Consider the following 54148-nt stretch of genomic DNA (forward strand, 5'->3'; position numbering starts at 1 on the left):
TGGCGCGGGCGCGGCGGGCAACCTCGTGGCCGATCGGCGTCAGGATGACCCGCGCCCGCGTCCGTTCGACCAGCCGCGCATCCAGTTTCCGTTCCAGTTCCTTCAGCTGCATGCTCAGCGTGGGTTGCGCCACCCGGCAGGCCTCGGCGGCGCGGCTGAAGTTCAGCGTGTCGGCGATGGCCGCAAGATATCGCAACTGCTGGAAGGTCGGCATGAAAGGATCTTATAGGCACAAACTATAACCGACAAGATGATTTTCTATTTCTGTTTCATGTCGCAGAATTGTAACCAAGGGGCAGCCGCCCATCCGCGGCTGGGGGCAGGGGCAGGAAAACGGATGAATTCTGACAGTTCGGAACTGTCCCCGGGGCGTCTCTGGGGATATGCTGCGGCCTTGACCGCACTGGTGATGACCGGCGTCTTCGCGCTGTATATCCCCGCAGTCCAGAATGGTGAGACCTTCCTGTTCGGCCTGAACTGGGCCCCGTCGCTGGGAATTTCGCTTGGTTTCCTGATCGACGGGCTGTCGCTGGTCTTTGCGCTGCTGATCTGCGGGATCGGTGCGCTGATTTTCCTCTATGCGACCGGCTATATGGGCGATCACCCGCAATTCGGCAGGTTCGTGCTGTTCCTGTTCGCCTTCATGCTGTCGATGCTGGGCGTCGTGCTGGCGCGCGATCTGATCACGCTGTTCGTATTCTGGGAACTGACCTCGGTCACCTCTTACCTGCTGATCGGCTTCAACCACGAGAACGAGCAGGCGCGGCGCAATGCCTTGCAGGCGATGCTGGTGACAGGGGCCGGAGGGCTGGCGCTGCTGGCCGGGTTCGTCCTGATCGGCACGGCAACCGGGGGCTATGATCTGGCGCAGATCCTGTCCGGTCAGGGATTGCAGGATCACGCGCTGTATCTGCCGATCCTGATCCTGATCCTGCTGGGGGCATTCACCAAATCGGCGCAGTTCCCGTTCCATTTCTGGCTGCCCAACGCCATGGCCGCGCCGACGCCGGTATCGGCCTATCTGCATTCGGCGACGATGGTGAAGGCCGGGGTCTATCTGCTGGCGCGGATGCATCCGGTGCTGGGCGACACGACGGCATGGGCGGCGTCGCTGACGGCGGCGGGGCTGGTGACGGCGGTGCTGGGCGCGGTGCTGGCGCTGCGCCAGACCGATCTGAAACAGGCGCTGGCCTATACAACGCTGATGGCGCTTGGCACGATCACGCTGTGTCTGGCGGGAGGCACGCCCTATGCGCTGACGGCGGCGGTGGGCTTTCTGATCGTTCATTCGCTCTACAAGGCGGCGCTGTTCATGGTCGTGGGCGCCATCGACCACGCCACCGGCACCCGCGATGTCGCGCATCTGGGCGGGCTGCGCCATGCGATGCCGCTGACCGCGCTGGCCGCCGCGCTGGCCGGGGCCTCGATGGCCGGGCTGCCGCCGATGATCGGCTGGATCGGCAAGGAACTGCTTTATGCCGGCTCGGCCACGCTGTCGCCCCCGGCGCTGGTCACATTGGGGGTGCTGATCGCCAATGCGCTGATGTTCGCGGTGGCGGGTATCGTGGCATGGCGGCCGTTCTGGGGCAGCCGCGTGACACCGCCGCACAGCCCGCATGAGGCGCCGTGGCAGATGCTGTCCGGGCCGCTGCTGTTGGGCGCGCTGGGGCTGGTCTTTGGCCTTGGCGCGGGGCTGGTGCAGCCGATGGTCGGCGCCACGGTGACCGGCAGTCTGGCGCAACCGCGCGCCGCCGCGATGCATCTGTGGGAGGGCGTGAACCTGCCCCTGCTGCTGAGCCTGACGACCTTTGCGCTGGGATGCGTGCTTTACCTGACCCGGGACCGCGGGCGGGCAGAGATCGGCGCGGCGCTGGCGCGCTTGCCGGGCTTCGATCCGGGCTGGGATCGCTTTCTGGACTGGTTCCGCGCCTTTGCCGGATGGCAGGCGCGTCTGATCCAGACCGGCAGGCTGGTGCAATATCTGACGGCGACCTTTGCGGTGCTGGCGGTGACGCTGGGGGCGACGCTGATCCTGAAACGGCCGCTGGTGGCGCTGAACCTGTCGGCCCCGCCGCTGGTCTGGCTGATCGGGGCCTTTACCGTGGCCGGGGCGGTTCTGACCCTGAACCCGCATTCCCGGATCGCCAATATCGCCGGGATCGGCACGGTGGGTATCGGCGTGGCGCTGATCCTGATCTTTTTCGGCGCGCCCGATGTGGCGACGACGCAGCTGATGGTCGAAACCCTGTCGGCGGTTCTGTTCGGCATCGCCATGCTGCGCCTGCCCGGCATCGTCGAGCGGCGCAGCGGTTCCCAGCGCCTGCGCCATGCGGTGCTGGCCGGAGGTGTCGGGCTGTGCATGACGCTGATCGTGCTGGCGATCACCTCGCACCCGCTGGACCGCCATATCACCACCTATTTCGAGGAAGGCTCTTATACGCTGGCGCATGGGCGTAACATCGTGAACGTGATTCTGGTCGATTTCAGGGCCTTCGACACCTTCGGCGAACTGACGGTGGTGCTGCTGGCCTCGATCGGGGCCTATGCGGTGCTGAAACGTCGCGGCAGGAGGTTTCGCAGATGAAATCCCTTATCCTGACCACCGGCGCGCGGCTGCTGATCGGCCTGTTTCTGGTCTTTTCGCTTTATGTGCTGCTGCGCGGCCATAACGCGCCGGGCGGCGGCTTCATCGGCGGGCTGATCGCGGCCTGCGGTTTTGCCATCCATGCCTTCGCCAGCGGCGTGGCCGAGGCCCGGCGGGCCCTGCGCGTCGATCCGCGCACCATCGGCGTGCTGGGGCTGGTCTGCGCGCTGATCTCGGGACTGATGGCATGGCCGCTGGGGGCCGCCCCCTTCGCTGGTCTCTGGGCCGAGGTCGCGGGCTATGCACTCTCCAGCGTGCTGCTGTTCGATATCGGCGTTTATCTGGCCGTGGTGGGCGGCATCCTGACCCTGATCTTTGCGCTGGAGGAGACGCTCTGATGGAAACCGTCCTTGCGCTTCTGACCGGCATCCTGACCGCCTGCGCGGTCTGGCTGATGCTGTCGGGCAACCTTCTGCGCTTTCTGTTCGGCCTGCTGCTGCTGTCGAACGCAATCAATCTGGCCATCTTCGCCGCCGGGCGCCTGACGGTGGGCGCACCGCCCCTGCTGGGCGAGGGTGGCGCCCTGCCCGCCCATCAGATGGCCAATTCGCTGCCGCAGGCGCTGCTGCTGACCGCCATCGTCATCGGCTTTGGCCTGTTCGCCTTCGCGCTTGGCCTGACGATCCGCGCCTATCGCGCCTTCGGCCATCTGGAGGTGGACCGCATGAGACTGGCCGAGCCGGAAGAGGCGAAGAAATGAACTGGATCCTTGCGCTTCCGATCCTCGTGCCCTTCGTGGCCGCGGCCCTGGCGTTCTTTGCCAAAAACAGGCGGGGTTCGGGCTGGATCTCGGTGATCGGGGCCGCGATCTCGGTCGTGCTGGCGATCCGGCTGCTGATCGCGGTGATGGAACACGGCGTCATCGCCACGCAGATGAGCGCATGGATCGCCCCCTTCGGCATCACGCTGGCGGCGGATTACCTGTCTGCCGCGATGGTGCTGATCACCGCCATCATCAGCCTTGCCGTCGCGGTCTGGGCCATGGCCGAGGTCGGCCAGATCTCGGCCCGCATGGGCTGGCACGGGCTGTTCCAGACGCTGATCGGCGGCGTCACCGGCGCCTTCCTGACCGGCGACATCTTCAACCTCTATGTCTGGTTCGAGGTCCTGCTGATCTCGTCCTTCGGCTTGCTGGTGATCGGCGGGCAGCGACGGGCCATCGACGGCGCGGTGAAATATGTGACGCTGAACCTGATCTCGACGGTGCTGTTTCTCGGGGCTGCGGGGTTGCTCTATGGTGCGACCGGAACGCTGAACATGGCCGATCTGCGGGCGGCGGTGGCGGCCCATCCCGATCAGGGGCTGATGACGGTCATCGCAATGATGTTCATGATCGGTTTTGGCCTGAAGGCGGGGGTGTTTCCGTTGTTCTTCTGGCTGCCCGCATCCTATCATACGCCGCATTACGCGGTGTCGGCGGTCTTTGCGGGGCTGCTGACCAAGGTGGGGGTCTATGCGCTGATGCGGGTCTTCACGCTGATCTTCGTCGGCGATCAGGGCTATACCCACGAAATCCTGCTGTGGGTCGCCTGCCTGACCATGCTGACCGGCGTTCTGGGCGCGGCGGCGCAAAGCGATTTCCGCAAGATCCTGTCGTTCCACATCGTCAGCCAGATCGGCTATATGGTGCTGGGGCTGGCGCTGATGACGCCGCTGGCGGTGATGGGGGGCGTCTTCTACATCATCCACCATATCATCGTGAAGGCGAACCTGTTCCTGATCGCGGGCATTTCGCGCCGGTTGACGGGCAGCTCGGACCTTTACGCCATCGGCGGGCTGTACCGCTCGGCGCCGCTGATGGGGATCCTGTTCCTGATCCCGGCCTTCTCGCTGGCCGGGTTTCCGCCGCTGTCGGGCTTCTGGGCGAAATATGTGCTGGTCAAGGCCTCGCTGGATCTGGGGCAATGGCTGGCAGCGGGGGTGGCGCTGCTGACCGGGTTGCTGACGATCTTTTCGATGACCAAGATCTGGGCCGAGGTCTTCTGGAAGGCCCACCCCGAAGGGTACCAGCCCCGGTTGTCGCAGATCCCGCCGCGCGCGCGCCTGCTGCTGCTGTCGCCGGTGGCCGCGCTGGCTTTGATGACGGTGCTGATCGGCCTGTTCCCTCAGCCTTTCGTGGATTTCGCCACCATCGGGGCCGAGCAGTTGCTTGACCCCTCGGATTATGTCGCCACCGTTCTGGAGGTCGCCCAATGACCTTTCTTGCGATGAACATCCTGCTGGCCATCGGCTGGTGCGCGCTGTGGGGCAGTTTCACGCTGATCGACCTGCTGGGCGGTTTCGTCTTCGGCTTTGCCGGGCTGTGGTTCGCGCGTCGTCTGGTGGGCCGCGACGAGGATCAGCGGTATTTCCGCGCCCTGCCGCAGGCCATCGTGCTGCTGGTCTATTTCCTGAAAGAGCTGGTCAAATCCTGCCTGCTGGTCGCCCGCGACTGTATCGCGCGTCGCCCGCAGCTGCATCCCGCCATCGTGCGGATGCCGATAGACCACAAAAGCGATCTGGAAATCTTCCTGCTGGCCAATCTGATCACGCTGACGCCGGGCACGCTGACGCTGGACGTGGCGCCCGACAAAAGCTTTCTTGTGATCCATTCGATCTATGCCGCGGACCCCGATGCGCTGGTCGCCGACCTGAAATCCGGCATGGAGCATCGCGTGAGGGAGGTCTTTCGCTGATGAGCCCCACAACCTTCATGAATTCATGCCTGACCATCGGCCTTGTGCTGATCGCGCTGGCCATCGCGGTCGGTTTCGTCCGGCTGTGGCGCGGGCCGACGCTGTCGGATCGGGTCGTGGCGCTGGACATGATGACGGCGGCGATCATCGCCTTTTGCGGGCTGTTCGCCGTTCGCGCGCAGATCGAGGCCTATCTGGATATCGCCGTGGCGCTGGCGCTGGTCAGTTTCGTCTCGGTCGTGTCGCTGGCACGCTATGCCGAACGTCTTGCCCGCAGGAGCGACAGCGATGATTGAGGTAATCACCGGCATTCTGGCCCTGCTGGCCGGGGGCTTCGCGCTGGTCGCGGCGGTGGGCGTGCTGCGCTTTCCCGACGTGCTGACCCGGATGCACGCCTCCTCCAAGGTCGCCTCTTTCGCCGGGGCGCTGGCGCTGCTGGCTGCGGCGGTCGATATCGGCCATGTCAGCGCGGTGACACGGGCGATCTTCGCGATCCTGTTCATCTTCCTGACCGCCCCCATCGGCGCGCACCTGCTGGGCCGCGCCGCCGCATGGCGCAGCGGACTGGGCCGGAAATGACAAGCGGTGCGTTGTCCCTGTTGATCTGGCTGGACAGCAATATGATGTGGTTGGCGCTCAAATTCCGGGGCAATGACCTCGCCTCGGTCGACGCCCCTGGACAGGCCCTGTCACAAGCGGCCTGACCGCCGCCAATCTTCGAAATCGAACCGGGCATCCCCGCGATGTCCGGTTTTTTCATGGCTGATCTCCGGGCTGAAAAAAGCGGCGATCTTCATCCGTGATTAATCACCTGCCGGTAACATGCCGGGGCAGGAAAAAATGAAATCACGGTCATCATGCGATCACATTGACGGGAATAACCGGCCCTTCGTCTCGTTCTGAATGAAGGAAACACAACCCCCGCAGCCGCTTCATCATGGAGAGAAAGATGCGTGCCATCTTTGTCCTTTGCATCATGCTGGCCATGGCCATCCCGGACCGGCCGGCAAGCGCCAATGTCAACGCCCGAAACCCCGAGATCACCCAGCTTTTGCTGGATAAATCGTCCCGCACGCTGTATCTGCTGAATGGCAAGCGGGCGGTGCGTCAATACCGCGTCGATCTGGGATCGAACCCCAGCGGGCATAAACAGTTCCAGGGCGACGGCAGAACGCCCGAGGGGCTTTATTACATCACCCACCGCAATCCCAATTCGAATTTCCACCTGTCGCTGGGAATATCCTATCCGAATGCGCGCGACCGCGAAATCGCCCGCCGTCTGGGCCGCAATCCGGGTGGGGACATCTTCATCCACGGGCGCGGCGCAAGGATCAGCAACCCTCCGCCCGACTGGACGCGCGGCTGTGCCGCCGTCACCGATACCGAGATGGCCGAGATCTTCAATCTGGTCCGCCCCGGCACGCCGATCTTCATCAAGCCCTGACCGGTTCCACCCATGCCACCTGTCGCCCCGCATCCCGCGGGGCGTTTTCATGCCACCTTACGGCCGAATTTCGCGACATCGGGAATAAAACCGCGGCTGAGACGTATTCCTCACGCGGCCGGGCAGACCCGCCGCAAGATTGGAGACCGCTATGAACCAGCTCAAAGCCCTGACGCTTGTCGCCCTGACGGCCACCGCCATTTCGCCCGGTGCCGCGATGGCCCATGATGATCCCTTCGACCGCTTCCTGCGCAGCATCATCCACGGCAACGGCGTCTTTAACGAACCCCGCCGCGATGGTCGTGTCTGGCGCAATGATGACGAAGATGACGATGGCCGCCGCAAGTCGCGCCACGGCATCTATCGCGGCTATCACGACGACGATGATGATGACGGCCGCCGTCGCGGGCGCCATGACGACGATGACGACTAGGTTGCGACCGGGGCCGGGGCCCGCCGCCTTGCGCGGGCTTCGCGCCGCCTCAGCCGATCGGGCGGCGGCCCAGCAGCCGCAAGGTCAGCGCCCGCCCCGCCCGCAGCACCGGATAGAGCGCCGCCGCCCGCCGTGGCGACCGCATCAGCCGCGCCAAAGGCCCCGGCGCATCTGTCAGGGCCGAGAGGAACCGCACCGCATCCGCCCCGTGATAAAGCCGGTCGCCATGACGCACCACCATGCCCACATCCAGATCGACGCCCCGGCGCTTCAGCGCCTCGACCCGAGGATCGGCTTCGCGCGCGTCGATCAGCTCGACCCGGCCGACGGCCTTGCGCAGCCGCAGCATCCGCGTATAGGCGCTGCAGAACGGGCATTGCCCGTCATAGAAAATCTCCAGTCCAGCCGCCATCTGCTTCCCCTTCCGCGCGGTGTCGTGCGGAATGAACGTCCCGGTGGCATCGTAATTCCATGAAGCCCGCAAAGACCAGTGCCATGCCCACACTTCGCCATCAGCTCTCATCGCCCGTCAGCGCCCAGTCTCTGGCGCTGTTCCGGATCGCCTTCGGGGCGCTGATGCTGTGGGACTGCTGGCGTTTCATCAAATACGAGCGGGTCTGGCGTTACTGGATCCAGCCCGATTTCCATTTCTCCTATCCCGGTTTCAGCTGGGTCGAGCCGCTGCCGCAGCCATGGTTGCAGATCGCATGGCTGGGCGTGGGGCTGGCGGCGGCGCTGGTCATGCTGGGGTTGTTCTATCGCGTGGCGATCATCGCGCTGACGGTGCTGTTCGGTTATTTCTTCCTGCTGGATGCGGCGGAATATCTGAACCACTTCTATCTGGTGCTGCTTTACGCGGCCCTGCTGTGCTGTCTGCCTGCGGCCCGCGTCTGGTCGCTGGATGCGTGGCTGCGCCCGCGCGATCCGCATGTGCCTGCCGCCGCCGTCGCGATCCTGCGCATCCAGACCGAGATCGTGCTGATCTATGCCGGGCTGGTCAAGCTGACGCCGGACTGGCTGCGGGGGGAACCGCTGGGGCTGTGGCTGCGCGACCGGGTCGAGGGGTTCTGGATCGCGCCGCTGCTTGAGCCCGACTGGGTGATGGTCGCCGCCGCATGGGGGGTGATCGCGCTGCATGTCGTGGGCGCGCCGCTGCTGATGTGGCACCGCACCCGGCTGGCGGTTTTCCTGATCTATTGCGTCTTTCACTGCGCGAATGCGTGGTTCTTCAATATCGGCATCTTCCCGTGGCTGACCATCGCCGCCACGACGATCTTTTTCGCGCCCGACTGGCCCTCGGCCCTGTTCGGGCGCGCGGCCCCCACCAGCCCCCCCGCCGCGCCGCTGCTGCCGCGTGCCGCCCTGCTGGCGATGGCGGTCTGGATCACGGTGCAGATCTTTTTGCCGGTCCGTGGCGCGCTGTTCGATTCCGAAACCCGCTGGAGCGGCGACGGCCATCGCTTCTCATGGCGGATGCGCATCTATGACCGCGAGGCGGAGGGGGTCTTCATCGTCACCGACCACCGCAGCGGCCAGTTCTGGGAGGTTGACCCCGAAGAGTTCCTGTCGCGCAGGCAGGCGGGCACGATGCTGACCCGCGCCGATCTGATCCATCAATTCGCCAATCATCTGGCCCGGATCTGGCGCGAACGCGGACATGAGGTCGCCGTCTATGCCGAGATCTGCAAATCCCTGAACGGGCGGCCCTGCCAGTACTACATCGCGCCGGGCACCGATCTGACGCAGGTGCGCATCAACCTCTTCGGTGCCGACCCCTGGGTCCTGCCGCTGGAGGAACCCGCATGGGGCGCCGCCGACAACCGCCGCCTTTACGGCGGGACGTGAAAAAAGGGCGCCCCGGGGGCGCCCTTTCATCGTCAGTCAATGCGGAAAATCAGCCGCGATCCTTGAAATAATCATTGATCTCGGTCTCGGCCTGATCCTTGGTCCAGCCGTATTTCTCTTGCAGCTTGCCGGCCAGCTTGTCCTTGTTGCCCTCGATCTGGTCGAGTTCATCATCGGTCAGCTCGCCCCATTTTTCCTTGACCGAGCCCTTCAGCTGCTTCCACTTACCTTGAATGATATCCCAGTTCATGTCGTCTCCTTAGGTCGGATCGATTATACAGACCCAACAACGGCTGACCTGCCCCGGTTCCATGCAGCATCAAATGTTAAGCTACCCGGTCAGGCAACTCCTGCCCGTCGCGGAAGGCGATCAGATTGCCAAGCGCGCGCAGCGCCATCTCGGTGCGGACCTGTTCGGTGGCGGTGCCCAGATGCGGCAGCAGCGTCGCATTGGGCAGACCGATCAGCGCCTGCGGGACCTCGGGTTCGCGCTCATAGACATCCAGCCCGGCAGCCTTGATACGCCCTGCGGCCAAGGCCTCGATCAGCGCGGCCTCGTCCACCACATCGCCGCGGGCGATATTGACCAGAATGCCGTCAGGCCCCAGCGCGTCCAGCTCTGCCGCACCGATCAGATGGCGCGTCCCGGCCCCGCCCGGCACCGCGATGACGGCGAAATCGGCGGCGGCCAGCGTCTCGGCCAGTCCCGGCATCTGCCGCGCCGGAAAATCCAGATCGGTCACGGTCGAGCGGTTGTGGAACACCACCTCCATGCCAAAGCCGAAATGACAGCGCCGGGCGATGGCCTTGCCGATGCGCCCCATGCCGATGATGCCGACGACAGCCCCGGTGACATGCGTGCCCAGCATCTGCGTCGGCTTCCAGCCGGTCCATTCCCCGGCGCGCAGCATCCGCTCGCCCTCGGTCGCGCGCCGCGCCACCATCAGGATCAGTGTCAGCGCGATATCGGCGGTGGCGTCGGTCACCACATCGGGGGTGTTGGTCACCGCCACGCCAGCGGCCCGCGCGGCCTCGATGTCGATATGGTTGAAGCCGGCGCCGAAATTCGCCAGCATCCGGCAGCGCGACCCGTCCTGAAACGCCCCGGCGGAAAACTGATCGCCAAGGGTCGGCATGATCGCATCGTAATCGGCCATCGCCTGCCGCGCCTCGGCCTCGGTCAGCGGATCGCCCTGATGGAAAACGGCTTCGAACCCGGCCGAGATCTCTTCCATCGCCTGCGCCGTCATCGGGCGCGTCACCAGCAGTTTCATCAAAACAACCTTCCTCCATTCGGCACGGTCTGGTCGGGCGAGATCAGCACCACCTCGCCCTCGGCATCGGGCACGCCCAGCACCAGAACCTCGGATCTGACCGGGCCGATCTGGCGCGGCGGAAAGTTCACCACGCAAAGAACCTGCCTGCCGATCAGCGCCTCGGGCGCGTAATGCCGGGTGATCTGGGCCGAGGATTTCTTCTCGCCCAGCTCGCCCACATCCAGCCACAGCCGGAAGGCGGGCTTGCGCGCCTCGGGGAACGGCTCGGCCCGGGTGATGGTCGCCACGCGGATATCGACCTTCAGGAAATCGTCGAAACCGATGGTCATTTCCCGCCCCTTCCCAGTTCACGCCCGCGTTCGGTGGCCGCCGCGACCGTGCGCGCCATCAGCGGCGGCAGCCCGGTTTCCGGGTCCATCAGCACCTTCAGCCCCGCCGCCGTGGTCCCGCCGGGAGAGGTCACGTTTTCGCGCAGCACGCCCGGATCCTCGTCGTCCTCGATGGCCAGCGCCCCTGCGCCCGCCACGGTCATCCGTGCCAGTTCCAGCGACAGCGCGGGCGGCAGACCCTGCGCCTCGCCCGCCTTCGCCATCGCCTCGATCAGGTGAAAGACATAGGCGGGACCGCTGCCCGACAGGCCGGTCACCGCATCCATCTGATCCTCATGGTCCAGCCGCACCACGCGGCCAACCGCCCGCATCAGCGTCTCGGCCAGATCCAGATGCGCCTCGGTCGCCGCCCCGTTGCCGATCATGGCCGAGATCCCCTGCCCGATCGCCGCAGGCGTGTTCGGCATCACCCGGACGATGGCGGCACCGGGAAAGGCGTCCTCGAATGTCGCGATGGTGGTGCCCGCCGCGACCGAGATCACCAGCGTCTCACCCAGCCGGGGCATTCCCCCCAGCGCATCGGCCATCATCTGCGGCTTGACCGCCAGCACCAGAACCGCCGGATCGTCGGGCAGGGGCGCGTTCAGCCGCAACCCCCGGCCCTTCCAGCCATCGGCAATCTTCGGATCGATCACCGTGGCCGAACCCGGCTCCAGCCCGCGCGCCAGCCAGCCGGTCAGCATCGCGCCGCCCATCCGGCCGCAACCGACCAGCACCAGACCGCGCGCATTGATATCGTCGAAATCGCCCATCCGCTCCCCCGTTGTCAGCCGGGGACGATGCATTGGCAAACCATCCCCTCAGGCCCGTCCGTAGGCCTCGCCCAAAGCGATGTCCAGCGCGGCGGCGGGGGCGGTATTGCCCCAGCCGACCAGCTGGAACGAGGGATAGAACCGCTCGCACGCGATCAGCGCATTGCGGATCATCTGGTCGATCTGTTCGGGCAGGGCGACGGCATCGCCCGCCAGAACCAGACCATAGCGCCACACCATCAGCCGCTGCTGCGCCCAATAGGTGAAGCCGCCGTCCCAGACCTGATCATTGGCCAGGTTCAGCGTCTCATAGATCAGCGCCAGCCGGTCGGCGGGCGGGTCCATGTCGAATGTGCAGATCAGCCGCAGCACCTCTTCCGCCGGCGACCAGGCCAGTGTCAGCGAATAGCTGCGCCACTGGCCCTCGACCACCATCGCGATCTGATCCTCCGCCAGCCGGTCGAAATCCCATTCGTGATGCACCGCCACCGTCTCGACGATGTCGATGGGGTGGATGTCGTCGCTGTGGATGTAGTGATCGGTCTGCGGCATGCCTGCCTCCTGCCTCTCTCTGTCCCGGCGGTTCATTCGCCGCTATCCTTGGTGACCGACGCTAAAACCGGCATAGCCACCCTTCTGCTCATACCATATATCGTGGTCCGGATCAGGGGCGCTGTAAAGCGAATTTTCGTTAACATGACCCCGGTCGGGCAAATGATCTGTGGAGAACTCGGGCAATGGCGCGCGATCACGGTGGAAATATCGACCAGGCAGTCGCCCGATTCGGCGCCGGCGACTGGATCGACCTCTCGACGGGAATCAACCGCCGCCCATGGCCCGTGGGCCAGCTGCCCGATCACGTCTGGCGCAGCCTGCCGACACAGGCCGCCCAGAACCGCCTGATCCGGGTGGCCAGCGACTGGCTTGGCTGCGACCCGGGCCGGCTGCTGCCCGTTGCCGGAGCCTCGGCCGCGATCCAGCTGATCCCCCGCCTCCTCGCCCCCGGTCGCGCCTGCGTCATCGCCCCCAGCTATAACGAACACGCCGCCAGCCTGCGCGCGGCGGGCTGGCAGGTCGATGAACGCGCCGATCTTCACGACATGGAGGGCGCCGATCTGGCGGTCGTCGTCAACCCCAACAACCCCGATGGCCGCGAATGGCCGCCCCACAGGCTGCGCGCGCTGGCCCGGACCGTCGGCCACCTGATCATCGACGAAAGCTTCGCCGACCCGCGCCCCGATCTGTCACTGGCCACCGACCCCGCCGACAACATGCTGATCCTGCGCAGCTTCGGCAAGTTCTGGGGACTGGCGGGCCTGCGCCTCGGCTTCACCATCGCCCATCCCGACATGCTGACCCGCCTGTCCGAAGCCGCCGGCCCCTGGCCGGTCAACGGCCCGGCACTCGACATCGCCACCACGGCCATGGCCGACCGCGACTGGGCCGACGACACCATCGTTTATCACGCCGAGGCCGGACTGCACCTCGACCGCCTCGCCCTTGCCGCGGGCTGGACCCCGGCAGGCGGAACCCATCTCTTCCGCCTCTATGCCACCCCGGGCGCCCACAACGCGCAGACCCAACTGGCCCGGGCCCATATCTGGACGCGCCGCTTCCCCTATTCCACCTCATGGCTTCGCCTCGGCATCCCCGGCACCCGCAGCGAATGGGACCACCTGACCGCAGCCCTGCGCACCCCCGCCCCTCGCACTCCTTGAAAATACCTCGGGGTGAATTGGCCGCAGGCCAAGAGGGGCAGCGCCCCTCCCCCTCCACCGGAACCCCCGGCGCCATTGCCTTCCCGCCACAATCCGGCACAATCACCCCCAGCGATCACCCGGAACCACCGCCATGCGCGCCATCCTGCCCCTTCTGCTGCTTCTGCCCACCGCGCCGCTGGCCAATGCGCCGCTGATCATCCTCGACCAAAGCCAGCTGCCCTTCGATCTGGGGCCGGGCCATCCGGCGAACAACCCGGCCAGAATCTCGAACTCGCCCAATGCCGCCGCCAATTCCGCCGGCAATACCGCCAATGCGGGCTCGACATGGAACAACCGCCCCTCGAACCCGGCGAATGAGAACCGGCTGATCATCACCGCCGATGGCGGGGTGCTGGGCTATTACGCGCCCAGCCAGACCGGGGTGCTGAACCTGTTCGACGTGAATGGCCGCCGCATCGCCTATCGCCCGGCCAGCGGAACGCGCAGCCTGTTTGCCACCGATGGCAGCTGGTGCGGCACCGTCGATGGCGGGCGCACGGATTTCGTGCTGGCCGTCACCCCCGGCTGCGCGGCGAAATTCCGGCGCTGACGGCTTTTCGCCGCAAATCCGTTACACTCGCCCCTTACACCCACGCTGACACGACCCGGAGCAGGTGATGAATCAGGAACCCAAGGACTGGCTGGAAGCCGAATTGCAGGACACGCTGGACGAGGATGTCGAGATCGAGCTTGAGGACGCGATCCTCTCGACCGAAATCAAGCGCATCTATCGCCAGATGCATCCCGATCAGCTGGATCGGAAACTGTATTTTCAGGAACTTCTGCGCCTGCAATCCGAACTGATCCGGTTGCAGGACTGGGTCAGCTATACCAAGGAAAAAGTCGTCGTCCTGTTCGAGGGCCGCGATTCCGCCGGCAAGGGCGGCGTGATCAAGCGCATCACCCAGCGGCTCAACCCGCGCGTGGTGCGCACCGTCGCCCTGCCCGCGCCCTCGGACCGCGAAAAGACCCAATGGTATTTCCAGCGCTATGTCCCCCACCTGCCCGCTGGCGGTGAGATCGTGCTGTTCGACCGCAGCTGGTACAACCGCGCCGGGGTCGAGCGGGTGATGGGCTTTGCGTCCGAGGATCAAGTTCATCAGTTCTTCGACGACGTGCCGGAATTCGAGCGGATGCTGGTGCGCTCGGGCATCCGGCTGGTGAAATACTGGTTCTCGATCACCGACGAGGAACAGCAGATGCGCTTTATGGTGCGCATCCACGACCCGTTGAAACAGTGGAAACTGTCGCCCATGGACCTGCAAAGCCGGGTCCGGTGGGAGGCCTATACCAAGGCCAAGGAGGAAATGTTCGAACGCACGAACATCCCCGAGGCGCCGTGGTATATCGTTCCGGGCAATGACAAGAAACGCGCAAGGCTGAACTGCATGAACCACCTGCTCAGCATGATCCCCTATACCGACGTGCCGCATGTCGAGGTCAGCCTGCCCGACCGCGTGTTCAATCCCGATTACGAACGCGAGGTCCTGCCACGAGAGCTTTATGTGCCGCAGAAATACTGACGCGGGCCGATTTCGCGATCCTGCGCAAAACCCTGCCCGGATCGCGTAAGCCCACTTGTCGCCATGATTAATCGGCCTATGATCGGGTTATGTTCCGCAACCTGCTCTCTCGTCTTTTCGCCGATGAACCCGGGCCCGCGCCACTGGCCGGGCAGGATGCCGAAGTTGCGATTGCCGCGCTTCTGGTGCGGGTGGCGCGTGCCGATGACCACTATCACCAGTCCGAACAGCAGCGCATCGACCGGATTCTGGCGCGACGCCGGGGGCTGGACATGGCGCAGGCCGCCGAACGCCGCGCCGCCGCCGAGATGATCGAGGCCGAGGCCCCCGATACAGTGCGCTTTACCCGCATGATCAAGGACCGGATCGCGCTGGAGGATCGCAGCGGCGTCATCGCCGCCATGTGGGAGGTCGCCTATGCCGACGACCACCGCAGCCAGGACGAGGAAACGCTGATCCGGCTGGTCTCGGGCCTGCTGGGCGTGCCTGATCGCGATTCCGCCCTGATGCGCCAGCGGGTGCGGGGCGCGATGGATCAGAACAACCTCTGATCCCGGATTTCAGAACCCAAGCCGGTCACGCAGCCCATACCACGCCATTCCCGCCACCAGCAGCGGCTGGCGCAGCATCGCGCCTCCGGGAAAGCGTCGCGTCGGCACCGCCGCCATTGCGTCGAAACCCTCGGCCTGCCCGGCCACGGCCCCGGCCATCAGCCGCCCGGCCAGCGTCGCCAGCGCCACGCCGTGACCGGAAAAGCCGCTGGCCGACAGGCAATTCGGCGCGGGTCGCCCGAAACAGGGCATCCGGTTCATGGTAATGGCCAGCGTCCCGCCCCAGGCATGGGTCAGCCGCACGTCCCGCAATTGCGGATAGACCGACAGCAGATGCGGGCGCACCACGCCCTCGATGTCGCGCGGGAAACGATAGGTGATCGTTTCGCCGCCGCCAAAGATCAGCCGCCGGTCGGGGTCCATCCGCCAGTAATTCACCACGAATTTCGTATCGGCCACGGCAATGTTGCCCGGCAGGATCTCGGGCGCGCGATCCCCCAGCGGTTCCGTCGCGACGATATAGTTGTTGATCGGCATGACCCGCGCCGCGACATGGCCGTCCAGATCGCCCAGATAGCCATTCGCCGCCAGAATCACATGATCGGCGATGACATGGCCCTGCGCGCAATGGACGGAGCTTTTGCCACCCGCCCGCCCGTGATCGATCCGCAGAACCTCGCTCATCTCATGGATGCGCGCGCCTGCGGCCTGCGCCAGACGCGCCAGCCCGCAGGCAAGGTCCAGCGGTTGCAGATGGCCCGCGCCGTGATCCAGATCGCCACCCGCATAGGCCGCGCTGCCAAGCGCCGTGGCCATCCCGTCGCGGTCCAGTGGCTCGATCCGGTCGTAATCGTAATGCCGCGCCAGATGATCGGCCATGACGCGGGCATGTTCGACCTCGGCCTTGCTGCGGCAGGCATGGGCCACCCCGGCATTGACCGGCACGCCCGCCTCATCCGCCAGCGCGCGGACCAGCGCCTTGGCATCCTCGGCCAGATCCCACAGGCGCCGCGCGGCATCGCGGCCCAGCTGCGCCTCCAGCCAGTCCACATCCTGCCGCTGACCCGAACCAAGCTGACCACCATTGCGACCCGAGGCGCCGAAGCCCACGCGATGCGCCTCGACCAGCGCCACCTGAAAGCCCTGCCGCGCCAGATGCAGCGCCGCCGACAAGCCGGTATAGCCCGCGCCAATCACCGCGACATCGGCCCGCACCTCTCCCCGCAGGGGCGGAAACGGGTCCAGCAGCCGCCCGGTTTCGGCATAGAGGCTGGGCGGATATTGCCCCGGCTGGTCGTTGATATGCAGCAGGCTCATACGTTCAGCAGCAGATGTTCCCGCTCCCACGGGCTGATGACCTGAAGGAACTCTTTGTATTCATTACGCTTGACGGCCTCATAGACGGCCACGAACTCATCGCCCAGAACGCCGCGCACCGGCGCGCTGTCAACCATCAGATCCAGCGCGTCGCCCAGATTATAGGGCAGCTCGTCCTCGGACATATAGGCGTCGCCAAGACATTCGGCGCGGGGGTTCTCGCCCTCGATCAGCCCCAGATAACCGCAGGCGAGGCTGGCGGCGATGCCCAGATAGGGGTTGCAGTCCATGCCCGCCAGCCGGTTCTCGACCCGCCGCGCCTCGGGGTCCGAGATCGGCACGCGCAGCCCGGTGGTGCGGTTGTCACGCCCCCATTCCAGATTGATCGGCGCCGCGAAATCAGGGACATAGCGGCGATAGCTGTTCACATAAGGCGCCAGCAGCGCGATCACGGCAGGCAGGTGTTTCTGCATGCCCGCGATGAAGTGCAGGAAGGCCGGGGTTTCGCGCCCCTTGGTATCGGAGAAGATATTGCGCCCGGTCGCCATGTCGATGACCGAATGGTGCATGTGCATGGCGCTGCCGGGTTCGCCCTCGATCGGCTTGGCCATGAAGGTCGCGAAACAGTCATGGCGCAGCGCCGCCTCGCGGATCAGGCGCTTGAAATAGAAGATCTCATCGGCCAGCGCGACCGGATCGCCGTGATTGAGGTTGATCTCGACCTGACCGGCGCCGCCCTCTTGCAGGATGCCGTCGATCTCGAACCCCTGAGCCTCGGCGAAATCATAGATGTCGTCGATCACCTTGCCGTATTCGTCCACCGCCGACATGGAATAGGCTTGTTTGGCCGCCGCCCGCCTGCCGGTGCGGCCCATCGGCGGGATGATCGGCTGGTTCGGGTCGATATTGCGGGCGACCAGAAAGAACTCCATCTCGGGCGCGACGACCGGCTTCCAGCCCTTGTCCCGATATAGCTGCATCACCTGTTTCAGCACGTTGCGCGGCGCGATGGGCACCGGGTTGCCCTGCTGATCGGTCACGTCATGGATCACCTGCATGGTCCAGTCCGCCGTCCAGGGCGCGGCCGAGGCGGTGGTGAAATCCGGCGTCAGGATCATGTCGGGTTCGGTGAACGCGCCCGAAGGGTTGTCGGCCCATTCCCCGGTGATCGTCTGCAGGAAGATCGAGTTCGGCAGATAGAACTTGTCCTGCCGCACGAATTTCGAGGCCGGCATCGCCTTGCCCCGTGCCACCCCGGCGATATCGGCGACGATGCATTCGACCTCGTCCAGCCGCCGCCCGGCCATATAGTCGCGTGCGGCCTGCGGGATGTCATCGCTCCACTGGCTCATGCGGCACCTGTTGCGCGGTTGCGCGGCTGGCGGAAGAAGGCTTCGATCCGGTCGGCCATAAGGCCCGCATCCGTGCCCCCGCCCATCCGGCCCGACGCGCGCTGCAAAAGATCTTCGGGCACGACACCCTTGCCGCGGGTGTCCATCAGCCCCTGAATGAAGGCATCCTCGAATTCAGGATGCGCCTGCACGGTAAAGGCCCGGTCGCCATAGACCAGCGCCGCATGTTCGCAAAACCCGTTGCGGCCCACGACCTGCGCATCCTCGGGCGGGGTCGCGACCTGATCCTGATGCCAAGCGTTCAGCCGCACCGGCTGGCCGTCGAAATCGTAATCCTGCATCCCCACGGCCCAGCCATCGGGATGCTTGACGACCTTGCCGCCCAGTGCCTGCGCGATCACCTGATGGCCGAAACAGATGCCGACCAGCGGCACCCCGGCGCCATAGGCGCGGCGGATGAAATCCTCCAGCGGCGGAATGAAATCGTGATCCTCATAGGCGCCGTGGCGCGATCCGGTCAGCAGCCAGCCCTCGGCCTGATCGACGGCATCGGGAAATTCCATCGCCTCGACATGCCAGATGTGGAAATCAAGTCCGCGACCGGCCAGCAGCCGCATGAACATATCCGGATAGTCGCCCAATTCGTCCTTCAACTGCGCGGGCGACTGGCCGCATTGAAGAATGCCGATACGCATCGAAAACCTGTGATGTTGCTTTGCGCCCCAACCTAGTCACGGCTGCGGCTCCGCCGCAAGGGGTTGCCCCCTTTTGCGGTCTGGCGAAGTCCCGCACCGCGCGCTAGCCTGCGCGACAAAACCCATGGACCAGAGGTTGTCATGCCCGGATTGCGCCCCGATATCGATCCCGACGGATTGCAGGAATTTTCGGTCGTCTTTACCGATCGTTCGCTGAACCACATGTCGCAGAAGTTCCAGCAGGTCATGCGCGACCTGTCCGCCACCCTGCGCGAAGTCTATGGCGCCCATCAGGTCGCCGTGGTGCCCGGCGGCGGCAGCTATGCGATGGAATCGGTGGCGCGGCAATTCGCGCGGGGCAATCACGCGCTGGTCGTGCGCAACGGCTGGTTCAGCTTCCGCTGGAGCCAGATCCTGGAGACCGGCAAGTTGCCATCCGAAACCACCGTGGTCATGGCCCGGCCCTCGGGCAATGAACCGCAAGCCCCCTTCGCGCCGCCCCCCATCGACGAGGTGGTCGCCCGCATCCGCGAAAACCGCCCCGATGTGGTCTTTGCGCCGCATGTCGAAACCGCCGCCGGGCTGATCCTGCCGGACGATTACATCAAGGCGCTGTCTGACGCCGCGCATGAGGTCGGCGCGCTGATGGTGCTGGATTGCATCGCCTCGGGCGCGATCTGGGTCGATATGCGGGCGCTTGGCGTCGATGTGCTGATCTCGGCCCCGCAAAAGGGCTGGTCGGCCTCGCCCTCGGCCGGGCTGGTGATGCTGTCCGAACGCGCCGCCACGCGGCTGGAAGACACCGAAAGCGACAGCTTCGCACTGGACCTGAAGAAATGGCGCGCGATCACGCAGGCCTATGAGGACGGCGGCCACGCCTATCATGCGACCATGCCGACCGACGCGCTGACCGGGTTGCGCGACGCGATGGAGGAAACCCGCAAGGTGGGTTTCGAGGCCGCGCGGGATGCGCAATGGCAGCTGGGCAACGCGGTGCGGGCGCTGCTGGCGGAAAAGGGCGTGCGCCCGGTGGCCGCCGAAGGTTTTGGCGCCCCCGGCGTGGTCGTGTCCTATACCAACGATCCCGATATCAAGAGCGGCAAGAAGTTTCTGGCCGAGGGTCTGCAAATCGCCGCCGGCGTGCCGCTGGGGGTGAACGAGGGGGCCGATTTCTCGACCTTCCGCATCGGGCTGTTCGGGCTGGACAAGCTGAAGGACGTGGACGCCACCATCGAGCGCCTGAAACCCGCCATCGACAAGCTGCTGTAAAGAAAACGAAAACCGGCGGCCTATTCAGGGCCGCCGGTCACGCACGGATCAGCTGCGCAGCGTGCCGCCCGTCGCCTTCTGCACCTTGTCGATGATTTTCCGGCTGACGGCCTCGATATCGGCGTCGGTCAGGGTCTTGTCACGCGGTTGCAGCCGGGCGGTGATGGCGATGGACTTGCGGCCATCCTCCAGCCCGGTGAACTGGTCGAACACCGTCACCCGCTCGATCAGGGCCTTGTCGGCACCGGCGGCGGCATTGACCAGCGCCAGCGCCTCGACCTGCGCATCCACGACAAAGGCGAAATCGCGCTCAACCGCTTGCAGGTCCGAAATCTGCAAGGCCGGGCGCGAGGCTCCGCTGGCCTTGGGGAAGGGCACATTGGCGATACGGACGGTGAACGCCACCGCCGGACCCTTCACATCCATCGCCTTGAGAATGCGCGGATGGATTTCGCCAAAACTGGCCAGCACATTCGGCCCCAGCGCGATATTGCCCGCCCGGCCCGGATGCCACCAGCCGTCCAGCTTGCGGTTGATCTGCCCCCGCGCGGGCGCGCCGATCGAGGCCAGGATCGCCTCGGCATCGGCCTTGGCATCATACAGATCCACCCGGCGCCGTTCCCCGAACGGATCGCGCGGCCCGCTGTGACCGACCAGCAGCCCGGTGACCCGCACGGTCTGCTCGCCCGGCTCTCCGCCCGCAAAGACCGGGCCAAGCTCGAACAGCGCCAGATCGGCGAAGCCGCGCGCCTGGTTGCGGGCAGCGGCGGCCAGCAGGCCGGGCAGCAGGTCGGGCCGCAGATGGGTCATCTCGCTGCTGATCGGGTTTTCGACGCGCACGGCATCGCTTCCGCCGCCGAACAGTTCGGCCACGCCATGTTCGATGAAACTGTAGGTCACGCATTCATTGTAACCCAATGCCGCAGCCGCCCGCCGCGCGGCGCGTTCGCGCATCTGCAAGGGCGTCAGGATCGGTTTCGGCACACCCGCCTGCGGACGCGGCAGCGGCTGGCCCTCCAGCCCGGTCAGGCTGGCGATGCGGGCGATTTCCTCGACCAGATCGGCCTCGCCCAGCACGTCGGGCCGCCAAGAGGGCACATGCGCCATGTCGCCCTCCATCCGGAAACCAAGGGCCTCCAGCGTGGCGCGTTGCGTGGCCTCGGGGATGTCCAGCCCGACAAGGCTGGCGGTGCGCGCCGGATCCAGCCGGTAGGCGCGGGCGGTATCGGGCACCGCACCGGCCACGACCATATGCGACGGCTCTCCCCCGCACAGATCGAGGATCATCTGCGTGGCCAGATCCAGCCCCGGCAGGGTGAAGGCCGGGTCGATGCCGCGTTCAAAGCGATAGCGCGCATCCGAGTTGATCTTCAGCGCCCGGCCCGTCGCCGCAATCGTGATCGGATCCCAATAGGCGCTTTCGACAAAGACATCCGTGGTCGTCTCGTCACAGCCCGACTCTTCGCCGCCCATGATGCCCGCGATGCTTTCCGGTCCGCGCTGATCGGCGATGACCATCGTGCCTTCGGGCAGCGCATAAGTCTTGCCGTCCAGCGCAAGGATCTCTTCGCCCGCAGCCGCTGGCCGGATGCGCAGATCGCCCTGCACTTTGGCCATGTCGAACACATGCAGGGGCCGGTTCAGGTCATAGGTGAACAGGTTGGTGATATCGACCAACGTATTGATCGGGCGCAGGCCGATGGCGCGCAGCCGCTTTTGCAGCCAGTCCGGGCTGGGGCCATTGCTGACCCCGCGCAGCACGCGGCCGGCAAAGACCGGTGCCTTCGCCGCAAGGCTGTCGTCGATCGAAACATTGACCGGGCTGTCGAAACGCCCCTCGATCACGGCCCGTTTGATCGGGATCAGTTCGCCCAGACCCCGCGCGGCCAGATCGCGGGCGATGCCATGCACCCCCAGCGCGTCGGGCCGGTTCGGCGTGATCTTGATATGGATCATCGGATCGACCTTTTCCGGCGCGTTCGCCGCCAGCCAGTCGATGAATTTCTGCCCGACCTCACCCGAGGGCAGTTCGATGATGCCGTCATGTTCGTCCGACAGTTCCAGCTCGCGCTCGGACGCCATCATGCCGTGGCTCTCGATGCCGCGGATCTTGCCGACACCCAGCGTCACGTCGATGCCGGGAACGTAATCGCCGGGCTTGGCCAGAACCACGGTGATCCCCTCGCGGGCATTGGGCGCGCCGCAGACGATCTGCTTTTCGCCCTCATCCGTCAGCACCCGGCAGACGCGCAGCCGGTCGGCATCGGGATGCTGTTCGGCATGCAGCACCTTCGCCAGCGTAAAGCTGCCCAGCCGCGCCGCCGGATCGACGACCTCTTCGACTTCCAGACCAAGATCGGTCAGCACCTCGGTGATCTGATCGAGGGGCGCTTCGGTCTTCAGATGCTCTTTGAGCCAGGACAGGGTGAACTTCATGACGTCGCTTTCCACTGCGTTGCCAGCCGGGGCAGGCCGGCGGGATCTTGTGCATGCCTTGAACCGGGCCAGCGCGCCGGGGTCAAGCCGGAACGGCAGATTTCCGCGCCCCTGACCTGAACCAACGGGCAGTTTTTTCCAGATTGCCGAGATCGGGGCGCAGTGCCACATTCGCGCGGGTATTCATGCGCCGACCGCAAGACCACCCGGCGCAAGGCCCATTTACAGGAATGAATTATGATCCTTCGCAATCCATCGCGGCTGACCTGTCTGGCCGCAGCAGCCCTGACCGGGCTTGGCGCCCCTGCCCTTGCGCAAGACGCCGAACAGCCGCTGTGCGGCGGGGTTCAGGCCGCATTCATCGGCGCGGATGGCGCATCCTCGGATGTCTCGGATGCCGATGATCCGCTGCTGACCAGCCTGCGGGCGGCGGAAGGGAACGATGCGCTGATCGCCTTTCGCGTCGGCGCCGACAGCGAATCCCTGCGGATAGAGGCGCAATCGGGCGGCGATCCGGCGCTGGAACTGCTGACCGCCGATGGCGATCTGATCGCGGAAAACGACGACACGCCCGAATCGCTGAATTCGCGGATCGAGACCAATCTGGGCCGGGGCAATTACTGCGTGCGACTGATCTCGGTCGGCGGCGGGGATATCGCGGCCACGGTGCAGATCGGGCGTCAGGACCAGCCGCGCCTGCTGAACGAGACCGGACGGACGGGCCAGATCAACGCCTGCGACGCGCAGACTGCGACTGTGCCCTTTGGCGGCGAAGCGCTGGATGCCGCGCTGGCGGATGGCGCGGTCAGTATCGGTCAGCCGGGAACCGATACGGGCTATTACCGTTTCGCGCTGTCGGCGGCGGCGCCGGTGACGTTTCGCGCCGCCAGCCCCACGCTGGACCCGCATGTGCGGCTGTTCGATCAGGGTGGCAACCTGATCGCGGAAAACGACGATGCCGACGGCACCGATTCGCGGCTGGACTTCCCCTCGACCCTTGCGCCCGGCAGCTATTGCCTTGGCGTCGCGGCGCTGTCGCCCGCCGAGGGAGAGATCACCGTATCCGCCGAAACACTGGACCGCGATGCGTTCTTGCAGGCCGCCTATCGGCGTGGAGAGATCCCGCCGCCCGCGGACAGCGGGTATCCGGTGCAGGAACTGGACCTGATCGGCACCCGCGACATGGTGGTGTTGCAGGACGGCAGCGCGCAATGGTTCCGCTTCTCGGTCGAGGCCCCCAGCGTGGTGATCGTCGATGCCTATGGTGCGCTGGTGGGGGGCGATCCGAAACTGGTGCTGTTCGGCGCAGGCGGTCAGGTCGTGGCGGAAAACGACGATTACGAGGGCGGGCTGGATGCGAAACTTGGCCCGGTGCTGCTGGAGCCCGGCAGCTATCGCATGGCGCTGACCGATGTCGGGCGACAGAACCAGACAGGCGCGCCGATGCGTCCGGTCGGGCTGGTCTTCGACCTGTTCCAGCGCGTGCCAAAGCCCGAATAACCACTGGCGGCGGGCCACGCCATCCGGCTGCCCGCCCTGCCCCTTCCGCCATGGAACCCTTGTCTGAAAGCGCGCATTTCCTATCTTTCACGCAAGACACACCCCACGGAGGACGACCGATTGCCCACGGATATCCAGACCCAGCTGCTGATCGAGCAACGTGTCACCAATGAGGCGAAATCGCCGCTGGTGGCCTATCTTCTGGCGATCGTGCTGTGGGGATTTGGCGCGCATCGGATGTATCTGGGGCGCTGGCTCAGCGGGCTTGTCATGCTGTTGCTGTGGGGGTTCGGCTGGCTGACGGCGGCAATCCTGATCGGCTGGGTGCCGATCGCGGTGGTCTGCGTCTGGGCCTTCATCGACCTGTTCCTGATCCCCGGCATGATCCAGCAGGACAAGGACGACATCCGCCGCCGCATCGCCAGCGAACTGGGCCTTTACGGCTGATCCGCCAATCAGTGGTCATTGGCCGCCCAAGGACCGGACTGCCTGTCCATGACGACCCTTTGCCTGCCGGGGCCGATGCGGTTCGGTGACAAGTGTGGCTTGCTTGCACTTGCACGCAGTTGACCCCGAATGATAGACGGAACGTCAATTTGAACCCGGACACGGTATCGGCACCGCGCCGCACCGGCAGGAAAAAGGCAAGACCGCATGGCGATGACCCACACCAGCTTTGACCGCGACGACCTTCTGGCCTGTGCGCGCGGAGAGCTGTTCGGCCCCGGCAATGCGCAACTGCCCGAACCGCCGATGCTGATGATGGATCGCATCACCGATATTTCCGAGGATCGCGGCGAACATGGCAAGGGTCATGTCGTCGCCGAATTCGACATCAATCCCGACCTGTGGTTCTTTCCCTGCCATTTCCCCGGCAACCCGATCATGCCGGGTTGCCTTGGCCTTGACGGGCTGTGGCAGCTGACCGGCTTCAATCTGGGCTGGCGCGGCTGGCAGGGTCGCGGCTATGCTTTGGGCGTGGGCGAGGTCAAGCTGACCGGCATGGTCCGTCCCGACCGCAAGCTGCTGCGTTACTACGTCGATTTCACCAAGGCGGTGCAGACCCGCCGGCTGACCATGGGGGTGGCGGATGGCCGCGTCGAAGCGGATGGCGAAACCATCTATCTGGTCAAGGACATGAAGGTCGCATTGTCGGCCAGCTGAGCAACAAATCAGGCTGAGAAACATTCAGAAGGAGCCCTTCATGCGACGCGTCGTCATCACCGGGCTGGGGATCGTCTCTCCCATCGGCAACAATGCCGCAGAGGTTACCGAAAGCCTGCGCGCCAGCCGCTCGGGCATCGTCTTTGCCCCCGAATATGCCGAACACGGTTTCCGCAGCCAGGTCCACGGCATGCCGCAGATCGTGCTGGAGGACCATATCGACAAGCGCAACCTGCGCTTCATGGGTCCGGGCGCGGCCTATAACTTCATCGCCATGCAACAGGCGATCGAGGACAGCGGACTGGAGGAAGGCGACGTGTCCAACCCGCGCACCGGGCTGATCATGGGATCGGGCGGGCCGTCCACCAGCAATTTCTTCGAGGCGCATCAGATCGTCATCGAAAAGGGCGCACCGAAGCGGATGGGCCCGTTCATGGTGACGCGCTGCATGTCGTCCACGAACTCGGCCTGTCTGGCGACGCCGTTCAAGATCAAGGGCGTCAACTATTCCATCACCTCGGCCTGTTCGACCAGCGCGCATTGCATCGGCAACGGGGTCGAGCAGATCCAGATGGGCAAGCAGGACATCGTCTTTGCAGGCGGCGGCGAGGAACTGGACTGGACCCTGTCCTGCCTGTTCGACGCGATGGGCGCGATGTCGTCCAAATACAACGACACGCCGCAGACCGCGTCGCGTCCCTATGACACCACCCGCGACGGTTTCGTCATCGCGGGCGGCGGCGGGGTCGTGGTGCTGGAGGAACTGTCGCACGCATTGGCGCGCGGGGCGAAGATCTATGCCGAGGTGACGGGCTACGGTGCCACTTCGGACGGCTATGACATGGTGGCGCCTTCGGGAGAGGGCGGCGAACGCTCGATGCGGCTGGCGCTGGACACCCTGCCCGAGGGGCGGCGCGTCAGCTATATCAATTCGCACGGAACCTCGACGCCGGTGGGCGATATCGGCGAGATCAAGGCGATCCGCCGCGTCTTTGGCGAGGGGCAGACGCCGCCCGTCAGCTCGACCAAATCGCTGACCGGGCATTCGCTGGGGGCGACGGGCGTGCATGAGGCGATCTATTGCCTGCTGATGTTGCAAAATGACTTCATCGCCGCATCGGCCAATGTCGAGACGCTGGACCCCGAATTGCAACCGGCCGAAATCGCCACCGCCCGCGTGGACGATGCCGGGCTGGATTCGGTTCTGTCCAACAGTTTCGGCTTTGGCGGCACCAATGCCACGCTGCTGATGTCGAAATATACCGAATAAAAAGAAACTGAAAAACGAGGACGGCACATGGGCGAACTTCTGAAGGGCAAACGCGGCCTGGTGATGGGGGTCGCCAATGACCGCTCGATCGCCTGGGGCATTGCGAAGGCGGTGGCCGATCAGGGTGCAGAACTTGCCTTCAGCTATCAGGGCGAAGCCTTCGGCAAGCGGGTCGCCCCGCTGGCGCAGTCGCTGGGGTCGGACTTCCTGCTGGATATGGATGTGACCGACGATGCCTCGCTGGATGCGGGTTTCGCGGCACTGGCCGAGCGCTGGGACCGGCTGGATTTCGTGATCCACGCCATCGCCTATTCCAACAAGGACGAGCTGACCGGTCGTTTCGTCGATACCAGCCGCGCGAATTTCAAGCATTCGCTGGATATTTCCTGCTATTCGCTGATCGAGGTGTCGCGGCGTGCCATGCCGCTGATGGTGCCGGGATCGACGATCCTGACGCTGACCTATGCCGGGTCGAACCGGGTGACGCCGTTCTATAACGTCATGGGCGTGGCCAAGGCCGCGCTGGAAAGCGCCGTGCGCTATCTGGCCAACGATCTGGGCCCGGACGGTATCCGCGTCAATGCGCTGAGCCCCGGCCCGATGAAGACGCTGGCGGGCGCGGCCATCGGAGGGGCGCGCAAGACCTTCCGCCATACCGAGGCCAACGCCCCCCTGCGCGCCAATGCCACGCTGGAGGCGATTGGCGGCACCGCGGTCTGGCTGTTGTCGGACTGGGGGGCCTGTACCACCGGCGAGGTGGTGACGGTCGATGGCGGCTATCACGTGCTGGGCATGCCGCAAAGCGAGAACCTGTGAGGCCGGGGGACTTTGCGTCCCGTCGCCGGCTGCTTCCCGAACCAGTGGCGCACCAGCCGGCGCCCCCTGCAGGATATTTGTGCACCAAAGATGGAGGGGGCGATGCGTCATTTCACGGCGAGCGACGGGGCACGGATGGCGTTTCTCGATGAGGGCGAGGGGCTGCCGGTGCTGTGTCTGGCCGGGCTGACCCGCAATATGGGCGATTTCGACTATGTCGCGCCGCATCTGGCCGGGGTGCGGCTGATCCGCATGGATTATCGCGGGCGCGGGCAGTCGGACTGGACCGGGGCGGCCAGCTATACCGTGCCGCAAGAGGGGCGGGATGCGCTGGAGCTGCTGGATCATCTGGGGATCGCACGGGCGGCGATTCTGGGCACGTCCCGGGGCGGGCTGATCGGGCTGTTGCTGGCGGCGGTGGCGCATGAGCGGTTGCTGGGTCTGTGCCTGAACGATGTCGGGCCGGTGATCGAACAGGCCGGGCTGGAGCGGATTTTCGATTATATCGGGCGCAACCCTTCGGCCCGGACATATGAGGCGCTGGCGGCGCGGCTGCCTGCGGCGATGCCGGGATTTGCCGATGTGCCCGAGGGCCGCTGGCTGAGTGATGCCTGCAAGCATTACGAAGAGGTGCCCGAGGGGCTGCGCATCCGCTATGATCCGGCCCTGCGCGAGGCGTTTCTGGCGGCGTTCGAGGGCGAGGCGCCGGATCTGTGGCCTCTGTGGCAGGCGACCGGGGATCTGCCGGTGGCGCTGATCCGGGGGGCCAATTCGGATCTGCTGTCGGCAGGGGTCGCGGATGAAATGCGGCGGCGGCGCCCGGATATGGTCTTTGCCGAAGTGCCGGGCCGCGCCCATGTGCCCTGGCTGGATGAGCCTGAAAGCATTGCCGCCTGCCGCGAGTGGCTGTCGAAGATGGGCGCTTAGGCTCAGCGGGGCGCTTGCGCGTCCTGCCGTGGCGGGGTTTCATACGCGGCATGAAGCAGCGCAGCGCCAATCATGTCCTGACCGGGACCCGTATCCGCGAACGCCGGCTGGCGCTGTCGCGCAGGCAGTCCGATGTGGCGCGGGCGGCGGGGATCTCGGCCGCCTATCTGAACCTGATCGAGCATAACCGCCGCCCGGTCGGCGATGCCCTGATGGTGCGGCTGGCCGATATCCTGCAAGTGCCGCCCGAGGAACTGGTGGCCGGGCGCGAGGAGGCCCGGATCGCCGCCATGCGCGAGGCCGCCGCACGCCTGCCCGTGCCGCTGACGGGTGGTCAGGCCGAACTGGAGCAGGCGCCCGAGTTTCTGGCCCGCTTTCCCGGCTGGGCCGCGGTTCTGATCGCCTCGGCCCGTCGCGCCGAGGGGCTGGAGCGGCAGTTGGTCAGCCTGTCGGATAGGATGACGCAGGACCCCTATCTGCTGGCCACGCTGCATGAGGTGCTGTCGGCGGTGACCTCGCTGCGTTCCACCGCCTCGATCCTGGCCGAAGAGGGCGATATTCCGGCCGATTGGCGCCAGCGTTTCCATGCCAATCTGGACGAGGACAGTCAGCGCCTGTCGCGCACGGCGCAATCGCTGGTCGCCTATCTGGACAGTTTCGAGGCCGAGGGCACCATCTTTACCCCGCAGGAAGAGGTCGAGGCCTGGATGGCGGCGGGACGGCCCGAGATCGACGATCCCGACGGGCCGCTGGTTTCGGACGCCGCGCGTGCCATGGCGCGCGATCGCCAGACCCGGATGAGTGCCGATGCCGATGCGCTGCCCGACAGCGTGCTGACCGAGGCGGTGGCAAAGGCCGGGGGCGATCCCCTGCGCATGGCGGCACTGCTGGATCAGCCGCTGGATCTGGTGATGCGGCGGCTGGTGGCGCTGCACCCGCCGGGATTCGAGGGCGCGGGCCTGCTGGTCTGCGATGGCTCTGGCGCGTTGACGCAGCGCGATCCCGCACCGGGATTTCCGCTGCCCCGGCCCGGCGATACCTGCCCGCTCTGGCCGCTGTTTCAGGCGCTGACCGCACCACAGACCGCCATTCACTGCTGGGTCGAAGCCCCCGGCGGCAACCGCTTTGACACCATCAGCCACGCCACCCGCAGCCAGCCCGAGGGGATCGACGGACCGGTGCTGACCCGTGCGCAGATGCTGATCCTGCCTGCCGGGGCGGCGGGTGCCGGCCTGCCTTCGGGGCCAGCCGCCCTGCCCGGTCCGGTCACGCGGATCGGTCCCGCCTGCCGGATCTGTCCGCGCGATCAGTGCCCCGCCCGGCGCGAGCCGTCGATCCTGGTGACATCGTGATCTGACACCCCGACCAAGGCATGCTTTGACAGCGCGGCCTCTTGCACCGCATTATCAGGGGGAACGCGCCCCTTCGGCCTTGGCCCTGCAAGGAGATCACCGCTGACGGAAAGTCTCGATATTCTGATGATCGAGGACGAGGCGAATATTGCCGAAGCCATCCGTTTCATCCTCAGCCGCGCGGGCTGGCGCATCGCCCTGCATCCCGAAGGGACCGAGGCGCTGCGCCAGATTCGCGAACAAAAGCCGCGACTGATCATTCTGGACCTGATGCTGCCCGGCCGCTCGGGGGCCGAGATCCTGTGCGATCTGCGCGCCGATGCCGATATCGGGCTGGCGCGGACACCGGTCCTGATGCTGAGCGCGCGTGCGCAGCATCCCGATTCGGTCCCGGCACTGGATCAGGCAACCGCCGTGCTGGCCAAGCCCTTCGCCAACGACGATCTGCGACGGATGGTCAGGGAATTGCTTGCATGAACCGGGACAGAGGGCGCGATGGCTGAGCAACCAAGGCTGTTTCTGGAACGCGCCTCCCTGCGGCGGCGCAGGCTGGGCGACGCGGCGCGGGTGCTGCCGGTGGCCGCCGCGCTGGCGGTGCTGATCCCGGTCTGGTGGCTGCCCTGGGTCTTCGCCAGCGCCGGTGGCGTGATCTGGCTGTTCGTCACCTGGGCCGGGCTGATCGTGCTGATCGGCCTGCTGCACCGCGCGCTGATCCGCGCCGAGGCCGCCATACACAATGCCGATCCGTCCGCCAGCGCTTCGCAGGAGGGCAGCGATGCCCTTTGAGACGCTGGTCGCGGGCTGTCTGGCCTATGCGGCGCTGATGTTCGCCGTCGCCTTCTGGGCCGACCGGCAGGCGGCGCGGGGGCGTGTCCGCTGGCTGGATCATCCGGTGGTCTATACGCTGTCGCTGTCGGTCTATTGCTCGGCCTGGACGTTTTACGGCGCGGTCGGCTATGCCAGCCGCTCGGGGCTGGAATTCGCGACGATCTATCTGGGACCGACGGTGGTGTTCGCCGGGTCATGGTGGGGGCTGCGGCGGCTGGTGCGGGTGGCGCGGACGCATCATGTCACCTCGATCGCGGACCTGCTGTCGGCACGGTTCGGCAAGTCGAACCGGCTGGCGGCGCTGGTGACGCTGATCGGAGTGCTGGCGGCGACGCCCTATATCGCGCTGCAACTGCAATCGGTGCGCCTGTCCTTCGAGGTCTTCGCCACCGCCCATCCCAATGGCGACGGCACCCTGGGCGGCACCGCGTTGTGGCTGGCGGCGGGGCTGGCGCTGTTCACCATCCTGTTCGGCACACGCAATCTGGCCGCGGATGAGCGTCACCACGGCGTCGTCATGGCCATCGCGCTGGAGGCCGTGGTCAAGCTGCTGGCCTTTCTGGCGCTTGGCGGTTTCGTGGTCTGGGGGCTGGCCGACGGTCCCGCCGATATCATCGCACGCATCGCCCGCGCATCCAACGACCCGGTGCTGGCCGAAGGCTGGCGGCTGCAACCCGATCGGTGGGCGGCGCTGAACATCGTCTCGGCGGCTGCCATCCTGACCCTGCCGCGCATGTTTCAGGTGATGGTGATCGAGGCCGCGGACGAGGACCGGCTGCGCGTGGCCGGCTGGGCCTTTCCGGCCTATCTGTTCGCGATGTCGCTGTTCGTGCTGCCCATCGCGGTGATGGGCCACGAGCTGCTGCCCGTCGGTGCCAATCCCGATCTGTATGTGCTGACCCTGCCCGAGGCTGCCGGGCAGAACCTGCTGGCGCTGCTGGTCTTTCTGGGCGGATTTTCGGCGGCGACCTCGATGGTGGTGGTCAGTGCCATCGCCCTGTCCACGATGATCTCGAACCATTGGCTGACACCGGTCTGGCTGGCGCTGCGCAAATCCAGCCCATCGGACGAACCCGACGACCTGCGGACATTGGTGCTGAACTCTCGCAGGCTGGCGATTCTGGCGGTGGTCGCGGCGGGCTGGATCTATCACGAGGCATCGGGCGGCAGCACCGCGCTGGCGGCGATGGGGCTGGTGGCCTTTACCGGCGTGGCGCAGGTGCTGCCGGCGATGCTGGGCGGGCTGTTGTGGCGGGGCGCGAACCGGATCGGCGCCTATGCCGGGATCGGCACGGGCTTCGCGATGTGGTTGGTCCTGATCTTCCTGCCCTCGATCGGGATCGGCAGCGCGCCGCCCCTGCCATCGGGGGTGGATCCGCTGGCCTTCAGCATCTTCCTGACACTGACCGCCAACAGCCTTGCCTTCATCCTCTGCTCGATCTTCTGCTTTCCCGACCCGGTCGAGAGGTTGCAGGCGCTGTCCTTCGTCAGCGCGGTCGAGCCGCGCCAGAACGGCGCCCCCGCGCGCGGAGAGGACCGGGTCGAGCCGCTGCTGGTCATGGCGCGGCGGATCTGGGGCGCCGATCCCGCACTGCTGTTCTTTCGCGCCGAGGCCGCCGCGCAGGGCAAATCGGGCTATCTTCCCGATCTGACACCCGGCTTTCTGACCCGGCTGGAGCGGCGGCTGGCCGGTTCCGTTGGCGCCGCCACCGCCCATGCCATGGTCGAGCGCGTGGCGGGCAGCACCGGGCTGACCGTGGCCGATCTGATACAGGTCGCCGACGAGGCGCAGCGGGCCAAAGAGGAAACCCAGCGGCTGGAAACCGCCTCGATCGAGCTGGCCCGCACCGCCCGCCAGCTGCGCGAGGCGAATGAGAAGCTGACCGCCCTGTCGGTGCAAAAGGATGCCTTTCTGGACCAGATCAGCCATGAATTGCGCACGCCGATGACCTCGATCCGCGCCTTTTCCGAATTTCTCAGCACGCCCGACCTGACCGAGGCCGAGCGCCGCAAATTCGCCGATATCATCCATGACGAGGCCGGGCGGCTGACGCGGCTGCTGGACAACCTGCTGGACATCTCGGTTCTGGAAAGCGGAGAGGCGCGGCTGACGGTTGCGGTCTCGAACCTGCATACGCTGATCGAGCGCGCGCTGACCGCCGCCTCGGCCACCCGCCCCGAGCGGGTGTTCAGCATCGACCGCGACCCGCTGGCCGAATATGTGCCGGTCATCACCGATGCCGACCGGCTGTTGCAGGTGCTGATCAACGTCATCGCCAACGCCCGCAAATATTGCGACGCCGACCGGCCCTCGCTGAAGATCCGCGCCCGCCCGGTCGAAGGCGGGGGCGCACAGATCGACATCGTCGATAACGGCTCGGGGATTGATCCGGGTCAGCAGACGCTGATCTTTGAAAAGTTTTCCCGCCTGAACGATCCGGCGCGCGCGGGCGGCGCGGGCCTTGGGCTGGCCATCTGCCGCGAGATCATGGCGTCACTGGGGGGCGAGATTTCCTATCTGCCGGGTCTGGGCGGCCGCGCCTTCCGCATCAGCCTGCCCGCCCGTCCGCCCACCGGACGCGGCCGCATTCCCGCGCCCGAAGATATCCCCGACGTGGATATGACGGACGGGTAAGGCATTTCTTAATCTGTCTTTGCCAATCTGGCCGCATCGAAGGCGAATCGGATTGGCTATGTCGGAAATTGGCTCTGGGGCGGATGGCGCAAGGGGGATTGCGGAGGGCAGCGTTCTGCGACGGCTGCTGAAAGCGCGCCTTGACGCCGCGCAGCAGGCGGGCTGTCCGCCGCTGCTGCCGCAGCCGGTCCCCCCCACCCCCGCCCGCGCGGCGGCGACCGCCGCCGGTCGCGCGGCGGACCGGCTGTATCGGCTGGCGGTCCAGCCGGTCGAGGTGACGACCGGCGCAATGTCGCTGGCGGAAATGCCCGAAATGCTGCCCGAACGCGCACTGCTGGTGGTGCTGGCAGGTCCGGCCGAGGCTTTGGGCGTCATCGCGCTGTCGCCCGAAACCGTCACCGCGCTGGTCGAGGTGCAGGCGCTTGGCCGCATCACCAGCCGCCCGGTCGAACGCCGCCGCCCGACCCGCAGCGACGCCATGCTTTGCACCGATTTCATCAATGCCCTGTTGGGGGAACTGGCGCAGGAACTGTCCGCCTGCGACGGGTTCGAAGGTTGGCAGGGTTATCTCTATGCCAGCCATCTGGACGATCCGCGCCCGCTGCTGCTGATGCTGGAGGATCGCGCGTTCCGCAGCATCACCATGGACCTGCGCTTTGGCGGCAATGACGGGAGAGAGGGGCGGATTCTGGTGGCCCTGCCGCAGCCTGGCCCGCCCGATCAGCCACGCGCCAGCCGCCAGATCGAGGTGGCGCCCGACATCGCCGAACCACAACCGCCCGCCCCGACGCCGGATCTTCGCCCCGACCTGACCGCCGTTACGCGTATGGCGCCGATCGAAGTAGTGGCGATCCTGTGCCGTCGCCGCATCTCTCTGGGCGAATTGCGCGCCCTTGCGCCGGGCAAGACCCTGCCCCTGCCCCGTGTCAGCCTGTCCGATACGCGGCTGGAAACGGTCTCGGGTCAACTTCTGGCACATGGCAAGCTGGGCGAGGTCGATGGCTGCCACGCCATCCGCCTGCGCAGCCCGGGTGACGCGGCACAGGACGCCGGCATTCAGGCCGAGGCCGCGGCGGCAGCATCGCTCCGGCATCATCCCCCGATGGACGATCTTGCGCAAACCGATCCGTTCCGCGATGATGCGGACGCGGCGCGGACACCCGCCCCGCCGAAGCATGAGGAGCCCTCAAGGGTGCTTCCCGAGTAACTCCTGACCCCCTGTCAGCGCTTTTGACGGGTTCAAGGCGGCATATTCGGTCTTTGACCCTTGAAATCAGCGCCTTTCCGACGCATCTAACAGCGGTCCCGAATCTTGGGGGCGCTTATTATGGAGTGATCATGGCCAAGGAAGAAATGCTCGAATTCCCCGGCGTCGTGAAGGAACTCCTGCCAAACGCGACGTTCAAGGTCGAGCTGGAAAACGGCCATGAGATCATCGCACATATGGCAGGCAAGATGCGCAAGAACCGCATCCGCGTTCTGGCCGGCGACAAGGTTCAGGTGGAAATGAACACCTATGACCTGACCAAGGGGCGCATCAATTACCGCTTCAAATAAGGCCGGGGCGCTTCGCTCCGGACTTCACGCATGACGCAGAACGCGCCTCCCCGACTGATTCTCGGCTCGGCCAGCCCGCGCCGACTGGAACTGCTGGCCCAGATCGGCCTGCGCCCGGACGCGCTGCGTCCTGCCGATATCGACGAAACCCCGCTGAAGGCCGAATCTCCGCGCGACTATGTGCGGCGCATGGCGCTGGAAAAAGCCGCCGCCATTGCGCTGGCCGATGACGAGGCGGTGCTGACCGCCGACACCACCGTCACCGTGGGGCGCCGCATTCTGGGCAAGCCCGCTGACCGCGACGAGGCCGCCCAATTCATGCGGCTGATGTCCGGGCGCCGCCACAAGGTCCTGACCGCCATCGCCCTGCGCCACGGCGACCGGACCCGGCTGCGTCTGGTCGAGACTCTGGTGCGGATGAACCCGATCAGCCCCGCCCGACTGGACGCCTATCTGGATGTCGGCGACTGGCAGGGCAAGGCTGGCGGCTATGCCATCCAGGGCGCGGCGGTGGCCTTCATTCCCTGGATTCAGGGCTCATTTTCCGCCGTTGTCGGGCTGCCGCTTGCGGAAACCGCCCAGCTTCTGGCGGCCATCGGCATCAACGGAGGCAAGACATGAAGGGTCGTCAGGTCATTCTGGGCCGGATCGCCGATCGCGAGGCCGCGGCGCTGGTCGTGGACGGACAGGTCGAGGATCTGCTGATCGACCCCTCAGGCGTGACGGAACTGGTCCCCGGCGCGATCTGCCGGGGCGTGACAGAGCGTCTGATGAAGGGTCAGGGCGGGGCCTTCCTGCGCCTGCCCGACGGCCAGCGCGGCTATCTGCGCGACCGCTCGGGCCTGCGCGAAGGTCAGCCGATTCTGGTGCAGGTCAGCGGCGTGGCCGAACCCGGCAAGGCCATCCCCCTGTCCAGCCGCCTGCTGTTTCGCGGCCGCCACGTCCTGCTGACGCCCGGCGCGCCGGGGGTCAATGTCTCCCGCCGCATCCGCGACACCGAGTTGCGCGAGACGCTGGAGGCCCTGGGCAAGACCGCGCTTGGCGACCGCCCCTTCGGCCTGATCATGCGCAGCGCCGCCGAAGCCGCGACCGGGGACGAGATCCTCGAAGACCTGACACCGCTGCTGGATCTGGCCGACCGCATCATGCCCGAGACCGAAGGCGGGCCGGAACTGCTGCTCGACGGGTCTTCGCCCTGGGATCTGGCATGGAGCGAATGGGCCGAACCGGCCCCTGACGCGGTCGAGCAGGGCGATGACAGCTTTGATCTGCATGGCGTCAGCGATGCGATCGAGACTTTCCTCGACCCGATGGTGCGGCTGCCCGGCGGCGCCTCGGCCATGATCGAGCCGACCCGTGCGCTTGTCGCCATCGACGTCAATACCGGCAGCGACAGCTCGCCCGCCGCCTCGCTCAAGGCGAATATCGCGCTGGCCCGCGACCTGCCCCGCCAGCTTCGCCTGCGCGGTCTGGGCGGACAGGTGGTGATCGACTTTGCCCCGGTCCCCAAACGCGACCGCGCGACGCTGGATCAGGTCCTGCGCGCCGCATTCAAGGGCGAAGCCAGCGAAACGACGCTGATCGGTTGGACCGCGATGGGCCTGTTCGAGATCAGCCGCAAGCGCGACCGCGCCCCGCTGGCGCAGCTTCTGGCGGAGTGTGCGTAATGGCCTGCCCCATCTGCGGCAAGGATTCCGTCAAGGAATACCGCCCCTTCTGCTCGAAACGCTGCGCCGATATCGACCTCGGCCGCTGGCTGCGCGGCAGCTATGTGATCCCGGGCATCCCGCTCGAGGATCTGCCCCCCGACGAGACCGACGACTCGCGCTGATTTTTGTCGATTGGGTCTGGACAGCCGCATCCGGTCCCCGTAAACAGCGCCCCACGCACCTGACTGTATAGGGTCAGCAGGCGCCCGGATAGCTCAGTTGGTAGAGCAGCGGATTGAAAATCCGCGTGTCGGTGGTTCGAATCCGCCTCCGGGCACCATTAATTCAAAGACTTAGCTGAAAGTACTGTCCCAAGGGTATCACTCAGGGTATCAGTTTCTTGCTCTGGTTTTGTTCTGCTCATTGGCGTTTCTCCCGCGCCTGATGGGCGCGCATCTCTTGTCTGGCCTCCCCTGCATACTTGGCAATCATGGCTTTCGTAGCGTGGCCGCTATAGGCTGCGATTTCGTCGTCATCGCATCCAGCCCATGCCCGTTCCTTGTTGCTGCGATAGGCAGCGCATGAAGATCATAGGCTTCCAGTCCAAGGCGAACGTGCTCTTTCCGCATGACCTTCGCCATGTAAAAATAATTGATGGGGTTGCCGTTCAGCTGCGTCAGGATCGGGCGGGCCGCAATCGGCGTTGCTCCAAGCGACTGCTTAAAGCATTTCTACTGAACCCTGAATCGTTTGGGGTTCCGTCGCAGCGCGGATCGTGATTCCCTTCTGTCTGGGAGGATAGATCATGTCAGCACCATTGCCGTCGGCCCTCCGGACGCGGTTTCAGCGATATATCGAGGAGGGTTTAAGCGGTCGGGCGGCGGCGCTGCGGCTGAAACTCTCGCCGGCGACCGGAGCACGTTGGGGCCGGGCGATCAGGACCAGGGGGCATGCCGAACCATTGCCCCAGGGACGTCCCAAAGGGCATGGAAAGCTTGCCCCGCACCGGGCCTTTTTCGAGGAACTGCTCGCACAGGATCCCGACATCACGCTGTTCGAACTCAGGGACGCGCTGGTCGCAGCGGAAGGCGTTCGTGTCCATCACTCGTCCATTGCCAGTCTGCTGTCTCGCCTTGGGTTCACCTATAAAAAAAGTCGCTGGTGGCCGCCGAACGCCGCGGTGCCAGGGTAAGACAGCGGCGAACCGACTGGTTCGAGCATCGCTTGCCAACCATCGCGGATCGGCCGGAACGCGTGGTTTTCATAGACGAGACCTCAGTGAAGACCAATCTCACCCGTCTGCGGGGTCGTGCCCTGTGCGGCACACGCCTGACCATGGATGCGCCCTTCGGCAGCTGGGGAACACAGACCCTGATTGCCGGGCTCACACCGGATGCCCTGATTGCGCCCTGGTGCATCAAGGGCGCAATGGACGGTCCCGCCTTCGCAACCTGGGTTCGCGAGGTCCTGATCCCGGAGATCGAGCCGGGAACCGTGGTGATCCTCGACAACCTTGCCACCCACCACAACAAGCAGGCTGCTGAGGCTCTGCGTGCCCATCGCTGCTGGTTTCTCTATCTGCCGCCATATTCGCCGGACCTGAACCCCATCGAAATGGCATTCGCAAAACTCAAGGCGCACCTGCGCAGGATCGGGGCAAGAACATTTACCGACGTCTTCAAGGCCATCGGCGAAGTCTGTGATCTCTTCGATCCCGGCGAATGTTGGAACTACTTCAAGGCCGCAGGATATGTCGCAGGTTAAAACAGAAATGCTTTAGCTTCTTCAAGAGCCGACTTGAGGTCATTGGTGCAGGGCAGCACGAGCGGCATGTTGGTCTTGCCCTGCCGCAGCTTGAGCGTGTCACCGTCGCGCAGATTCCGGGGACGATCAACGAACAGAAGGCTGGCTTGCCAACGGCATTGGCCGGATGATTTTCTCCGTCGGCGGCTGTCAGGCGGGAACAAGCTCCTCCAGCCGGGTACCGGGGAAGGCTGTCAGCAGCGCGTCGATTCCGGCGCGGTCGGGGGTCAGCACCGCCGCCGTCGTCAGCGCATCGGCCAGTGCGGCGCTGGAGCTGGATATGCTGATTTCGCGCCATGTGCTGGCTGTCGGCGCGCCTGTGCGGGGGTCGAGAATATGGCCGTCGCGCCCCGCCGCGTCGAATGTCGTGCCCAGAGGCGCCGAGGTCGCCATGGCCCGTTCCCGCAGCGGCACCACCCGACCCGAGCCCGTCCCGACCTGCCACGCCGCACCATCGGGCCGCCCGCCCATCGCGTGCAGCTCGCCCGTGTCGATCAGGATATCGGTCAGACCTTCGCCGGCCAGCAGCGCGGCCACGCGATCCGCGACATAGCCCTGTCCGATACCGTTCAGCGTCACCGCCATGCCGGGTTTCAGCGTGATCGCCTGCGGTGACAGATGCAGCCTGTCTGCACCCGTCACTGCCAATGCTGCCTGCCGTTCTGTCGTCGTTGGTCGGCGCCCGGCGGTGGCGGCTTTGGCCCACAAGGCCCAGAGCGGCTGTACCGTGACGTCGAAGCGGCCGTCACTGGCGCGGTGAACCGCTCTGGCCAGTGTCAGGCAGTCCAGCAGCTCGAAAGGCGGAGCCTCCAGCCGCCCGTCGCGGTTCAGACGCGACAGCGCACTGTCCGGGCGATAGAGGCTGAGGATATCCTCCAGCCGGTCGATCTCGGCCAGACAGCGCGCGGTGATTTCCGCCGCCTTCGGGTGATCCAGCCGGATCGAGGCGCGCGCGCCAAGCGCCTGTCCGACCCAATGCGGGGCGGCGGGCCGGGCAGAGAGCGCGACAGGCAAGGTGGCCGCCACGGCAGAGATGGTCAGAAAACGTCGGCGGGTCAGGGACATGGTTCAGTCTTTCTCTTGTCTGGACAAAGAGCGCAGGCGGTCCTCGAAATCGGTATCGTCCTGCGCATGGCCCCCCGCGTCATGGGCGCGCTGAGCAGGGGCCAGCACCTGATCGTCGGTGATCCCGGCCAGTTGCAGAACCTCTCCGCCTTCTTGCGCGGCAAAGGCCAGCGCGTCCTGCCGGCTGGAAAACGGCACTGCCTCGGGGGCCCCCATCGCGCCCTCGCGCGCCGAGCCCAGCACGAAAAAGGCATCCTCGGCGTCGATCCAGTTGCCCCGGCCCGGATCCTGCCATGTCGCATCCGGCGCGCCCATGTCGTTGACATGGATGGCAAGGATGGGGTGGCTTTGCTCGGGCAGGCGTTGATAGGCGATGGCGTCACGCACCTGACTGAAGAACAGCGGCGTGCCCTCCAACCCCTCCAGATGCACCTGCGCCTTTGGTCCTTCATGTTCCAGCAGGTTCATCTGGCAGAAATGACCAAGCGTCTCGGCCGAGATCTCGACCGGGGACAGATCCTGCGCCGCATCCTGCCGGCAGGCAGAGAGGGACAGGGCAAGGGCGAAAAACAGCGCGCGTCTCATGGGGTGACCTTTCGGAAAGCGGCGATGGCAAGGCCAAGGGCGATCAGCGGCCAGATCAGCACCGACAGGGCCGATTGCCACAGCGGGATCGAGGCCGCCGCGCCGCCGATGCCGCCTGCGGCTGCGCTGGCATCGGCGGCGGCAAGGTTGAACAGGCGGAAGGCGTCGGCGGGGTTGGCCAGCAATGCCAGTGGCAGGGCCTCGGTCGTGAACCAGCCGCCGCCATCGGACACGATCAGCGCCAGCAGCGCCAGATCATAGAGTACCACCGCGACCAGCCATAGCCCCACCGCCAGCCCCGCCGCCCCCGAGGGTCGCCGCGCCAGCGATGACAGCGCGTAACCCGCGCCAAGGAAGGTCGCACCCAGCAGGACCGAACTCCAGATCAGATGCGCCAGCGCGGGCAGCCCCGCGACCGAGGCCGGATCGGCCCAGACCGCCGCCACCGCCGCCGCGCCATAACCGAGCGTGACCGCCAGCGCCAGAATCGCGACATGGGCGATCAGCTTGCCCGCCAGCACCTCGGCCCGCGCGACCGGATAGGTCAGCAAAAGCGGCAGGGTGCCGCGCTCGACCTCTCCGGCGATGGCGTCAAAGCTCATCAGCAGCGCCAGCAGCGGCACCAGATAGACCGCAAGCGAGGTCAGCGAAGCGACGGTGATCGACAGCCGGTCGGCGCCGATATCGCCGGTCGGCGCGGCCCCGGCGGCAGCAAGGATCAGCGCGAATACCACCATCAGGCAGGTGGCGATCGCCACCCAGCGGTTGCGCAGCGCGATGCGGAACTCCAGCGCAGCGGTGGAAAGGATACGGGCGATCATTGCCCGTCCCTCTGGCTGAAATGGCTGTATATGTCCTCAAGGCTGGGCGGAATGACCTCCAGATCGGCCAGTTGCGCGCCCATCGCGGTGACCTGCGCCAGCAGGGCCAGTTTCTGGTCCTGCGTGCAGGTCAGGTGCAGCGTGCCGTCATCCGCGCGTCGCGCATCGGGCAGCGCGGCGGCCAATGCGTCCGTTTGCCCCTCGACGGGCGTGACAACCAGCCCGATGGGCAGGGCGGCGCGGCGGCGCAATTCATTCAATGTGCCCTCGGCCACGGCCCGGCCGCGCGACAGGATCAGGATGTGGTCGGTCCGGGCCTCTACCTCGGTCAGCACATGCGAGGACAGCAGGATCGTGGTGCCCGCCGTCGCGAATTCGTCCAGCAACGCATAGAAGTCGCGCCGTGACACCGGGTCCAGTCCCGATGTCGGCTCGTCCAGCACCAGAAGGCGGGGGCGGCCCATCAGCGCCTGCGCCAGCCCGACGCGCTGCCGCATCCCCTTGGAATAGGTGCCGATCCGGCGCCGGCCCGCACCGGCCAGCCCGACCCGCTCCAGCAGGCCGGGGGCCTTCAAGGCGGGCTCTCCGCGCAGGCGCAGGTAATGGCGGATCTGTTCTTCACCGGTCAGTGCAGGGTGAAAGGCCACGTTTTCAGGTAGATAGGCAACCTGCGCCCGCGCCGCCGCCGATCCGGGCGCGGTGCCGCAGACGGTAACCTCGCCCGCGTCATGGGGGATCAGGCCAAGGATGATCTTCATCATCGTCGATTTGCCCGCACCGTTATGGCCCAGCAGCGCCACCCGCTGGCCCGGAGCAAGCGTCAGCGAGACGTCGGACAGCGCCTCTACGCCCCGGAAACGCTTAGTGAGACGAGAGATCGTCAAGGTCGATGTCATCGAAATTTCCTTTGGTCCAGCGCCCCGCGGCTGCGGCCTCGAGGGCCGCGATATCGTCGGGAACCGGAATGGTCAGGGCGCGCATCAGCGGTGCGCTGTCGGTCACACCACCGGGCAGGGTGGCGGGAAAGCTGCTCTGGCTCCAGCGGATCAGCTGCACGGCGGGCGAGCCGGTCAGAAGCGCGGCGGCGGGTTGCGACCACAGGATATGGTCCATCAGATCGTTGGGCCGATAGGTGCCGTCGGCGATCAGATCGCCGTTCAGGTCGAAGGCGGCATGGTCGGACCAGTAATTGCCGATGCCCTCATGGCTCCATTCCATATGGCGGGTGCCGACATATTTCACCTGCTCGCGATTGGCGATGAAGGCGTTCGAGGTCAGCACGTTCCGCTCTGACCCGGCGGTGAAATGGATGCCGATGCCGCAATCCTGAAAGCGGTTGTCCCAGATCAGGTTCTTGTGGGCGTTATAGATGAAGATGCATTTCTTCGTGCCGCCGCGCACCAGATTGCCCGTGATGTCGGAATTGTTGGTATAATTCAGCATCACCCCATGCTCGCGGTCGCCAAGGCTGAGATTGCCGCGCACCACCGCCCGGTCCGAGTTCATGATGGCGAAGCCCAGGTGATTGCCGATCGAGATGTTGTCGATGACCTCGGTCCGGTGGGTGTACATGAAATGGACGGCGAAACGCAGGTCGCGGAAGGTGTTGCCGCGATAGGTGCTGTCCTTGCTTGTGTTCGAGAAAATCCCGTCGCGGCCATAGCGGATCGCGTTGCCCTGAACCAGCGTGCCGGGGCTGTTCCAGACATAGATGCCGTTGCCGCGTTCATTCATGCGCGGGTTGCGGGTGCCGATGATCTGGTTGCCGATGACGCGCGCATCATGGCCGCCATGCACGTCGATACCGTGCATGTTGCCGGTCACCAAAAGCCCCTCGATCCGGGCGCGATGGGCCTCGCGCAGGATCTTCACCCCTGCGTCGAGGTCCTGATTGAGATGCCCCGAGCCGGTAACGGTAAAGCCCGAAAGCATCACATCCGGCGCGTCGATGGTGACGACAGAGCCAGCGCCGCCACCATCGACCACCGCGCCGCGCGGGCCGGTGATGGTCAGCGGGCGGTCGATGGTGACGGGGCCGGAATAGGTTCCCTCGGTCAGTCGCAGCACATCGCCAGGGGCAGCCCCGGCGATGGCCTGTGCCAGCCGCCCCGCCCCCGGCATGACCTCACGTTCCCCTGCCGCCAGCGGCGAGGACAGAAGAAGGCCAAGGATCAGGCCGAGGATCGGGGCGGGCAGCAGGCGCATGGGTCAGGCGTCCCTGGGGCGCACGAACATGCGGCCACGCATCTCCATATGCAGCGCATGGCAGAACCACTGGCAGTAATACCAATAGACGCCCGGCTTGGCCGCGACGAAGGTGACGGATGAGGTCTGCCTCGGCCCGACCTCCATCGCAACGCCGTGATCGCCCATGGTGAAGCCATGGGTCAGGTCGTCGATCTCGTCAAGGTTGGTGACGATGACGGTGACCTCGTCGCCCTCGTTCACCTCGAAGCTTTCGAGGCTGAAGCTGGGTGCCACGCTGGACATATAGACGCGCACTCTGGTCGGGTCGCTTTCATCGCGGATGACCTCTTCGGCCCATTCGTCGATATCGACGCCATCGGCTTCTGCCTGCGCGCGGGTTTCGGCCCACATCGGGTCGTCGCGATCCCAGACCGACTTGATGTCCATGATCGAGGGATGAACCCCGATCGCGTCATGCGGTTCGGCGAAGGCCGGGCCGTCATGGACCAGCACCATCCGGTCGCCCGAGATGTCGATCAGCTGATCGTTTTCCGCCTTCAACGGGCCGACATTCAGGAAGCGGTCCTTCGAGAACTTGCACAGACAAACCAGCCAGTCGTTGCCCGCGTCCAGCGTCTCGCCCATGATGGTTTTCAGGTGGCCGGGCTGGTAATGCACATCCAGCTTGTCCTTGATCGGATCGACCGTCTCGCCGTTATAGGCGCGGATCGCGTCCTCGATGTTCCACTTCACCACCTGACTGTCCAGAAACAGCGAGGTATAGGCGTTGCCCCGCCCGTCAAAGGCGGTGTGAAGTGGCCCAAGGCCCAGCTCCGGCTCCGCCACCACGGCGCTGCGCGGATCGGCGCCCTCATCGAAGATCGCGTCGAATTTCGTCACGTCCAGCACGGTGACGGTGGGCGACAGCTTGCCCGCGACGCACAGGTGCTTGCGGTCGGGGGCCATGTTGCAGCCATGCGGGTTGTTGGCGATGGGGATATAGCGCGTGAACTGGCTGTTGGCTTCCTTGCGCCCGTCCAGAACCTTGCAGCCGTTGATTTCCTCATATTGCCCGGCCTCGATGGCCTTTTCGATCTCTTCGATGTTGAAGATGACGACGTGATCCATCTCGGCCTCGGTCATCTCGGCCAGCGTCATGCCCATTTCCGAGTTGTAACTGGTCGAGAAGGCCCATTTGCCTTCGTAATCCGCATCGCAGTTGTCAAGGTTTCCCGACACCTTCACCTGCCACGCCACCTGCCATTCATCGGCATCGACGGCGGTGAAGATGTTCACATAGGTGGACAGGTTCTCCATGTCGGTGCCGTCGTTGATCAGCGGCGCCTCGTCCTCGCCATTGCAAAAGACATAGTTCGAGCGCGGCCATTTTTGCGGGCGCAGCCCGTGGATGCCCTTGGCGTTGGGGATTTCCAGGATGGCGTCGCATTTCATCACGTCGCAGCGCACCCGCGCCACGCGGGTATTGGCCTTGTCGTTCATATAGAGGTGGCGGCCGTCGTATTTCCCTTCGGTAAAGGACATATGGACGTGGTGCAGATCGCCGTTGTCGTGGACCTTCTTGCCGTTGGCGGCAAGGAAGTTGCGGGTCTTTTCGGTCATGGTGCGCTGGTGGACCCGGATCGATTCGTTGGTCTGCCCCCATCCCGTGGCCGAGCAACGGTTGAAGACCGGAACCCGCATCAGCTCACGCATCGAGGGCACACCAAGGATGCGCAATTCGCCCGACTGGCCCGAGGACCAGAAGCCGTAATAATCGTCCAGCTGCCCCGGCGCGACCGCGCCATCACCCGCCGCCAGCGCCGCGCCCGCGGTCGCGGCCGTCACGCCCGCCACCCCGCCAAGGCCAAGCGCCAGCCTGCCGCCAAGCGTGCCCGTCAGCGCGGCACCTCCGGCGGTTGCGCCCAGCAGCATCCGGCGGCTGAGGCCCTTGTGTTCATTCGATTCCATCATCGATCTCCTTGACAATCAAACGGTTGTTTCGGTGGCGCGCGCGGCATTGGGGTGTCCGGCGGGGGGCATTCCCAGTTTCGGCGGCGCGCTGCCTGCCAGTTTTGCCCGGCGCTTCAGCTTCTTGATGACGACGGGACAGCGGTCCTCGGACTGATAGAGGACCTGACAATGCAGGCAGTTGATGCACTCATTGGGGTTGATCTCGCCCGTGGGGTGGATCGACTGGACCGGGCATTCATTGGCACAGGTCTGACAGGGATTGCCGCATTCGTGGTAACGTTTCAGCCAGTCGAACATCCGCAACCGCGCCGGGATGGCCAACGCCGCCCCAAGCGGACACAGGTAACGGCAATAGAACCGTTCTACGAACAGTCCGGCGATGATCAGTGCGCTTGCATAGGCGACGAAAGGCCATGCGCGCATGAAATTGAGGATGATCGCTGTCTTGAACGGCTCGACCTCGGCCAGCCGTTCGGCCTGTTCGACACTGGCCAGAGACACGCCGAACAGCCCAAGGAAGATCATGTATTTGATCGGCCACAGCCGCTCGTGCAGCCCCCATGGCAGGGTCCATTGCGGGATGCGCAGCTTGCGCGCGATCTGGTTGGTCAGTTCCTGCAACGCGCCAAAGGGGCACAGCCAGCCGCAATAAGCCCCCCGCCCCCAGAACAGCAGCGCCGCGGCGACCGCGAACCACAGGATGAAGGTCATCGGGTCCAGCAAAAACGCCTGCCAGCTGAAGCCGCTGGTCAGGCTGCCGAACAGCGCCATCAGGTTCACGACCGACAGCTGCGCATTGGCATACCAGCCCAGCCAGACCAGCGTGACCGTCAGAAAGGCCATGCGGAAGATATAAAAGCGGCGTTCGACGCGAACCACGAAGCTCTGGAAGAAGAATACCCCCGTCAGCACCGCCAGCATGACGCCCAGCCCCACGATCCTGGCGCGGGAATCATTCCAGATGCGCTTCCACAGCTCGGCCTGCGCGGTGCCTTCGTCGCGGTCGGCGACGGCGACGGCATCCGTGGGCGGCGCGGGCGGCGGGGCCAGCGCGCGCAGGTATTTCTGCGGCAGTTGATAGCCAAGGTCGAAAGTCTGGAACACCTTCTCGATCGGGCCGACATCGCGATGCACCAGCAGCTGGATGCGAAAGGGCTTGGTCGGGTCGAAACCGGCATCGGCGGGGATGCGGAACAGGTCGGTCTCGGTGAAATCCGGGGTGCCCCCGGCGGCGATCCGGCCAAGGCGGCGATGGTCGCGGTCGCGAAAACGCACGGAAACATCGTCCTGAATCAATACGATCCGGTCAAAGATACCACCGCGCACATAACCCGACCCCTTGAAGGAATAGAGACCCCGTCCCATGATCGCGACGGCATGTTCGCCCTCATCCAGCCAGTCACGCAGGTTGGCGGCCTCGGCCTCGCCCAGCAGCCCCGCACCAATGGCGGGGACCGAGACCAGCGCGGCCTGCATCTCGATAAAGGTGGAATCAGACGGCTCGGTCAGGGCACGGGCGCCCGCGCGGCTGTCGGGATGGGCGGCGAAGGCCTCGTTGACCTGCGCCACACTCAGCGACAACCGGCGCAGCGTGCCGTCGCCCTCGGCCTCTGTCCAGTCGGCAGGGGGCGCGGCATCAGGGTTCAGCTCGAATTGCGGGCCGGTCGCGGTGGTCTGCGCGGCCAGACCGCCAAGGCCAAGCGCCCGCGCGACCCGCAGACCCGAGCGGGTGATCGAATCGTCGATCACCATCACCGTCACCGTCGCGCCGGAAATGATGTCCACCTCGTGCCCGGTGCCGCCCGATTGCGCCTCGGCCACCAGATCAAGGCCGTGATAGCCCTCGACCATCGCGCGGACGCGGGATTCGGGAATGCCGATCAGCACGATGGGTTCGGAATGTCTGACCAGCCGCACCCCCGCGATCTTCGCATCGGGATCCAGTGCGACCAGCGTATGGATCGGCTTGCCGGAATAGCCGGTGGTGCCGACGAAATCCGAGGTGACGAATGCCCATGCGACGGTCTTGCCCCCTTGCAGGACGGGTGCCACGGCGATGTCGTCGCGGATCGGCCCGAAGGCGTCGGCACCCGGCACCAGTTCGGCCGCGTCCTGATCGGGCAGCAGTTGCCGCAGCATGGTTTCGGCGGCAGCGGGCGGGGCAAGGACCAGCAGCATCGCCAGAACCGACAGGATGGTCAGACAGATGCGAAGCCGGGCAAGAGACAGATCATGCGTCATGCCCTGCGGATAGGCCGGGCGCCGCTCGCCTTCTTTGTGCCGCCGCAAACACCGGGTGATTTGTCGGCCAGTCAGTCCGTTGCGGTTCGCCGCCACCCGGGCCGTTTCGCGGGCTGGTGGTTGTGCAATCTTCTGGCCGAAGGGCCGTGCATGAACAACCATTCGTTCTTTACCTTCTGTTTCTGGCTGTCCGCTGCCATGGCACCGCTGGGGTTCTGGCAGGTGCTGTTGTAGGGGTGGATGCGGTGCTGCTCAGATGATCCGGCTTTGCCCGCCCGCCGCGTCGGCCTGTGACAGATCGCGCAGGCGCCCGGTCGAAGAGATCACCGCGCTGGACTGATTGATCCGCACGCCATGTTCGCGCAGCCGGGCGAAGGCGCGGCTGAGGCTTTCGGGCTTCATTCCCAGCCTGCCCGCGATCAGCGCCTTGTCATAGGGCAGGATGACGGTGGTGCTTTCGCAGCCCTCGGGACACAGCTCCAGCAGGAACTCGGCCACCCGCTGCGCGCCCGAACGCGCCTTCAACTGCTCGATCTGCTCGACCAGTTCCTGCAGGTGCATGAAGGTGGCCGACAGCACCGAGATCGCGGTTTCGGGATGGGTCTGCAACATATCCAGAAACGCCTGCGCCGGCAGGGCCAGCAGCTGGCAATTCGTCGTCGCCTCGGCCGAGACCGGATAGACCGCCCGGCGCAGGGCGATCGGCTCTCCGAAGCTCTGGCCGCGGGTCATCACGCCCACCACCGCCTCGGTGCCGCTGGGGGCGATGCGATACAGCTTGACCCAGCCCTCGATCACCACATGAATCGCATGGGCAGTGTCGCCGTGGTGAAACACCGTCTGACCACGTTGGAACCGCCGGATCTGCGCGGCCTCCAGCAGGGTGTCGCAGATGGCGGGCGGCAGGCTGGCGAACAGTCGCGACTGGCAGGCGATCTGGCGATGCGCGGCAGAGAGTTTCAGAACCATCGGACCGGCCTTTCAAGAAGGTGAGAGGGCGCGACGGGCGCCCCCTGTGGCTGACGCATCCCGCTGGGGGTGCGGCTTACTGAACCTGCGCGATTTCGGCATCCAGCCGTTCGCGCGCCTTCTTGGGCATCTGCGCGCTTTGCGCGGCCTCCAGATTGTCCGGCGCATCGCCGACCTGGATCAGCATCACCATCCCCATCGCGAAATGCGGGGTGCATTTGACGCCGTAAAGACCCGGTTCGGTCACCGTCAGTTCATATTCGTCGTTGATCTTGCTTTTGAAGACCTCGACCCGTTCGGGAAGGATGTCCTTGATCGCCTCGACATTGTGGCTTTTGTCGGTGGGCACGAAGCGGATCACATCGCCCGGCTCGGCCCGGACGAAGCCCGGCTCGAAGACCATGACGCCCGCCTCGCCACGGTTCAGCATGGCGACCTCGTGCTCGGCCGCCAGCGCGGCGGTGGACAGCGCAAGGGCCAGCGCAGGGGCGGCAAGCAACAGGGACGGTTTCATTCTGGTTCTCCTTGTTTGCGGATCGGTGGACCCGTCAACAAGGGGTCTAGGCCGCGGGCCGGGCACCCTCTTTGATCAAACGCAAACAAGCGGCGGATTTCAGACGTCAGGATCGGCGATCCGTGAAAGCCCGTCGGCATCGGCAGCTCGGGCCGGTCCACCGGGCCGGACGGCAGAGCACAGGCACGATCATCATCTTCTGGTGCTGAAAACTTACAGGAATAGACCCTACCGCTGCGCGTGGCTGCGGTCCCAGTCCTCGCGTTTGGGCAGTTGCTCGAAGGTGTGTTCGGGCGGCGGGCAGGTCAGGGTCCATTCCAGCGTATCGGCATGCTCGTTCCAATAGTTGTTCTCGGTCACGCGCTTGCCTGCGAACAGGGTGTAGAACACGATGCCGATGAAGAACAGGAACGAGGCGAAGGACAGATAGGCGCCGGTCGAGGAAACACCGTTCCAGAACGCATACTCGACCGGATAGTCGATGTAGCGGCGCGGCATCCCCTGACGGCCCAGAAAATGCTGCGGAAAGAAGATCAGGTTCGAGCCGATGAACATCATCCAGAAATGCAGCTTGCCGGCCCATTCGGGATATTGCCGACCCGACATCTTGCCGATCCAGAAATAAACCCCGGCGAAGATCGCGAAAACCGCGCCAAGGCTCATCACATAATGGAAATGCGCCACGATGTAATAGGTGTCGTGATAGACCCGATCCAGCGGCGCCTGCGCGATGACGACGCCGGTCACGCCGCCGATGGTGAACAGGAACAGGAAGCCGAAGGCCCAGAGCATCGGGGTCTTGAACTCGACCGAGCCGCCCCACATCGTCGCGATCCAGGAAAAGACCTTGATGCCGGTGGGCACGGCGATGGTCATCGTCGCCACCTGAAAATAGGCCTGCTGGGTCAGCGACATGCCGACGGTGTACATGTGATGCGCCCAGACGACAAAGCCCAGAAAAGCGATCGCCGCCATGGCCAGCACCATCGGCAGATAACCGAAAATCGGTTTTCTGGCGAAGGTCGAAACCACATGGCTGATGATGCCGAAACCGGGCAGAATCAGCATATAGACCTCGGGATGGCCAAAGAACCACAGGATATGCTGATACAGGATCGGGTCGCCCCCGCCGGCCGGGTTGAAGAAATTGGTGGCGAAATTGCGGTCCATCAGCAGCATGGTGATGCCTCCGGCCAGCACCGGCAGCGACAGCAGGATCATCCATGCGGTGATGAACACCGCCCATGCGAACAGCGGCACCTTGAACAGGGTCATGCCGGGGGCGCGCATATTCAGGAAGGTGGTGATGATGTTGATCGCGCCCAGAATCGAGCTGGCACCGGAGACGTGGACGGAAAAGATCGCCAGATCCATCGCATAGCCGGCCTCGGACGTGGACAGCGGCGGATAGAGCACCCAGCCCACCCCCGCCCCCGGCAGGTCCGAGCCGCCCGGCGACAGCAGCGAGGTGATGGCCAGCGAAACCCCGCAGACATAGAGCCAGTAAGACAGGTTGTTCAGCCGCGGAAAGGCCATGTCCGGGGCACCGATATGCAGCGGCATGAAATAGTTGCCGAAACCTCCGAACAACGCCGGGATCACCACGAAGAACATCATCAGGATGCCGTGATAGGTCACCACCACATTCCACAGATGGCCATTCGGCGTGCATTCGGCCGATGCGTCGGCAATCAGGCGCATCCCCTCGAGGCACATGTATTGCACGCCGGGATATTGCAGCTCCATCCGCATATAGACGGTGAAGGCGACCGAGATCAGCCCGGCCAGACCCGCCGTGAACAGATAGAGGATGCCGATGTCCTTGTGATTGGTGGACATGAACCAGCGGGTGAAAAAGCCCTGCTGCGCTTCGACGGGTTCGCTGATCCGGGCTGCCATTGCTGTCGGTCCTTTATAAGCGTTCGGGGTCGTGATCCGCGCGGGCGCGCAGCAAGGCGGCGACACGGTCGGCCATGCCCGCGCAGCGCTGGCCCGCGAAGGGAAAGATGCTGTCGAACCCGCCCCGGATCCGGGCGCTGATGATCCGGCGCAGGCGGTGGCGGGCCCGCATCAGCCGCGTCTTGACGGTGCCAAGCGGCAGCGACAGGTCACGGGCGATGTCATGCAGGCCCATCCCGGCGGTCTCGTGCATCAGGAACACCAGCCGCAGATCGGGGGGCAATTCGGCCACCGCCGCCTCGATGACGGCGCGGGTCTGCATCCGGGCCAGCGTGGCTTCGGCGGTCTCGGGGTGGCAACCGGGAAAGGCCAGCACCCCGTCGCCGCAAAGATTGCGTTCCTGCACGGTGTCATATTCCTGCTGCTCGGGGCGGTGTTTGCGCAGCCGCATGGCGGCGCAGTTCAGCGTGATGCGGGTGATCCAGGTCGAGAACCGCGCCGCCTCGCGGAAATCATCCAGATGGGTGAAGGCCGACAGATAGGCGTCCTGCACCACCTCTTCGGCCTCGGCGTCACTGGGCATCATCCCGCGCGCGATGCGATAAAGCCGCCCGTTCAGCCGCCGGATCAGTTCGCGCACGGCCTCTTCGTCACGCCGTCGCGCGGCAGCGACCAGTTCGGCTTCGGACCAGTGCCGCGGCAGTGGCCTGTCCACAAAGGCGGGGCGATTCGTCACGGCTGATCCTTTCCCTGCATCATCACCGGCACCACCATCATGCCACGCCCCTGCCGCCTGTGGCGATCATGCACAGCCTGTCGCCCCTAATCGCCATCGATCTGCTCCAGCACCGCCAGCGTCTTGTTCGCATGGGCATAGGCCGCCCCCGCCCGCATCTCGGCCGCGACCCAGATCGCCTCCATGATCTGTTCGTTGCTGGCCCCGGCGCGTTTCGCGCCCCGGGTATGGCCCTCGATGCACCACGGGCATTGCGTCACATGGGCAACCGCGATCGCGATCAGCTGCTTGGTGCGCCGATCGAGCGCGCCATCGGCAAAGACCTTCTTTGACAGCGCCAGAAACGCATCATCGATCTCCGGCGCCAGCGCGTGCCGTTTTGCCCCAAGCGCGGCGGTGGCTTTCGGCAGGGTGATATCGGTCATGGTTTCCTCCTCGCGTTTCGCGGCACGTCACTCGCGCCAATAGTCGTTTGCCGCAGCGATGGTGGCGAACCAGGTGGCCGCCACGCCCGAAACGTCGATCAGGCTGCCCGCATCCGTCGCATAGCCCGGCCGCAGCGATTTCAGCACCTCGACATCGGGCTGGGCGGTCTTGACCGCCCGCCGCGCCATGCCGACCGCCAGTTCAAATCCCTGCTGCGGCGTGTCGGTCAGCAGCGTCGGCAGCCAGACCTCTGCCTCCGGCGCGTTCATATCGGTTGCCGGGCTGTCGGCGCTCTGGGCAAGGCCCGCGGCTGGCAGCAGCACCAGCGCCGCCAGAAGGAAAGAGGTCCGTCGCAACATCAAAACACCCCCGGTAAGTGAGCCACTCATGAGGATTGGATGCAGCACGCAGAAAAAGGTTCGCGAACACCGATGAAATTGTTGCCGGCTGACTGCAAAAGGTCAGCCCGCGCGGCGCAGCCCCGGCACCCCGGCAAGAAAACCGTCCGCAAAACCCGCTTCGGGCATCAACTCGCGCAGCCCGGCCAGTGCATCGGCCTTGCCAGCGGGGATTTGCGTGACGTGCCACCGCCAACCGGCCTTCGCGATCTGCAATCTCAGCATCTCCATGGGAATTGTTGCAGAAGTCCTCTGCAGACAGGGTTCACATCGCGATGGATGGGTTCAAGAGGCTGGCATATGTTAAAGCATTTCTGCTGAACCCTGAATCGTTTGGGGTTCCGTCGCAGCGCGGATCGTGATTCCCTTCTGTCTGGGAGGATAGATCATGTCAGCACCATTGCCGTCGGCCCTCCGGACGCGGTTTCAGCGATATATCGAGGAGGGTTTAAGCGGTCGGGCGGCGGCGCTGCGGCTGAAACTCTCGCCGGCGACCGGAGCACGTTGGGGCCGGGCGATCAGGACCAGGGGGCATGCCGAACCATTGCCCCAGGGACGTCCCAAAGGGCATGGAAAGCTTGCCCCGCACCGGGCCTTTTTTGAGAAACTGCTCGCACAGGATCCCGACATCACGCTGTTCGAACTCAGGGACGCGCTGATCGCAGCGGAAGGCGTTCGTGTCCATCACTCGTCCATTGCCAGTCTGCTGTCGCGGCTTGGGTTCACCTATAAAAAAAGTCGCTGGTGGCCGCCGAACGCCGTGGTGCCAGGGTAAGACAGCGGCGAACCGACTGGTTCGAGCATCGCTTGCCAGCCATCGCGGATCGGCCGGAACGCGTGGTTTTCATAGACGAGACCTCAGTGAAGACCAACCTCACCCGCCTGCGGGGACGTGCCCTGCGCGGCACACGCCTGACCATGGATGCGCCCTTCGGCAGCTGGGGAACACAGACCCTGATCGCCGGGCTCACACCGGATGCCCTGATTGCGCCCTGGTGCATCCGGGGCGCAATGGACGGCCCCGCCTTCGCAGCCTGGGTTCGCGAGGTCCTGATCCCGGAGATCGAGCCGGGAACCGTGGTGATCCTCGACAACCTTGCCACCCACCACAACAAGCAGGCTGCTGAGGCTCTGCATGCCCATCGCTGCTGGTTTCTCTATCTGCCGCCATATTCGCCGGACCTGAACCCCATCGAAATGGCATTCGCAAAACTCAAGGCGCACCTGCGCAGGATCGGGGCAAGAACATTTACCGACGTCTTCAAGGCCATCGGCGAAGTCTGTGATCTCTTCGATCCCGGCGAATGTTGGAACTACTTCAAGGCCGCAAAATATGTCGCAGGTTAAAACAGAAATGCTTTAGTCGCCGCCGTGATGGTAGCTACCGAACACGTTGCGTCGAACAGGTCGCAGTTAATTGAAGGAACCGCCGATCTTTGCCTCTCCAAGGAAATCGATATTAACTTCAGCGACGCACAAAAGTAGTTCTGTAGCCCAAGCAAGCCAAATCAATAGATTTTCAGCGTTGAAATTCTGTGCCTCTACTACCGTCCAGACCTTCTGCGCTTGATCGGCCAAAGCGTTGCCCCTTGCATGGGCGGGATCGGCGATTACTGCATCCGATGAATAGCCGCTCGACCGCCCAGCCGGGGATGCCGCGACCGCAATGCCACAGCACCGGCAGCCTGCTTCCCGCCCTTTGCGCAGCCTTCATTTCATTTTCACATCATCACACAGAACCAGCTTTCGCCAACTCTGCTTCCCTCACCGCGATCCCGGCCATGTCCAGCGCGGCCACCCGGTTCGCGGCGGCGGCGATGAAGCGGCCGTTGTGGCAGAAAAGAGCGCCCTTGACGCCAGAGATTTTCTCCAGTGCCGCGCCGGTCAGTCCGGCCCATGAGGCTGGCAGGTCGGCGCGTTGTTCGAAGCCATCCTCGGATTTGCGGATGCCGCCGATCACCCAATCACTGCCGCGCGGGTTGATGACGAACCACAGGTGATCCGCGCCGGCCTTTATTACAGCAGGGCGGAAGGGCATGCCCATTGGCAGCTCAAGGATGCGGCTGGCGCCTGCTTTGGCGATGGCCTCAAGGACGATGGCTTCGGCGCGCAGCTTGGCGGCGCTGCGTGCGATGCGGGCCTCGACGAAAGCGCGGGCGATGGTCAGGGCGGTCTGGAAGGCGCTGTCGTCAGCACCCGGAACGGTATCGTCGAAGACCGGCTTCAGGCTCTCGATCAGGTCGGGCAGGAGCATGCCGGTGAGCAGCGGCCCGGCGCTGGCCGGGCTGAGCGCGCCGTTGTCCAGCAGGTCAATCGGCAGGACGAACTTCGCATCGAACGACGCATGGACCGCTTCGATATGTTCGACCGGGACGCCGGAAGCCACCAGGTAGTCGCGGCCGAAATGGCGCCAGATCAGCCCGAACGAGCTGAAGGGCTGTCCATCATCACGCAGGGGCGCGCCGCGCTGGTG

Annotated in this window: 61 protein-coding genes and 1 tRNA gene (2 of these 62 only partly in view); 34 read left to right on the plus strand and 28 right to left on the minus strand. The window is 65.3% G+C overall.

Going from position 1 to position 54148, the window contains the following annotated elements; all coding sequences use genetic code 11:
• A protein-coding gene (locus JHW40_RS00840) for a hydrogen peroxide-inducible genes activator (RefSeq protein WP_090616143.1) crosses the window boundary here: on the minus strand, window positions 1-214 show its beginning. 725 nt of this gene lie to the left of the window's left edge; only the first 214 of its 939 coding nucleotides appear in the window; it begins with the start codon at window positions 212-214; its stop codon lies beyond the left edge, outside the window.
• A 123-nt stretch (window positions 215-337) separates the two neighbouring features.
• On the opposite strand from JHW40_RS00840, the gene mbhE reads away from it, so the two are divergent.
• The 9 genes from mbhE (at window position 338) to JHW40_RS00885 (ending at window position 7196) form a co-directional block, all read left to right on the plus strand.
• Window positions 338-2584: a hydrogen gas-evolving membrane-bound hydrogenase subunit E gene (gene mbhE, locus JHW40_RS00845; RefSeq protein ID WP_170851923.1), complete on the plus strand. Its 2247-nt coding sequence runs from the start codon at window positions 338-340 to the stop codon at window positions 2582-2584.
• Window positions 2581-2982 carry an MnhB domain-containing protein gene (locus JHW40_RS00850; RefSeq protein WP_090616150.1) on the plus strand — a complete coding sequence of 134 codons (402 nt, stop codon included), beginning with the start codon at window positions 2581-2583 and terminating at the stop codon, window positions 2980-2982. Before mbhE ends, JHW40_RS00850 begins: the two co-directional genes overlap by 4 nt.
• Window positions 2982-3344, plus strand: coding sequence for a Na+/H+ antiporter subunit C (locus tag JHW40_RS00855; RefSeq protein ID WP_090616154.1), 363 nt, complete (start codon window positions 2982-2984; stop codon window positions 3342-3344). The genes JHW40_RS00850 and JHW40_RS00855 overlap by 1 nt, the downstream gene beginning before the upstream one ends.
• Window positions 3341-4840 carry a Na+/H+ antiporter subunit D gene (locus JHW40_RS00860; protein ID WP_090616157.1) on the plus strand — a complete coding sequence of 500 codons (1500 nt, stop codon included), beginning with the start codon at window positions 3341-3343 and terminating at the stop codon, window positions 4838-4840. Before JHW40_RS00855 ends, JHW40_RS00860 begins: the two co-directional genes overlap by 4 nt.
• Entirely contained in the window at window positions 4837-5319 is a 483-nt protein-coding gene (locus JHW40_RS00865) for a Na+/H+ antiporter subunit E (RefSeq protein ID WP_211657391.1), read from the plus strand. Before JHW40_RS00860 ends, JHW40_RS00865 begins: the two co-directional genes overlap by 4 nt.
• Window positions 5319-5615: an MrpF/PhaF family protein gene (locus tag JHW40_RS00870; RefSeq protein ID WP_170851924.1), complete on the plus strand. Its 297-nt coding sequence runs from the start codon at window positions 5319-5321 to the stop codon at window positions 5613-5615. Before JHW40_RS00865 ends, JHW40_RS00870 begins: the two co-directional genes overlap by 1 nt.
• A complete protein-coding gene (mnhG, locus tag JHW40_RS00875) occupies window positions 5608-5898 on the plus strand; it encodes a monovalent cation/H(+) antiporter subunit G (protein ID WP_090616161.1) in 291 nt (96 codons plus the stop codon). Before JHW40_RS00870 ends, mnhG begins: the two co-directional genes overlap by 8 nt.
• 370 nt (window positions 5899-6268) lie before the next feature.
• Entirely contained in the window at window positions 6269-6763 is a 495-nt protein-coding gene (locus JHW40_RS00880; protein WP_090616271.1) for a L,D-transpeptidase family protein, read from the plus strand.
• Between the two features lie 151 nt (window positions 6764-6914).
• A complete protein-coding gene (locus tag JHW40_RS00885) occupies window positions 6915-7196 on the plus strand; it encodes a hypothetical protein (RefSeq protein WP_090616164.1) in 282 nt (93 codons plus the stop codon).
• 49 nt (window positions 7197-7245) lie between these two features.
• On the opposite strand, the gene JHW40_RS00890 is transcribed toward JHW40_RS00885, so the two are convergent.
• Window positions 7246-7608, minus strand: a complete 363-nt coding sequence (locus tag JHW40_RS00890) for a DCC1-like thiol-disulfide oxidoreductase family protein (RefSeq protein ID WP_090616167.1) — start codon at window positions 7606-7608, stop codon at window positions 7246-7248.
• Between the two features lie 83 nt (window positions 7609-7691).
• Between JHW40_RS00890 and JHW40_RS00895 the strand changes: the two genes are divergently transcribed.
• Window positions 7692-9041: an HTTM domain-containing protein gene (locus JHW40_RS00895; protein ID WP_170851925.1), complete on the plus strand. Its 1350-nt coding sequence runs from the start codon at window positions 7692-7694 to the stop codon at window positions 9039-9041.
• Window positions 9042-9090: 49 nt separating this feature from the next.
• On the opposite strand, the gene JHW40_RS00900 is transcribed toward JHW40_RS00895, so the two are convergent.
• The 5 genes from JHW40_RS00900 to JHW40_RS00920 all read right to left on the minus strand — a co-directional run bounded on the left by JHW40_RS00900 (window position 9091) and on the right by JHW40_RS00920 (window position 12011).
• On the minus strand, window positions 9091-9291 hold the full coding sequence (locus tag JHW40_RS00900; protein WP_090616172.1) for a CsbD family protein: 201 nt from the start codon (window positions 9289-9291) through the stop codon (window positions 9091-9093).
• Between the two features lie 76 nt (window positions 9292-9367).
• Window positions 9368-10315 carry a 2-hydroxyacid dehydrogenase gene (locus JHW40_RS00905; protein WP_090616176.1) on the minus strand — a complete coding sequence of 316 codons (948 nt, stop codon included), beginning with the start codon at window positions 10313-10315 and terminating at the stop codon, window positions 9368-9370.
• Window positions 10315-10647, minus strand: coding sequence for a tRNA-binding protein (locus tag JHW40_RS00910; RefSeq protein WP_090616180.1), 333 nt, complete (start codon window positions 10645-10647; stop codon window positions 10315-10317). Before JHW40_RS00910 ends, JHW40_RS00905 begins: the two co-directional genes overlap by 1 nt.
• Complete coding sequence (proC, locus tag JHW40_RS00915) at window positions 10644-11459, minus strand: pyrroline-5-carboxylate reductase (RefSeq protein ID WP_090616183.1); 816 nt, start codon at window positions 11457-11459, stop codon at window positions 10644-10646. The genes JHW40_RS00910 and proC overlap by 4 nt, the downstream gene beginning before the upstream one ends.
• A gap of 48 nt (window positions 11460-11507) precedes the next feature.
• A complete protein-coding gene (locus tag JHW40_RS00920) occupies window positions 11508-12011 on the minus strand; it encodes a type III secretion system chaperone family protein (protein WP_090616187.1) in 504 nt (167 codons plus the stop codon).
• Window positions 12012-12196: 185 nt separating this feature from the next.
• On the opposite strand from JHW40_RS00920, the gene cobD reads away from it, so the two are divergent.
• The 4 genes from cobD to JHW40_RS00940 all read left to right on the plus strand — a co-directional run bounded on the left by cobD (window position 12197) and on the right by JHW40_RS00940 (window position 15293).
• Window positions 12197-13177: a threonine-phosphate decarboxylase CobD gene (gene cobD, locus JHW40_RS00925; protein WP_090616190.1), complete on the plus strand. Its 981-nt coding sequence runs from the start codon at window positions 12197-12199 to the stop codon at window positions 13175-13177.
• 133 nt (window positions 13178-13310) lie between these two features.
• Window positions 13311-13769 carry a hypothetical protein gene (locus JHW40_RS00930; protein ID WP_090616193.1) on the plus strand — a complete coding sequence of 153 codons (459 nt, stop codon included), beginning with the start codon at window positions 13311-13313 and terminating at the stop codon, window positions 13767-13769.
• A 67-nt stretch (window positions 13770-13836) separates the two neighbouring features.
• A complete protein-coding gene (gene ppk2, locus JHW40_RS00935; protein WP_090616197.1) occupies window positions 13837-14742 on the plus strand; it encodes a polyphosphate kinase 2 in 906 nt (301 codons plus the stop codon).
• A gap of 89 nt (window positions 14743-14831) precedes the next feature.
• On the plus strand, window positions 14832-15293 hold the full coding sequence (locus JHW40_RS00940; protein ID WP_090616200.1) for a tellurite resistance TerB family protein: 462 nt from the start codon (window positions 14832-14834) through the stop codon (window positions 15291-15293).
• Window positions 15294-15302: 9 nt separating this feature from the next.
• Here the strand turns inward: JHW40_RS00940 and JHW40_RS00945 are convergent, their stop codons facing one another.
• From JHW40_RS00945 to JHW40_RS00955, 3 genes are read right to left on the minus strand one after another with little or no spacing between them, the layout of a single operon-like run.
• Window positions 15303-16610 carry an NAD(P)/FAD-dependent oxidoreductase gene (locus JHW40_RS00945; protein WP_090616205.1) on the minus strand — a complete coding sequence of 436 codons (1308 nt, stop codon included), beginning with the start codon at window positions 16608-16610 and terminating at the stop codon, window positions 15303-15305.
• Window positions 16607-17962: a glutamine synthetase family protein gene (locus JHW40_RS00950; protein WP_090616209.1), complete on the minus strand. Its 1356-nt coding sequence runs from the start codon at window positions 17960-17962 to the stop codon at window positions 16607-16609. The genes JHW40_RS00945 and JHW40_RS00950 overlap by 4 nt, the downstream gene beginning before the upstream one ends.
• On the minus strand, window positions 17959-18657 hold the full coding sequence (locus JHW40_RS00955; RefSeq protein ID WP_090616213.1) for a type 1 glutamine amidotransferase: 699 nt from the start codon (window positions 18655-18657) through the stop codon (window positions 17959-17961). The genes JHW40_RS00950 and JHW40_RS00955 overlap by 4 nt, the downstream gene beginning before the upstream one ends.
• A 141-nt stretch (window positions 18658-18798) precedes the next feature.
• On the opposite strand from JHW40_RS00955, the gene JHW40_RS00960 reads away from it, so the two are divergent.
• The gene (locus JHW40_RS00960; protein WP_090616217.1) at window positions 18799-19926 is read left to right on the plus strand and encodes an aminotransferase class V-fold PLP-dependent enzyme; all 1128 of its coding nucleotides are present in this window, start codon (window positions 18799-18801) and stop codon (window positions 19924-19926) included.
• Window positions 19927-19974: 48 nt separating this feature from the next.
• Here the strand turns inward: JHW40_RS00960 and pheT are convergent, their stop codons facing one another.
• A complete protein-coding gene (gene pheT / locus JHW40_RS00965; RefSeq protein ID WP_090616275.1) occupies window positions 19975-22362 on the minus strand; it encodes a phenylalanine--tRNA ligase subunit beta in 2388 nt (795 codons plus the stop codon).
• Window positions 22363-22599: 237 nt separating this feature from the next.
• Between pheT and JHW40_RS00970 the strand changes: the two genes are divergently transcribed.
• From JHW40_RS00970 to JHW40_RS01050, 17 genes are all read left to right on the plus strand, one after another.
• Window positions 22600-23862, plus strand: a complete 1263-nt coding sequence (locus JHW40_RS00970) for a PPC domain-containing protein (RefSeq protein WP_090616220.1) — start codon at window positions 22600-22602, stop codon at window positions 23860-23862.
• Window positions 23863-23982: 120 nt separating this feature from the next.
• Window positions 23983-24309 (plus strand): TM2 domain-containing protein, encoded by a 327-nt coding sequence (locus JHW40_RS00975; RefSeq protein WP_244519314.1) that lies wholly within the window; start codon window positions 23983-23985, stop codon window positions 24307-24309.
• A 207-nt stretch (window positions 24310-24516) separates the two neighbouring features.
• The gene (fabA, locus tag JHW40_RS00980) at window positions 24517-25026 is read left to right on the plus strand and encodes a bifunctional 3-hydroxydecanoyl-ACP dehydratase/trans-2-decenoyl-ACP isomerase (protein WP_090616224.1); all 510 of its coding nucleotides are present in this window, start codon (window positions 24517-24519) and stop codon (window positions 25024-25026) included.
• A 40-nt stretch (window positions 25027-25066) separates the two neighbouring features.
• Window positions 25067-26296 carry a beta-ketoacyl-ACP synthase I gene (gene fabB / locus JHW40_RS00985; RefSeq protein ID WP_090616228.1) on the plus strand — a complete coding sequence of 410 codons (1230 nt, stop codon included), beginning with the start codon at window positions 25067-25069 and terminating at the stop codon, window positions 26294-26296.
• A 27-nt stretch (window positions 26297-26323) separates the two neighbouring features.
• On the plus strand, window positions 26324-27112 hold the full coding sequence (locus JHW40_RS00990; RefSeq protein WP_090616231.1) for an enoyl-ACP reductase FabI: 789 nt from the start codon (window positions 26324-26326) through the stop codon (window positions 27110-27112).
• Between the two features lie 102 nt (window positions 27113-27214).
• On the plus strand, window positions 27215-28039 hold the full coding sequence (locus tag JHW40_RS00995; RefSeq protein ID WP_090616282.1) for an alpha/beta fold hydrolase: 825 nt from the start codon (window positions 27215-27217) through the stop codon (window positions 28037-28039).
• Window positions 28040-28089: 50 nt separating this feature from the next.
• A complete protein-coding gene (locus JHW40_RS01000) occupies window positions 28090-29391 on the plus strand; it encodes a helix-turn-helix transcriptional regulator (RefSeq protein WP_090616234.1) in 1302 nt (433 codons plus the stop codon).
• 126 nt (window positions 29392-29517) lie between these two features.
• Window positions 29518-29868, plus strand: coding sequence for a response regulator transcription factor (locus JHW40_RS01005; RefSeq protein WP_090616238.1), 351 nt, complete (start codon window positions 29518-29520; stop codon window positions 29866-29868).
• Between the two features lie 18 nt (window positions 29869-29886).
• On the plus strand, window positions 29887-30177 hold the full coding sequence (locus JHW40_RS01010) for a hypothetical protein (RefSeq protein ID WP_090616242.1): 291 nt from the start codon (window positions 29887-29889) through the stop codon (window positions 30175-30177).
• Window positions 30167-32854 carry a sensor histidine kinase gene (locus tag JHW40_RS01015; protein ID WP_090616245.1) on the plus strand — a complete coding sequence of 896 codons (2688 nt, stop codon included), beginning with the start codon at window positions 30167-30169 and terminating at the stop codon, window positions 32852-32854. The genes JHW40_RS01010 and JHW40_RS01015 overlap by 11 nt, the downstream gene beginning before the upstream one ends.
• A gap of 58 nt (window positions 32855-32912) precedes the next feature.
• Window positions 32913-34061, plus strand: coding sequence for a FliM/FliN family flagellar motor C-terminal domain-containing protein (locus JHW40_RS01020; protein WP_090616249.1), 1149 nt, complete (start codon window positions 32913-32915; stop codon window positions 34059-34061).
• 131 nt (window positions 34062-34192) lie between these two features.
• Window positions 34193-34411 carry a translation initiation factor IF-1 gene (infA, locus tag JHW40_RS01025; protein ID WP_036716789.1) on the plus strand — a complete coding sequence of 73 codons (219 nt, stop codon included), beginning with the start codon at window positions 34193-34195 and terminating at the stop codon, window positions 34409-34411.
• 30 nt (window positions 34412-34441) lie between these two features.
• Entirely contained in the window at window positions 34442-35032 is a 591-nt protein-coding gene (locus JHW40_RS01030; protein ID WP_090616253.1) for a Maf family protein, read from the plus strand.
• The gene (locus JHW40_RS01035; RefSeq protein ID WP_090616256.1) at window positions 35029-36078 is read left to right on the plus strand and encodes a ribonuclease E/G; all 1050 of its coding nucleotides are present in this window, start codon (window positions 35029-35031) and stop codon (window positions 36076-36078) included. The genes JHW40_RS01030 and JHW40_RS01035 overlap by 4 nt, the downstream gene beginning before the upstream one ends.
• Entirely contained in the window at window positions 36078-36242 is a 165-nt protein-coding gene (locus JHW40_RS01040) for a DNA gyrase inhibitor YacG (RefSeq protein ID WP_090616259.1), read from the plus strand. The genes JHW40_RS01035 and JHW40_RS01040 overlap by 1 nt, the downstream gene beginning before the upstream one ends.
• A gap of 82 nt (window positions 36243-36324) precedes the next feature.
• Window positions 36325-36400, plus strand: a tRNA-Phe gene (locus JHW40_RS01045).
• A gap of 465 nt (window positions 36401-36865) precedes the next feature.
• Window positions 36866-37824, plus strand: a protein-coding gene (locus tag JHW40_RS01050) for an IS630 family transposase (protein ID WP_272849017.1) whose coding sequence is annotated in 2 segments (ribosomal slippage) — window positions 36866-37207 and window positions 37210-37824 — 957 coding nt in all. Because the reading frame shifts where the segments join, the coding sequence is not laid out codon by codon here.
• Here the strand turns inward: JHW40_RS01050 and JHW40_RS01055 are convergent.
• Genes JHW40_RS01055 through JHW40_RS01090 form a run of 8 tightly spaced genes read right to left on the minus strand, consistent with a single transcriptional unit; the run spans window position 37821 to window position 46733 of the window.
• Window positions 37821-38027 carry a hypothetical protein gene (locus JHW40_RS01055; protein ID WP_090617561.1) on the minus strand — a complete coding sequence of 69 codons (207 nt, stop codon included), beginning with the start codon at window positions 38025-38027 and terminating at the stop codon, window positions 37821-37823. The genes JHW40_RS01050 and JHW40_RS01055 overlap by 4 nt on opposite strands.
• Window positions 38014-38928 (minus strand): FAD:protein FMN transferase, encoded by a 915-nt coding sequence (locus tag JHW40_RS01060; RefSeq protein ID WP_090617563.1) that lies wholly within the window; start codon window positions 38926-38928, stop codon window positions 38014-38016. The genes JHW40_RS01055 and JHW40_RS01060 overlap by 14 nt, the downstream gene beginning before the upstream one ends.
• A 3-nt stretch (window positions 38929-38931) precedes the next feature.
• Window positions 38932-39513 carry a nitrous oxide reductase accessory protein NosL gene (locus tag JHW40_RS01065; protein ID WP_090617565.1) on the minus strand — a complete coding sequence of 194 codons (582 nt, stop codon included), beginning with the start codon at window positions 39511-39513 and terminating at the stop codon, window positions 38932-38934.
• Window positions 39510-40334, minus strand: a complete 825-nt coding sequence (locus JHW40_RS01070; protein WP_090617567.1) for an ABC transporter permease — start codon at window positions 40332-40334, stop codon at window positions 39510-39512. The genes JHW40_RS01065 and JHW40_RS01070 overlap by 4 nt, the downstream gene beginning before the upstream one ends.
• A complete protein-coding gene (locus JHW40_RS01075; RefSeq protein WP_090617569.1) occupies window positions 40331-41230 on the minus strand; it encodes an ABC transporter ATP-binding protein in 900 nt (299 codons plus the stop codon). The genes JHW40_RS01070 and JHW40_RS01075 overlap by 4 nt, the downstream gene beginning before the upstream one ends.
• Entirely contained in the window at window positions 41196-42539 is a 1344-nt protein-coding gene (locus JHW40_RS01080) for a nitrous oxide reductase family maturation protein NosD (RefSeq protein WP_090617571.1), read from the minus strand. Before JHW40_RS01080 ends, JHW40_RS01075 begins: the two co-directional genes overlap by 35 nt.
• 3 nt (window positions 42540-42542) lie before the next feature.
• Complete coding sequence (nosZ, locus tag JHW40_RS01085) at window positions 42543-44489, minus strand: TAT-dependent nitrous-oxide reductase (protein WP_090617572.1); 1947 nt, start codon at window positions 44487-44489, stop codon at window positions 42543-42545.
• An 18-nt stretch (window positions 44490-44507) separates the two neighbouring features.
• Window positions 44508-46733, minus strand: a complete 2226-nt coding sequence (locus JHW40_RS01090; protein ID WP_090617585.1) for a NosR/NirI family protein — start codon at window positions 46731-46733, stop codon at window positions 44508-44510.
• Here JHW40_RS01090 and JHW40_RS01095 point away from each other — a divergent pair.
• Window positions 46725-46967: a hypothetical protein gene (locus JHW40_RS01095; protein WP_139208279.1), complete on the plus strand. Its 243-nt coding sequence runs from the start codon at window positions 46725-46727 to the stop codon at window positions 46965-46967. The genes JHW40_RS01090 and JHW40_RS01095 overlap by 9 nt on opposite strands.
• A gap of 18 nt (window positions 46968-46985) precedes the next feature.
• Here the strand turns inward: JHW40_RS01095 and JHW40_RS01100 are convergent, their stop codons facing one another.
• From JHW40_RS01100 to JHW40_RS01130, 7 genes are all read right to left on the minus strand, one after another.
• Window positions 46986-47702, minus strand: coding sequence for a Crp/Fnr family transcriptional regulator (locus tag JHW40_RS01100; RefSeq protein ID WP_090617573.1), 717 nt, complete (start codon window positions 47700-47702; stop codon window positions 46986-46988).
• A gap of 76 nt (window positions 47703-47778) precedes the next feature.
• A complete protein-coding gene (locus JHW40_RS01105) occupies window positions 47779-48216 on the minus strand; it encodes a pseudoazurin (RefSeq protein ID WP_090617575.1) in 438 nt (145 codons plus the stop codon).
• Window positions 48217-48444: 228 nt separating this feature from the next.
• On the minus strand, window positions 48445-50115 hold the full coding sequence (locus JHW40_RS01110; protein ID WP_090617577.1) for a cytochrome c oxidase subunit I: 1671 nt from the start codon (window positions 50113-50115) through the stop codon (window positions 48445-48447).
• A gap of 13 nt (window positions 50116-50128) precedes the next feature.
• Window positions 50129-50851 carry an RNA polymerase sigma factor gene (locus JHW40_RS01115; RefSeq protein WP_090617579.1) on the minus strand — a complete coding sequence of 241 codons (723 nt, stop codon included), beginning with the start codon at window positions 50849-50851 and terminating at the stop codon, window positions 50129-50131.
• Window positions 50852-50937: 86 nt separating this feature from the next.
• Entirely contained in the window at window positions 50938-51276 is a 339-nt protein-coding gene (locus tag JHW40_RS01120) for a carboxymuconolactone decarboxylase family protein (RefSeq protein ID WP_090617581.1), read from the minus strand.
• Window positions 51277-51303: 27 nt separating this feature from the next.
• Window positions 51304-51636 carry a hexameric tyrosine-coordinated heme protein gene (locus JHW40_RS01125; protein ID WP_090617583.1) on the minus strand — a complete coding sequence of 111 codons (333 nt, stop codon included), beginning with the start codon at window positions 51634-51636 and terminating at the stop codon, window positions 51304-51306.
• A 102-nt stretch (window positions 51637-51738) separates the two neighbouring features.
• Entirely contained in the window at window positions 51739-51906 is a 168-nt protein-coding gene (locus JHW40_RS01130) for a hypothetical protein (protein WP_170851974.1), read from the minus strand.
• A gap of 157 nt (window positions 51907-52063) precedes the next feature.
• Between JHW40_RS01130 and JHW40_RS01135 the strand changes: the two genes are divergently transcribed.
• Window positions 52064-53022, plus strand: a protein-coding gene (locus JHW40_RS01135) for an IS630 family transposase (protein WP_272849018.1) whose coding sequence is annotated in 2 segments (ribosomal slippage) — window positions 52064-52405 and window positions 52408-53022 — 957 coding nt in all. Because the reading frame shifts where the segments join, the coding sequence is not laid out codon by codon here.
• Between the two features lie 66 nt (window positions 53023-53088).
• Here the strand turns inward: JHW40_RS01135 and JHW40_RS01140 are convergent.
• Both JHW40_RS01140 and JHW40_RS01145 read right to left on the minus strand, forming a co-directional pair.
• Window positions 53089-53253, minus strand: a complete 165-nt coding sequence (locus tag JHW40_RS01140) for a hypothetical protein (protein ID WP_170851961.1) — start codon at window positions 53251-53253, stop codon at window positions 53089-53091.
• Window positions 53254-53404: 151 nt separating this feature from the next.
• Window positions 53405-54148, minus strand: the 3' portion of a protein-coding gene (locus JHW40_RS01145) for an MYG1 family protein (RefSeq protein ID WP_090617320.1). It continues 198 nt past the right edge of the window; 744 of the gene's 942 nt are visible here — the last part of the coding sequence; the start codon falls outside the window, past its right edge; its stop codon occupies window positions 53405-53407.

Source organism: Paracoccus alcaliphilus (assembly GCF_028553725.1).
Lineage (GTDB): Bacteria > Pseudomonadota > Alphaproteobacteria > Rhodobacterales > Rhodobacteraceae > Paracoccus > Paracoccus alcaliphilus.

Bases quoted from the DNA above. Each gene is read 5' to 3' on its own strand.
- JHW40_RS00945 (WP_090616205.1), bottom strand. From the start codon at position 16,610: ATGAGCCTGCTGCATATCAACGACCAGCCGGGGCAATATCCGCCCAGC.
- JHW40_RS01125 (WP_090617583.1), bottom strand. From the start codon at position 51,636: ATGTTGCGACGGACCTCTTTCCTTCTGGCGGCGCTGGTGCTGCTGCCA.
- JHW40_RS01015 (WP_090616245.1), top strand. From the start codon at position 30,167: ATGCCCTTTGAGACGCTGGTCGCGGGCTGTCTGGCCTATGCGGCGCTG.
- ppk2 (WP_090616197.1), top strand. From the start codon at position 13,837: ATGAATCAGGAACCCAAGGACTGGCTGGAAGCCGAATTGCAGGACACG.
- JHW40_RS01005 (WP_090616238.1), top strand. From the start codon at position 29,518: ATGATCGAGGACGAGGCGAATATTGCCGAAGCCATCCGTTTCATCCTC.
- JHW40_RS01080 (WP_090617571.1), bottom strand. From the start codon at position 42,539: ATGCGCCTGCTGCCCGCCCCGATCCTCGGCCTGATCCTTGGCCTTCTT.
- JHW40_RS01120 (WP_090617581.1), bottom strand. From the start codon at position 51,276: ATGACCGATATCACCCTGCCGAAAGCCACCGCCGCGCTTGGGGCAAAA.
- JHW40_RS00895 (WP_170851925.1), top strand. From the start codon at position 7,692: ATGCCCACACTTCGCCATCAGCTCTCATCGCCCGTCAGCGCCCAGTCT.
- JHW40_RS00855 (WP_090616154.1), top strand. From the start codon at position 2,982: ATGGAAACCGTCCTTGCGCTTCTGACCGGCATCCTGACCGCCTGCGCG.
- JHW40_RS01100 (WP_090617573.1), bottom strand. From the start codon at position 47,702: ATGGTTCTGAAACTCTCTGCCGCGCATCGCCAGATCGCCTGCCAGTCG.
- JHW40_RS00880 (WP_090616271.1), top strand. From the start codon at position 6,269: ATGCGTGCCATCTTTGTCCTTTGCATCATGCTGGCCATGGCCATCCCG.
- JHW40_RS01130 (WP_170851974.1), bottom strand. From the start codon at position 51,906: ATGGAGATGCTGAGATTGCAGATCGCGAAGGCCGGTTGGCGGTGGCAC.
- JHW40_RS00955 (WP_090616213.1), bottom strand. From the start codon at position 18,657: ATGCGTATCGGCATTCTTCAATGCGGCCAGTCGCCCGCGCAGTTGAAG.
- JHW40_RS01090 (WP_090617585.1), bottom strand. From the start codon at position 46,733: ATGACGCATGATCTGTCTCTTGCCCGGCTTCGCATCTGTCTGACCATC.
- JHW40_RS00960 (WP_090616217.1), top strand. From the start codon at position 18,799: ATGCCCGGATTGCGCCCCGATATCGATCCCGACGGATTGCAGGAATTT.
- JHW40_RS00850 (WP_090616150.1), top strand. From the start codon at position 2,581: ATGAAATCCCTTATCCTGACCACCGGCGCGCGGCTGCTGATCGGCCTG.
- JHW40_RS00890 (WP_090616167.1), bottom strand. From the start codon at position 7,608: ATGGCGGCTGGACTGGAGATTTTCTATGACGGGCAATGCCCGTTCTGC.
- infA (WP_036716789.1), top strand. From the start codon at position 34,193: ATGGCCAAGGAAGAAATGCTCGAATTCCCCGGCGTCGTGAAGGAACTC.
- JHW40_RS01030 (WP_090616253.1), top strand. From the start codon at position 34,442: ATGACGCAGAACGCGCCTCCCCGACTGATTCTCGGCTCGGCCAGCCCG.
- mbhE (WP_170851923.1), top strand. From the start codon at position 338: ATGAATTCTGACAGTTCGGAACTGTCCCCGGGGCGTCTCTGGGGATAT.
- JHW40_RS01020 (WP_090616249.1), top strand. From the start codon at position 32,913: ATGTCGGAAATTGGCTCTGGGGCGGATGGCGCAAGGGGGATTGCGGAG.
- JHW40_RS01065 (WP_090617565.1), bottom strand. From the start codon at position 39,513: ATGAGACGCGCGCTGTTTTTCGCCCTTGCCCTGTCCCTCTCTGCCTGC.
- JHW40_RS01110 (WP_090617577.1), bottom strand. From the start codon at position 50,115: ATGGCAGCCCGGATCAGCGAACCCGTCGAAGCGCAGCAGGGCTTTTTC.
- JHW40_RS00995 (WP_090616282.1), top strand. From the start codon at position 27,215: ATGCGTCATTTCACGGCGAGCGACGGGGCACGGATGGCGTTTCTCGAT.
- mnhG (WP_090616161.1), top strand. From the start codon at position 5,608: ATGATTGAGGTAATCACCGGCATTCTGGCCCTGCTGGCCGGGGGCTTC.
- JHW40_RS00905 (WP_090616176.1), bottom strand. From the start codon at position 10,315: ATGAAACTGCTGGTGACGCGCCCGATGACGGCGCAGGCGATGGAAGAG.
- JHW40_RS01105 (WP_090617575.1), bottom strand. From the start codon at position 48,216: ATGAAACCGTCCCTGTTGCTTGCCGCCCCTGCGCTGGCCCTTGCGCTG.
- pheT (WP_090616275.1), bottom strand. From the start codon at position 22,362: ATGAAGTTCACCCTGTCCTGGCTCAAAGAGCATCTGAAGACCGAAGCG.
- JHW40_RS01060 (WP_090617563.1), bottom strand. From the start codon at position 38,928: ATGTCCCTGACCCGCCGACGTTTTCTGACCATCTCTGCCGTGGCGGCC.
- JHW40_RS01040 (WP_090616259.1), top strand. From the start codon at position 36,078: ATGGCCTGCCCCATCTGCGGCAAGGATTCCGTCAAGGAATACCGCCCC.
- cobD (WP_090616190.1), top strand. From the start codon at position 12,197: ATGGCGCGCGATCACGGTGGAAATATCGACCAGGCAGTCGCCCGATTC.
- proC (WP_090616183.1), bottom strand. From the start codon at position 11,459: ATGGGCGATTTCGACGATATCAATGCGCGCGGTCTGGTGCTGGTCGGT.
- JHW40_RS00950 (WP_090616209.1), bottom strand. From the start codon at position 17,962: ATGAGCCAGTGGAGCGATGACATCCCGCAGGCCGCACGCGACTATATG.
- JHW40_RS00920 (WP_090616187.1), bottom strand. From the start codon at position 12,011: ATGCCGCAGACCGATCACTACATCCACAGCGACGACATCCACCCCATC.
- JHW40_RS00870 (WP_170851924.1), top strand. From the start codon at position 5,319: ATGAGCCCCACAACCTTCATGAATTCATGCCTGACCATCGGCCTTGTG.
- JHW40_RS01000 (WP_090616234.1), top strand. From the start codon at position 28,090: ATGAAGCAGCGCAGCGCCAATCATGTCCTGACCGGGACCCGTATCCGC.
- JHW40_RS00930 (WP_090616193.1), top strand. From the start codon at position 13,311: ATGCGCGCCATCCTGCCCCTTCTGCTGCTTCTGCCCACCGCGCCGCTG.
- fabA (WP_090616224.1), top strand. From the start codon at position 24,517: ATGGCGATGACCCACACCAGCTTTGACCGCGACGACCTTCTGGCCTGT.
- JHW40_RS01035 (WP_090616256.1), top strand. From the start codon at position 35,029: ATGAAGGGTCGTCAGGTCATTCTGGGCCGGATCGCCGATCGCGAGGCC.
- fabB (WP_090616228.1), top strand. From the start codon at position 25,067: ATGCGACGCGTCGTCATCACCGGGCTGGGGATCGTCTCTCCCATCGGC.
- JHW40_RS01070 (WP_090617567.1), bottom strand. From the start codon at position 40,334: ATGATCGCCCGTATCCTTTCCACCGCTGCGCTGGAGTTCCGCATCGCG.
- JHW40_RS01095 (WP_139208279.1), top strand. From the start codon at position 46,725: ATGCGTCATGCCCTGCGGATAGGCCGGGCGCCGCTCGCCTTCTTTGTG.
- JHW40_RS00910 (WP_090616180.1), bottom strand. From the start codon at position 10,647: ATGACCATCGGTTTCGACGATTTCCTGAAGGTCGATATCCGCGTGGCG.
- JHW40_RS00885 (WP_090616164.1), top strand. From the start codon at position 6,915: ATGAACCAGCTCAAAGCCCTGACGCTTGTCGCCCTGACGGCCACCGCC.
- JHW40_RS00900 (WP_090616172.1), bottom strand. From the start codon at position 9,291: ATGAACTGGGATATCATTCAAGGTAAGTGGAAGCAGCTGAAGGGCTCG.
- nosZ (WP_090617572.1), bottom strand. From the start codon at position 44,489: ATGGAATCGAATGAACACAAGGGCCTCAGCCGCCGGATGCTGCTGGGC.
- JHW40_RS01075 (WP_090617569.1), bottom strand. From the start codon at position 41,230: ATGACATCGACCTTGACGATCTCTCGTCTCACTAAGCGTTTCCGGGGC.
- JHW40_RS00860 (WP_090616157.1), top strand. From the start codon at position 3,341: ATGAACTGGATCCTTGCGCTTCCGATCCTCGTGCCCTTCGTGGCCGCG.
- JHW40_RS01010 (WP_090616242.1), top strand. From the start codon at position 29,887: ATGGCTGAGCAACCAAGGCTGTTTCTGGAACGCGCCTCCCTGCGGCGG.
- JHW40_RS00970 (WP_090616220.1), top strand. From the start codon at position 22,600: ATGATCCTTCGCAATCCATCGCGGCTGACCTGTCTGGCCGCAGCAGCC.
- JHW40_RS00865 (WP_211657391.1), top strand. From the start codon at position 4,837: ATGACCTTTCTTGCGATGAACATCCTGCTGGCCATCGGCTGGTGCGCG.
- JHW40_RS00990 (WP_090616231.1), top strand. From the start codon at position 26,324: ATGGGCGAACTTCTGAAGGGCAAACGCGGCCTGGTGATGGGGGTCGCC.
- JHW40_RS00940 (WP_090616200.1), top strand. From the start codon at position 14,832: ATGTTCCGCAACCTGCTCTCTCGTCTTTTCGCCGATGAACCCGGGCCC.